This window comes from Rhodococcus sp. 14-2470-1b (assembly GCF_002259415.1).
Taxonomy (GTDB): Bacteria; Actinomycetota; Actinomycetes; order Mycobacteriales; family Mycobacteriaceae; genus Rhodococcoides.
This window is the reverse complement of record NZ_NPFY01000011.1, coordinates 457,021-511,391: the sequence shown is the minus strand read 5'-3', so window position 1 is coordinate 511,391 and position 54,371 is coordinate 457,021. Positions and strand designations below refer to the sequence as shown.

The window sequence follows — 54,371 nt, the reverse complement described above, 5'->3', positions numbered from 1 at the left end:
GGCAAAGCGATCTGGGTCCTGATCGTGCTGGCGTTCCCGTTTCTGGGGACGATCGTGTGGTTCGTCTGGGGTCGCGGTTCGAGTTTCACGACCGACCGTCCGCGGTAGGACGCATGGACTGCACCGACGTGGCGTGCGACGCTGGTCTCATGCGTACGGGGCGGATCGCAGGGCGAGTCGTGTTGGTCGGTGCCGTGGCGGCAGGGTTGGCGACCGGCATCACTCCCCCCGTCGCGCAGGCTTGCACGTGTGCCTACGGCCTGTCTCAGGTGAGTGACCGTGTTCGACAGCACTCGTCTCCCGACGGCGCGGTCTTCGTCGGGGTGGCGACCGATGTCCGCGACGACGGCAGCACACTCACCTACAGCGTTCGGGTCAGCGAGATCTACGACGGTGACGTGGATGCCGACGCCGTGGTGTCGACGGCCGCGGAGTCGGCCGCGTGTGGCTCGACGCTGGCGGTCGGTGACGAATACATCTTCTTCGCCCAACGCGGTGAGTCGTCGCGGGATCGTTTGCAGGTCAACAGCTGTTCGGCCACGGCGCCGGGGACCGATCGTACGACGCGCGACGCTGCCGAGCGCTCCTACGGCACTCCCACCGTGCTGGAGACCGATTCCCCTCCGATCGGTGCGACGCTGTGGCTCGGGGTCGCCGGAGTGGTCAGCGTGGTCGTTGCCGTCGGCGGGGTTCTTCTGCTGGGTAGGCGTCGATCCTGACCTTCGGTGGGGCGGGAGTGGAGCCTGCGGAATGACCTTCGGTGCGGCGGGAGTGGAGCCTGCGGAATGACCTTCGGTGGGGCGGGAGTGGAGCCTGCGGAATGACCTTCGGTGAAGCGGGAGTGGAGGATGAAGTGGAAGAGAAGGGGATGTGATGACGCGATTCGGTGTTGTGCTGAGACCGGAACTGCCGCCGGAGGCCATCGTCGACGCGGCGCGTGCGGCCGACACGGCGGGGGTGGACGAGATCTGGCTGTGGGAGGACTGTTTCTTCTCCGGGGGAATCTCCATGGCCGCAACTGTTCTCGCGGTGACGCCGCGGGTGAAGGTCGGGATCGGAGTCCTGCCCACCCCGCTGCGGAACGTCGCGTCCACGGCGATGGAGGTCGCTGCTCTGGCTCGGCTGCACCCGGGACGGACGCGGGTCGGGCTCGGTCACGGTGTGCAGGATTGGATGGGCCAGGTTCGGGGCGCGAGTGCAGTCCCCGCTGACTCTTCTTCGCGAGCAGATGACGGCACTGACTAGTCTGCTGGCAGGTGAGACGGTTGACGTTCGAGGCCGCTACGTCTCGTTGGACAACGTCCGCTTGGATTGGCCGCCGGCGGTGCCTCCGCCACTTCTGGTCGGTGCGACGCGACCGAAAACCCTTAGTGTGAGCGGCGAGACGAGCTGCGGGACGATCCTGACGAGTTCCACGACGCCGCAGCAGGTCCGCGACGCCATCGGCCACATCGTCGGTGGGCCGGGCCACGACATCGTCGTGTACGTGTCGGATCAGGTGGATGACCTCGACGCGTACGTCGAGGCCGGTGCGACCACTCTGGTCCTCGAACCAGGCCCGCAGACAACCGATCTGAACGGTGTGTTCCAGCGCGCCGTCCACCTCGCCTCCGGGGGACCTCCCCGGTGACGACGGTCGACGTGCAGAACGCACGAGTGCGGAACGTTCACCTCGACTTCGATCTGAGTATCGGCTTCGACGACGGTTCGGCGGTGGCGTTCAGTCAGCTCGACATCGGTGGCACACGGTTCGACGAGGACAACCAGTTCGAGGGGCTGCGTGCATTGACGTCCCTGCTGACCGCGCGGTGCACGTTGTCCGAGTTGTCTGCGGACGGCACGCTGACGCTGCAGTTCGACGATGGAACTGCCGTCACCGCAGCCCCCCGGGAGGAAGTCGAGTCCTGGGAATACACGGCGCCGGACGGTGCGACGGTGCTGTGCCTTCCCGGCGGCATCATCGAGACGCTGGACGCGCCGGAAACGTCCGCCGCGCCTGCGTCACCGACCGGTTCACCGGCAATCGGCTCGACCGTCGTGCGTGTTTCGTCCGGTGAGCACGGTGGGATTCAATTCTCGGACGGTACTGTGCTGGCGACGAATGTGGATCTGGAGTCGGCCTATCTGATTCTGCGCGAGAGCGTCGTTCGGGTCGGGCGGGGTATCGAGCTGTCCTCGGGTCATGTTCTCTGACATCGGAGTTCTCGGGTAGGCGGGCTCCGAGCGCTCAGGGTCGAACAATGAGCTGCTGCGCGTGGTGGGTGACGTGACGATGGAAGTGCGCGACGGGAGCTGTCGGTCGGCGTCGACCCGTCGCCAGCCCGACCGATCGAGTGCGGTCACCGGTCAAGGGAACGGTCGTCACTCCGGCGACGGTGACCTCCGGTTTGGGTAGCAGCGCGACCCCGAGCCCGGCTCGTACGAGTGCCTCGATGGTGTCGATCTCACTGATCTCGAAGGGAACCCGCGGGACGAATCCGGCTTCCGCGCACCACGTGTCGAGCAGGGTGCGGAGCTGGAACGACGGTGGGCTGGCCACGAAGGCTTCGTCGGCGAGATCCTCGACCGCGAGTGCCCGACGAGACGCCAACGGGTGTGTGGCCGCTACGTGGACGAAGATCTGCTGGCTGCCCAGCACCGTCACGTCCAGATCGTCGGGCGGAGGAATCATGACGGCGAGATCCAATCGGCCGTCGCGAATCATGTCCGCGAGGGCTTCGCCGTGTGCTTGCACCAGTCGAACCCTGACGCGGGGAGCGACTGCATGAAAGTCCGTCAGAAGGGCGGCCACCGAACGGGATCCGAGCGTCAGAGGGAATCCGAACCCGACGACTCCGCTGTCCGGATCGGCGTCGGACCGCACCGCGGCGACAGCGTCGTCGAGTTCCCGCATCACATGGTGGGTGCGGTCGAACAACTCTCGGCCCGACGCGGTCAGCGTGACCCCGCGACCCACCGGTTGTATCAGCGCCAACCCGAGGATGCGCTCGAGGCTGTGCACCCTTCTGCTGACCGAGGATTGGGGCACGTCGAGCCGGGCGGCCGCGCGGGTGACGTGGCCCTCCGCGGCGACGGCGTCGAAGGCGGCGAGCAGGGGCGCTACGGACTCCGGGCGGTCGAACGAGTAGTCATCCATTTCCGCATGATAATTGCTCGAACTTCTCATTGGACGGAACGGTCTCGTCGCCGCCAGCATTGACGGCATGACATCACACGCGGAAATCCTGGACGTCGCGCTCGTCGGCGGCGGCGTCATGTCCACGACCCTCGGAACGCTGATCCAGAAGGTGCTGCCGAACAGGTCGATCGCGTTGTTCGAGCGACTCGACCGGCTGGCCGGCGAGAGCTCGGGTCCGTGGAACAACGCGGGTACCGGTCACGCAGGTCTGTGCGAACTCAACTACATGCCCGACGCCGACGACTCGTCCCGGACCGAGCAGATCGCACGGCAGTTCGCGGTGTCGAGGGCATTCTGGGACTCGCTGACGCGGAGCGGGGACCTCGATCCGTCGTTCCTGAACGCAGTGCCTCACATGGACGTGGTGTTCGGCGATGTCGATGCGGACTACCTGCGAGTCAGATGGGAGACGCTGAAGTCGAACCCCCTGTTCCAGGGTATGGAGTATTCCGAGGATCGTGATCGAATTCGCGGCTGGGCGCCGTTGCTCGTCGACGGTCGCGCGCCGGACGAGCGGATCGCGGCGACCTGGGACGCCGGTGGGACCGACATCGACTTCGGCGCGCTCACCGAATCGCTCGGCCGGACGATGGAGGCCAGCGGGTGCTTGATCCGCACCGGCCACGAGGTGACACGTCTGCGCCGCACGTCGGACGGTCTGTGGCATCTTTCGGGTCGAGTCCGGTCGACCGGGCGGGTGTTCGAGGTTCGCGCGCGGTTCGTGTTCGTCGGCGCCGGCGGTTACGCACTGCGTCTGTTGCAGAAGGCTCGTGTTCCCGAAATCCGCGGGTACGGAGTGTTTCCCTTCGGCGCCGAGTTCTTGTTCACCGATGCCCCGGAGGTCGTCGCGCGGCACGGTGTGAAGGTCTACGGTAAACCGTCGCTCGGTGCACCCCCGATGTCGTTGCCGCACTTGGACAGAAGGCATGTCGACGGCATGACGTCGCTCATGTTCGGACCGTACGCGACCTTCAGCACCCGCCTGCTGAAACACGGGCGTCTCCGCGATCTCTTCGGTACCGTCCGCCTTCGAAACCTTCCCGTTCTGTTGTCGGTCGGTATCCGCAACCTCCCCCTCGTCCGTTATCTCGCCGGGCAGGTTCTGGCGTCGTCGAAACGAAAGTTCGCCGAACTCGAAACGTTCTACCCCGACGCCGATCCCGCGCACTGGCGACTGATCCAGGCCGGTCAGCGAGCTCAGGTGATCAAGCCACGCAGCAGATTTCGCGGCGATCTGATGTTCGGCACGGAAATCGTCACCGGCGGTGACGGATCGATCGCGGGCTTGCTCGGTGCCTCGCCCGGCGCCTCGGTTGCGCCCGGAGCGATGATCGAGGTGTTGACGAGATGTTTCGCCGACGATCGAACCGAGTGGCAGCCGCGGCTCGACGCGATGCTGGCTGCTCCCGTCCCACGGCATGACGCACTGCAGGAACAATCCGAAAGGTATGGTTTTCGGTGACGAGTGTCGCCGGCGGTCTGGGATGAGGTGGTGGAAGCGGTGAAGAAGGTTGTCGCGCCTGTGCTGGTCGCTGTGGCTGCGATCGGCGGGTGTGCCGCGCCGCAGCCGGGCGACCCCAGTTGCAGCGACGCGGTGGCGTCGGATCTGCGTGTGACTGGGGAGACCGCTCCCGAGTGGGCCGACGAGTGGCTGTCGCAGGCGGGTGGTGCGCTCGGCGGAGGCTGGGTGGACCCGGAGGGCGACGTCTTCGCGCGGGTCTACTCGTGTGTCGGGTTGGACTCCATCTCATTCCGGGAGATCACCGGTGCAGGAAAGAAAGCAGAGCAACGTGATGTTCGGGTGGGAGTCGCCGACTACCTCTATCGCGCCGGTGATGTGAGCACCCCGGACGGTCGATACTCGGTCGACATCGCGGTGTCGCGGTCCGAGCCGGGCCCGGTTCGGTTCGGGGTCGCGTTCTCGCCGCATCAGACGGAACGGACGTACATCGACGTCTACTCCGGGGCGTTCGTCGTGCAGCAGATGCGCGAGTCCGGCATCCTGTGACACCGCGCGTCAGAGCGGCACCGGCGACGGCGCTGTATCGGCAAGTGCAGCAATGAGATCCCGCTGAATATCCGTCGGAGGGATGGACGAGTCGACCACCGCCGAGACGGGAAGTTTCAGTCTGCGCTGCGCTTCGGTGCGGAACACCAGCCCGGTCTTCGGAGTGCTCTCGGCCGTGCTCGCGTAGATGATGGACCAGCATTCAGGGTGGTTGAGCAGTTCAGCGCTTGCCGTGTGGTCCATGGCGATAGGTGGGCCGAAGGCCAGGCGTCGACCACTTCTCTTCATTGCTCCTTCGATTACCCGATGCAGCAGGATCTGCTCGCTACGCTTGGGTAGGAGCAGAGGGTACTGGGCGAGCTGCTCGAGTCGAGGATCCGGCCCGGATGCCAGCGGGTGACTGTCGGCGAGAACGACGACGAGGTTCTCCTTCCACAGTTCGGTGACTTCGAGACCGGAGCGCTCGACGTTGCCTCGGATCAAGGCCACCTGGCAGTCGCCCGACGTGACGGCTTCGATCTGTTCGGCGAATCGTTTCAGAACGAAATCGATCTCGGCTTCCGGATGCCGCTCGCGTACTTGGACGATCGCGGCGATTGCGTTGGCCGCGAATGTCATGTTGCCGGTCAGTCGCAGCTGATTCCGGCGCCTGGCCGTCAACGCGAGCGCGGACTGCTCGAGCTCGACCATGTGACGTGCGATGGACATCAATTGTGTTCCGACAACGGTCAATCGGACCGAGCGCGACGACCGTTCGAACAGTGACTCGCCCATCTCGCGTTCCAGTTTGCCGATCTGGAGGCTGATCGCCGACTGCGAGACGTAGCACCGTTCGGCGGCGCGCGAGAAGCTCAACTCCTCGCCCACGGCGAGGAAGTACTTCAGTTGCCGAAGTTCCACAGCGCTCCATTCATGAGTTTTACTCATCGATTCTATTCCAAATTTCCCGTTGATAGACCACTGGCCGGGGCGTTTCATGGAGTGTGGTTGCTCGATTGGAAAGGAAAACCAGTGGATACGTACGAGGTCGTCATCGTTGGATCGGGATTCGGAGCGTTGGCTGCGGCCAAGTCTCTGGGCAAGGCCGGCGTGAAGTTCTCGCTCATCTCCAGCACGACGGAGCACCTGTTCCAACCGCTTCTCTACCAGGCCGCGACCGGCATGCTGTCGACGGGCGAGATCGCTCCACCCGTCCGGCGTATCCTCGCCCGCTACGAATCGGCCGACGTCCGGCTCGGCAAGGTCGTCGACGTCGACCCCGAGTTGCACCAGGTCACCTACATCGGCGCAGGCGGTAGCCACACCATCGGGTACGGCCGACTGATCGTCGCGACGGGTGCGACGCAGGCGTACTTCGGACGCGACGAATTCAAGGACCGCACCTTCGCGCTCAAGACCGTCGACGACGCCGTCGCCCTGCGCGAGCAGATCCTGAGCTGCTACGAGACTGCTCACCAGACTTCCGACCAGGAGGCGAGGAAGGAGCTGCTCAGCTTCGTCGTGGTCGGCGCCGGTGCCACCGGTGTGGAATTGGCCGGGCAGATCAGGGATCTCGCCCAGCGGTACTTCGCCGGATCCTTCCCGGACATCCATCCGGACGACGTGACGGTGACGCTCGTCGACGGCGTCAAGGACGTGTTGCCCGCATTCGGCGGCAAGCTCAGCACCTACGCCCGCGCGAAGTTGGAGAAGTCGGGCGTGGAGGTTGTCACCGGAGCCATGGTCACCGACATCGTCGACGACGCGGTGACGGTTCAGGACGTGGACACGAAAACGTCGCGGACCATCGCCGCCAAGACCGTCATCTGGTCGGCCGGCGTGCAGGCCAGCGATCTGGCGGCCACCGTCGCCGAACGCACCGGTTGCGAGACCGACCGCGCCGGCAGGCTTCTCGTCCACGACGACCTGACCGTCGGTACGGCAAAGGACATCTACGCGATCGGCGACGTGACATCGTTGAACGGTCTGCCCGGTCAGTCGCCCGTCGCGATGCAGCAGGGCCGCCACGTCGCGAAGGTCATCACCGGAAAGACGGAAGCCGGAACCCCGTTCGCGTACACCGACAAGGGAAGCATGTCGATCGTCGGCCGGTTCAGTGCAGTGGTGCGGTTGTTCGGAAAGGTCGACATGTCCGGCCCCGTCGCGTGGGTCATGTGGTTGGCGGTGCACCTGATGTACATGGTGGGCTTCCGCAACCGCTACGTGGCCGTGGTGTCGTGGATGAGCTCGTACATCGGAGACAAGCGCCCGCACTTTCAGTACACGGACAAATCCGCCGTACTCACGCAGGCGAAACAGCACGAGGACCGCGAAGCAGCCTAGGAGCAAGGCCGATTGTTTTCACTCCACTGCGTACAGGGTGTTGCCGTCGATGTCGTCGAACTCGAACATCGGCGGCAGCCCCTCCCAGAGGAGAAGTTCGTTCACCTTCGCCTCGTGCCCGACGAGGTGGGCGTGCAGGGCTCCGGCGTCCCCTGTCACGAACCGCACGCCGGTATCGCGGCCCGCAGAGAACCCCGGGTACTCCTTCAGTAGCGCGATCTCGATACCGGGAGCGCTCATCTGCACCCAACGAGATCCGAGTTCCTCGATCACACGGTCCGCGGACTTCGTCAAACCCAGTGCAACGGAGTAGAACTCGATTGCACGGTCTTGGTCGGCGACGGGTATGGCCACCATTCTCACTCCGGTGACATGTGCGTCGGTCATGGTTACCTCCAAGGTCGATGTCTGTCCCTACGCAGAGGTGGACTCGACGGCGCGCTGGAAATCATCGTGGTGCACGAGCGGGCTGTGAATGCGCCTCGGTTTCACAGCCGATGTAACTGCTTGTTCAGATAGGCACGGGTGGGAGGGTCCGCGGTGAGGGAGATGGCTTTCTCGTAGGCGGATCTGGCGGAGTCGATGTCACCCAGCTGAGCTTGCAGGTGAGCGCGCGTGGCCCAGGCGGGCTGGAATCGCTCGGTTCCGTTCGTTCGATCGAGCAGATGCAGTGCAGCGAGGGCGCCGTCGGTTTCGGCGGTGACGACGGCGAGTGCCACGGCGCTGCCGACTGTCGGTGCCGATGTCTGTAGTGCGGAATACAATTCGCGCAACGCGGTCCAGTCCGTTCGGCCGGTCTTTCGGCGGCCGCAGTGCACGGCGGAGGCAGCTGCTTCCAGTTGAAAACGCCCGAGTGCACTGGAGCCTGCAGCCACCAGGCGGTGCGCCGCGGCGAGGTGCTGCTCCCCGCGATGCAACAGGTCTGCGTCCCACAGTCGAAAGTCCTGCTCGGCCAACGGAACCAGTACCCCGCCTCGGCAGCGTGCCGGCATTCGTGCGGCGGACAGTCCGATCAACGCGGCAAGCCCGTGCGCCTCCGCGTCCTCTGGTAACACCGCGCACAGTGTCTCGGCGAGGTGCATTGCCTCACCGATCATGTTGTCTCGCACTTCGGATCCCGAGGCGTTCCAGTCGATCGCGAACGCACCGTACACGGCCTCACGAATTGCGTCGATCCGTGCCGGCATGGCACTCCGATCGGGAAGTTCGAACGGGATGTGCGCATCCCGGATGCGCTTCTTCGCTCGGCCCAGGCGTGCCGCCATCGTCGAGGCGGGTAGCGCGAACGCCTGCGCGATGTCCTTGGCCGTGAACCCCAGCACGACGTCGAGCATCAGCGGTGTCCTGACCGCACGGTCGACGTCGGGGTGGGCACACACGACCATCAGCTGAAGGCGCTTGTCCGGCAGTGCATCGACATCGATGTCGTCGAGACGCGATTCGGCGTGGACCACGGGATCGAGCGCTACCGAGGTTCGGTGTGCCGCCGATTTCCAGACGTCCCGACGCTTGTTCCTGGCGGCGGTGAGGAGCCAGGCGTCGGGATCGGTGGGCACGCCGTCGCGGGGCCAGGTGGTCAGCGCCCGTTCCAGGGCGTCGGCGAGGGCATCTTCGGCGGCCACGATGTCGCCGTCCGCGGATGCGAGGAGGGCAAGGAGCCGGCCGTACGACGTGCGCACAGCATGTTCGGCCGACTCCTGCACTGCACTCATCGGTTGGCCTCTCAGGTCCACGCGCCGTCGACGAAGGAGGTGGCGGCCGCTCGAACTTCCAGCACTCCGTACTGCGCGCCGGGGCACCGTTCGGCCCACATGAGCGCGGCGTCCTCGTCGGGTACCTCGATCACGAAGACACCGCCGACGCCTTCCTTCGTATCCGCGAAGGGACCGTCCTGAACCTGCAGTTCGCCGGTGCGTAGAGACAGCGTTCTCGCGGACGAGCTGGATGTCAGAACTTCCGCGGCGACGAGCACACCGGCGGACTCGAGTGCGCGGCCGTACGCTCCGAACGCCTCCTGCATCTGGGCGATCGTCTCCTGGTCGAGGACGCCCTCCTCGGGCTCGGCATTGTTGAGGATCAAGGTGTAGCGCATGTTTCTCTCCTGGCGTCGATGTCCATTTTGTACCGGATCCTTCGTGGTTGTACGTAGACATGACGATCGAGGGTTGTCGAAATCGACACGTAAGAGAATCCGTACGCCGGCCTACCCGGCCTCCAGATCCCCGGCGAAGGCCTGGATGTCTGCGACGACGAGTTCGGGCACTTCGAGGGCGGCGAAGTGTCCACCACGAGGTTGGACCGTGTAGCGGACGACGTCGAAGAAGCGCTCCACGAATTCGCGCGGTGGCCGGCCGATGTCTCTGGGGAACAAAGCGATTGCCGTCGGAACGTGGATGACCTGGTCCCAGTCTGCAGTATCTGCCCAGTCTTCGGTACCTGCCCAGTCCTGATCGCCGCTGTCCTCATCCCAGGCTGCACCTTCGCTGTACAAGCGCGTCGATGAGTGGATGGAGTTGCGTACCCAGTAGGTCATGACGTTGGTGATCAAGTCCTCGCCGCTCGGTAACGAGTCCGAGAGGCGACCGAAGTGGTCGACGATCCAGGCTGCGAGGCCGACCGGCGAGTCGCTGAGACCGTAGGCGAGAGTCAAGGGCCTCGACGACTGGATGGACACGTAGGCGGCGTCGTTCTCGCTCCAGGAGTCGAGCGCTTCCAGGAAGGTCTTCTCGTCATCGGTGACGGACTCTCGGTCGACCATGAACAGGTTGGGAAACGGAATGTCCGTGAGGTGCAATCCGAGTATCCGGTCCGGGTTCGCGCGCACCACTTCCTGGCCGACGACGCTGCCCCAGTCGCCACCGTGGACGAAGTACCGGTCGTACCCGAGGGTCTCCATCAGCGCGACGAGCGGTGCGGCCGTGGTCTCCGGGCCCGCGTCGCCGTCGGGCAGTTGTTCGGAGAATCCGAATCCGGGCAGGGATGGCACCACCACGTGGAACGCCGGCGCATCGGCGTTCACGGGGTAGCGCAATGCGTCGATGATCCCCACGTACTTGGCGAACGAGTCTGCCCAGCCGTGGAGCAGCAGTATCGGACGGGCGTCCGGACGATCCGATCGGGCGTGGACGAAATGCAGAGTGCCGTCGGCGAGATGGTGTGGGAACTCGTTCAGGCGTGCTTCGATGCTGCGCCAGTCGTACTCCTGCGCCCAGTAGGAGGTGAGGCGGCGCATCGTGTCGAGGTCGGTCCCCGTTTCCCATCCGGTGGCGCGGCCGTTCGGGAAGCGGGTTCGCGTCAGCCGGGCGGCGAGGTCGTCCAGGTCCGCTTGCGGTATGTCGATCGTGAAGTCGCTGATGTTCATGTAGCCCAAGCTAGAGCGGATTGCGGACATTTCCGGTCCGCAATCCTGAATCCCGGGTGCGTTGTTGAAATGTGAAAATGTCCAGTTCTGCCGTGGACTCGTCACAATTGCAGGCCCGAATGCGTGAGTAGATGTCCCCGAATCCAACTTCAGATCCATGTTCAGGCACCCAAACATTCTCTCGGTCCGTTTGTTGCTCTATCGTGACCTTCTACGACAATGGCGGACGCCCCGGCCGCCCCGAACGTTTCGGAAGGTGAGAAGCGTATGGCAACGACGATGGTGTCCTCCGATTCGGCAGAGGGGCTGAGCTTGGGAGGGCGTCCGGCATCCCATCAACTTCGAGTCGCGCGGGACTCGACGCAGAAGATCATCGACCACGTCCTCGACACCACCCAGTGTCGTGAGCTGACCGGAAGGTCCGGCCGGACCGTCGTCGCCGAGGTGACCGCAGAATGCGTGGCGCTTGCGGCGGATGTACTGGACAGCGGCGTACAGCCGTCGGCCGAAGCGCTCGGCAGGCTGCGCCGGTCCGCGGGCAAGTGGGCTCGAATCGGCGTTCCGCTGGCCGCCATCCAGCATGCGTTCCACGAGGGGTTCTCGCGATGCCTTCGCATGATCGCCGGGCGCGCTGTGGACGGTGAGCACGGGGCGCTCGTCGACGGCGCAGTGCTGATGTTCGGACTTCTCGACGTGGTGTCCGAGGTGGTCTCGTCGGGGTATCTGGACGAGTACAAGGCCGTGGCAGCGCAGGGTCAGGACCAGACGCAGGCATTGGTCACCGCCCTGCTCACCGGGGACCAGAGTGCCGCGTCCATCGCCGAGAGGCACGGCACCGAGCTCGCCGAGCGATACGAAGTCGTCGCGGTGCACTTTCCTCCGCACGCCGAGGAGGTAGGCGCCCCTGTCGCACGGGAGGCAGCGGCCACTCGCAAACTGCAGCGAATTCGATCCGCGCTTGCCGACTTCCACGCTGCCGAGCCGCCGTTGGCGATTCTCAGTGCGACCGGCGGAACGATCCTCGTGCCGGATCCGGTGGCAGGTATCGTCGAATCCCTGATCACCCGGTTGACGGAGGCAGGTGGCGTTCCCGTGTCGGCCTCGGCGGCGGTGTCGGTGACATCGCGCATCGCGGCTGCCGCGGAGAATGCCTACGAGTTGCTCAGGCTGGTGCAGCGCTTGGACTATCGACCCGGCGTGTATCGAATCGCAGACTTGGCGTTGGAGTTCCAGATCGCTCGACCAGGTGTCGGCCGCCGACATCTCAAGAGGATGCTGGATCCACTGCGCCGCGTACCGGATCTGCTGCCGACCCTTCAGGTGTTCGTCTCCACCGAGGCCAATCGTAAGAAGGCGGCGAAACAGCTTGTGGTACATCCGAACACCGTTGACTATCGGCTGAAGCGAATTCAGCAGATCACCGGAATCGATCCGATGAAGTCGTCCGGACTCCGATCGCTCCACGCTGCGTTGATCGCGGACTCGCTCGACCCGAAGAGAACGGTGTGATGGCGCCGGTCACGTCTCTGTCCGCTCGCGCCGCACTCGTCGCGATCGACGACATGGTTCCGTGCTTCCAGCCGGTGGTCGCGTTGCGGAGCGGTGACGTCGTCGGAGTAGAGGCGCTCGCTCGGTGGCCGACGGTGGTCGGAGTCGATCCCGCGGAGGTGTTCGCTCTCGCCCGCACGCGTGGTGTGGTGTCGGACATCGACTTCGTTTGTCGTGCCGCGGCATTGAAGGAAGCACGCTCGGCAGATCTGCGGCGCGGACTGGCGCTGTACTTGAACTACGAGCCGTCGGGTATCACGGATATCGAACGAACCGAGGCACATCTCGACGCGTTGGAAGGCGACGGACGGGTGGTTCTCGAGATCACCGAACGCGGACTCGTCGGGGACGCAGACAGGCTTCGGTCGATGGTGACCTCGGCCCGACGGCGCGGATTCTCCATCGCTCTCGACGACGTCGGTGCCAACCGCGGCACTCTCGAAGCGCTGCCGATCGTCGAACCGGACATCGTGAAACTCGACGCGTCGGTGCTGCGTCGGCCCCGTGCGTTCGGAAGCATGCGCGCCCTGTCGGCCGTCCGACGGTACGTCGCGTCCACCGGTGCAGTGATCCTCGCGGAGGGCATCGAATCCGAGCGGGATCGAGCGCGGGCGCTCGGCCTCGGTGCGACGTTAGGGCAGGGCTGGTTGTTCGGCGCCGCTGCTGCGGGCGCCGATCTTCGGGCCCGATTCGGCTGACGCGCGGAAGACGACGTGAAGCCATCTCGCGTCGAACCGCCGCAGCACCGTCCGGCGGGCCAGCGCGACGAGTACTGCTGTGCCGGTGACGGCCATCCACGTGGGCATCGGGTAGAGCGCCAGGCGTTCCCCCAGACCGAATCCGAATGTCTGCGCCAGCATCAGGATCGCGCCGACGACACCGACGAGTGCACAGACTGCGGACCAGAGTGCCACTACTCGTCGCTCACGCCAGAAGTGCCAGGCGATCAACGCCAGAACCACGTGCCGAGCGATGAAGCCGGGTAGCACGGCGGCCCAGTGCAGGATGGTTCCGTCGTCGGCGGGAAAGAGTCCGGTTGCCGCGGTGCTGACCGCGATGATCACGGCGAGCGACAGGATCGCCTTCTTCACCCGTCCACTTCTGATGTGGCGATGCAGAAACAGTGCTCCGACGAGAGTCAGGACCCCCAGGGCAACGAACGCAGCGTTCATGACGTCGTGCAGGGGTGAGCAGGACCCGACGTGGCACGTCGTCACCCCGAGCGAGCTGATCGAGTTCTCCTCGAAGCTGTACGGGGTACTCCACGCTGCCGCGGTGAACACTTCCGCGAGCAAGTAGGCGAAGCACAGGACCCAGGCAATTCCTGCGGCAGCGTGATGGACGTCGTGGGTGGGTGTCGGTGAGGCGATAAGGAACTCTCTTCGTGGCGAGTCGGCGTTCGGTGAACGCTGTACGGACGATGGCGTGACTGTACGTGCCCAACCTGAGAGTGCAGCCCGAACGACGGCTCTGCTCGTCGACGCCTACCTGCCCAGAGCACCCGACCGATTCTCAGGATGCCCTCGCCCTCGATTACCTGGCCCGACGCGGCTGAATCAACACCTGGGTGTCCACCGAAAGTCCGGACATGGCACTGGCGCAGGTCTCGCGGAGTGCAGCGGCCGACGCGAGGAGATCTGCCGACGGTGCGCCCGCGTCGCTTGCGCGGGCAGAGATACGGAGCAGTCGGTGCTTTCCGGTGTCCACCACACGACCGCTGGCTGCATCCACCCCGGGTGACGAGGCCAGTGCTGCGGCAGCGTTCTGGGCGGCGGAGGTCAGATCCACCTTGGCGTCGTCGGTACCGATCAAAGAGGCGGCACGCCTGGGCCGGTGTGCCCACAGCCAGTACAACCCAGCGACGGATACGACGACCGTGGCGCCGGTGAGCGCCCACGGCCACCACGACGTGTCTGCCCACCCGGTGGGGTTCCACGACTCGACCGTCCGCCTGGCGTCGTGAACGAACTGTGGTAGCCGGTCGCGTTCCCACGCGGCCGCCGCCAGTCCGGCTGCGCCGAGAAGGATGCCGACCAGCGCGGTGACCAGACGGTCGACAGCGGCGGTACCGACACTGATCGACGAAGTTCGTGCCGGCGCTGTGCCCTTGGCGATCCACACCCCATCGGAACCCGACGGCCGGTGAGTTCGGCTGCGCGGCAACACCGCACAGATGATCAGGACGAGCCCGATCACCGCGGTGACGACGCCGATCGGCAGCATCGCGCCGAGTACGGTGACGCCCAGAACCCAGTCGATCGCAGGCGCGATCCATGGCGCACCGTCGACGAAACCGAATTCGATCGATGTGTCGCGACCGAGAACGACACCGACGACACAGAGGGCCAACGCGAGGACCACAGCGACTGCACTCGCGCGAGGCGCGGCCTTGGGCGATACCTGTGTGGTCATTCCACTCGCCTCCCTGAACTCGTGACCTTCTCCGGCGCGACGTAACGCATCACGACATCCACAGTGTCGACCTCCAGCCCACTGGATTTCCGAAGGTCGTCCGCCACGCTGGTTCGCACTCGCGCAGCGACCTCGGCGATGGGCGTCGGCCACCGCGTGGCGGCTTCGACCGTCGCCCTCACTTTTCCGTCTCGGACGGTTGCCTCCACGCGCGGCAGGGTTTTCGAGGTGAGACCACCGGTGACGCGTTCCACGCCGTCCACCCGGCTCGCCGTGATCTCGGCGATGCGGGTGACGGCGCGAACTCGTACCTCGAGGTGGCCTCGTTCGTCAGCGGTCATGGCGGCGGCCACGCGAGAACGCGTCGCGGCTCTGGAACATCGACACGTCCAGTTCGCCGTCGATGTAGCGACCGACGGCAAATCCGACGACCGCGAGGATCACGGCGAAGAGAAATCCGGTGAATCCGCCGGCAGCGGCCGCAATGGCCAACAGAAGTCCTACGAACAAGCCGATGGTGGACGTCGTCATGATGATGCTCCTGCTAGATGTCGAAGTAACGTTTGGACCGCAGCCGCCCTGCGGGCCCGAAGATCCTGCGGTAGTAGTGCTTCCACGTGCGCCGACGAATCGTGGTGGGTGCGCGAGAAAACCTGCGGTCGACGGCGGCGAGTTCGGCTGCGTACACAGCCGGGTCGCCGCCGACGTCCGGATGGTGCTTTCTCGCCACCGCGCGGCGGGCGGCGGTGTGCTCGGCCGAACGGCTCATGCGTGAGTGGACCGCATCATCAGCGGATTACGTCCTCGACGGTGACGTGAACCGGTCCGTCGGCCACAGCGGCTACGGCCGTTCGGATCGCGTCGGCAGTGGCCGGAATCGGGCTGCCCTGACGCAAGATCACGTGCACGTCGACGCTTCCGTCCTCACGGATCCGAACGCCGGAAACGCGCCTGCCCGGCAGGTATGTCGCGGCTTCACCGAACATACCGCCGTGCAGACCCGCGACACCCGCCGTCGCGGTCACCGCGTCGGCGATGACTTCCGAGACGTCGGGTGCGCCCATATCGGGTCCTGATGTCACTGAACTCGCGTCCCGGACACTTCCTGCCCGGACTCGTCGTCACCCTCGTCGAGAAAGACGTCGTGCACGACGATGTTGACCTCGGTGACCTCGAGGCCCGTCATCCGCTCCACGGCGGTGATGACGTTGCGACGGATGCCCGACGCCAGATCTGCGATCGACACTCCGTACTCAGCGACGATGTCGATGTCGACGGCTGCCTGACGCTCGCCGACCTCGACCGACACACCCTGCGACTGGTTGACGCGTGCACCTGGGATGCGCTCGCGGAGTGCACCGATGGCGCGGGAGGTTCCGCCGCCGACGTCGTGCACGCCCTGGACCTCGCGGGTGGCGATACCGGCGATCTTCGATACGACGGTGTCGGCGATGGTGGTGCGTCCGGTGGTGCTGACCAGTGCGGACGTTGTGGTCGCGCTCTTGGCAGCCGTTCCGGATGCGGCTTCTGTCGACTTGTCCAGCGTCTGGGTGCTCATGTTCTGTCCTCTCGCGAATCGATTGTGACGCCAAGTAGGTCGTAGCGAAATCGGAAAAGCGCACGTCTGAAAATAGTGGCGTGCGTCACACTTGTGAAGCGCTGGTAGAACGGTGTCGAATGCATCTCGTCCAGGTGGGCACACGCGGCACGAGCACTTCGAGGACGGGGGCACAGATGGCGGACACGCTCCGATGACCGACGAGCTGCCTGGCCGCGTCATGTCCGACGGCCGGCCACTGTCCGACCACGTGCTCGTCAGCAACGCGGCTCTGGGTGACACCGACGCCTTCGAGCTGATCGTCGCCAGGTACGGACCGGAGATGTTCCGCTACGCCCGCAACATGCTCTCCGATCACGGGGCCGCCGAGGAGGTGGTCCAGGACGCCTTCGTCGCAGCGTGGAAGGGATTGGATACGTTCAGGGGCGACTCGAAACTACGGACGTGGTTGTTCTCGATGGTCTCGCACAAGGTCGTCGATCATCGGCGCAAGCGTGCGGTCGCACCTGCCGAGGACTGGGTGTTCGAGCGCCGAAGCACCGATGCACGCGCGGATCCCGAGGTCAGTGCCACCAATGATGACTTCATGGCGGATCTGGGGCGTGCTCTGGCCGAACTGCCCTACCGGCAGCGAGCATGCTGGCTGCTGCGAGAAGTGGAGGGGATGACACATCCGGAAATCGGGCAGATCATGACATTGTCGGCAAGCGCGGTACGCGGTCACCTGGTTCGCGCCCGAGCAACGTTGAGTGAAAGGTTGGCGGCATGGCAGTGATGCAGCTATGACGTCGGAACCGGACGACTGGGTGTTGCAGCGGGCGGCGCGGGAGCTGCGGGAGGCGCCGGAGGAGCCGCGCTGGTTCGATATCAGCAACTCCATCATCTCCAAGGTCCGTGCGACGACCCGTCGGACGTGGCCGGTGGATGCGCAGTTCCCCACGTCGCCGGAAGGCCGTGGATCCGACACACTGCGCGTCAGCGATCACGTCGTGCGTACCGCGGTGCTGCGGGCGCTGTCCGGAGTTCACGGGTGTCAGCCGACCGAGATCGCCGTGCATACCGACGGGCACGTGTGCACCGGGGTATCGCTCTCGGTGGTCGGTGCATACGACAGCGACCTCCAAGCCGTCGGAAACGACCTGGCGCGCATCGCCATGTCGATCGTGGCCGAGATCCTCGGTGTGTCGCTGACGCGTGACGACGTCGACGTGCACGTCGACGACATCGAGATCCGGCCGTGACCCGTCGGCTCACGGTTCGACGAGCAGCATCGAGTTGGATTGCTGCAGTGGTGGTTCCGTGTGCCGCGGCAGGACTCATCGAAGTGCTGGGAGCCGATTTCGACTCGAGTGGAATCAGTGCGCTGTTCTTCGTCGTCGTCCTGTGCGTCGCCCTTCTCGGGGGCGTCGTGCCCGCAGCATTGTCGGCCCTGATCTCCGGGTTCCTGCTCAACTACTTCTTCACCGAACCCCGCTACAGCCTCACGATCGCCGAGCCCGAGAACTTTCTCGTCACCGTGGTGCTGCTGGTCGTCGCAGTGGCGGTGGCCGTCCTGGTCGATCTCGCTGCTCGACGCGCCCAGCAGGCCAGTCGCGCAACAGCTCTGGCCGAGGCGGACGCACTGCGCCGCGCGCTCCTCTCTGCCGTCAGTCACGATCTGCGCACCCCGCTCGCCGCCGTCAAAGCCGCGTCGTCGTCGCTCCGCAGCACCGATGTGGAGTTCTCGGCCGAGGACACCGCCGAACTGATCGCGACCATCGACGAGTCGGCGGATCAGCTGACGTCTCTGGTGGAGAACCTGCTGGATTCTTCCCGGTTGCAGGCAGGTGTGGTACGGCCGGCCCTCGCACCGGTCTACGTCGAGGATGCAGTGCAGCGAGCGTTGATCGGACTGGAGGCCGATCCGTCGTCGACCGTCACCGACGTCGGCAGCGCCTGTGTACTCGCCGACGCAGGCCTGCTCGAGCGTGTACTGGCCAACCTCGTGAGCAATGCCGTCCGGCACGCTCCCGGTAGTACGGTGTTCATCCGTGCAACGGAGAGCGGAGGCGAGACGACGATCACCGTCGCAGACAACGGTCCAGGTGTCACTCGAGCTGCCCAGCAGACGATGTTCGACGCCTTCCAGCGACTCGGGGACACCGACAACAGCGCAGGCGTCGGCCTGGGCCTGTCCGTCGTACGCGGATTCGTCGAAGCGATGGGCGGCCACGTCCGCGCCCTCGACACCCCGGGCGGAGGGTTGACGGTGGCCGTGCAGCTCATGTCCCCGGAACCGACGGTGTCCTCGGAACTGACGGTGTCCTCGGAACTGAGGGCGTCGGGTGCTCGGCCCGTTCCGTCGCAGAGCTCGGAGGGCGCGCAGTGACCGAATCGCCGAGTATCCGCATCCTCGTGGTCGAGGACGAACCCCAGATCGTTCGCGCGTTGCGCATCAACTTGAAAGTGCGTGGATACGACGTCGTGGCCGCGGCGTCGGGAGCCGAAGCGCTCCGTCTGGCGGCGGATTTTCACCCCGAGGTGGTACTCCTGGATCTCGGTCTGCCGGATTTCGATGGTGTCGAAGTCATCGGGGGTCTGCGCGGATGGACCGACGTTCCGATCGTCGTGCTCTCGGCGAGAACGGATTCCGCCGACACGGTGGATGCACTGGACGCCGGGGCCGACGACTTCGTCACCAAACCGTTCGAGATGGACGTGCTCTTGGCGCGGTTGCGTGCGGCCTTGCGTCGCGGCCCGAGGGCGGTGGAAGACGCAGTGGTGGAGACAGATTCGTTCACCGTCGACCTGTCCTCGAAGACCGTCACCCGCGGCGGGGACGTCGTCCATCTGACCCGCACCGAGTGGGGAGTGCTGGAGCTGCTGGCCCGCAACTGCGGAAAGCTGGTGTCCCAGCGCGAGATCCTGAAGACCGTGTGGGGTCCGAAGCACGAACGTGAGACGCACTATCTGCGAATCTATCTAGCCCAGCTACGTCAGAAGCTCGAGGACGATCCGTCCCGTCCGCGGCACTTACTGACCGAGACCGGGATGGGATACCGACTGAAGTAGCGGGTGCTGGGGTACTGGGGTGCCTGGGTGTTACTGAACGGGCACGGACGACGAGGCGGGGCCGCTGCCCTGCTTCAGCCAGTGCTGCAGCGGAGCAGGCCGCCCGTACAGGTACCCCTGGGCGAACCGGCAGTGCAGTGCCTCGATGGCGCGGGCCTGATGCTCGGTCTCGACGCCCTCCGCGACGATGGAGACGGGTAGTGCCCGTGCCATCGCGGCGATTGCCGACACCAACGAGCCACCCGAGGCATCGGTCCCGATCTCGGCGATGAACGAGCGGTCGATCTTCAGCAGTGCAATGGGCAGTTCACGAAGGCGACTGAGCGAGGAGTAACCGACTCCGAAGTCGTCCAACACGATCAGCACATCCAGCGCAGCGAGGCGGTCGAGGATCTTCTTCGCGGCGAATACGTCGTCGATCAACGCCGTCTCGGTGACCTCCAGTGCCAGATCGGATCCCTGCAATCCGAGCTCGGCCAACAACTGTCCGACGAGTACCGGCAGTGACTCGTCGCGTAGCTGTACGGGTGAGATGTTGACGGACATCGTGACGTCCTGGCCCTGCGCACGCAGCTCGGCCAGGTCCGTGAGGGCGGTACGAAGGACGGCCGCACCGATCTCACCGATGAGGTCGGTCGATTCGGCAATGGCCACGAACTCGCCTGGTCCGCGCAGTCTTCCACCGTGCTGCCACCGCACCAGAGCCTCGTAGACGACGGTAGCGCGGGTCGAGGTCATCACGATCGGCTGGTAGTAGACCACCAACTCTCCGCGCCGGACGGCGCCGCGCAGAGCGGTCGCCGTCTCGATCGCGGCCGTGGACGACGCCCGCAGGGACTCGTCGAAGTATGCGATGCGGGACGCGCCTTGCGACTTGGCGTGATACATCGCGGTGTCGGCTTCGCGAATGAGGTCGTCGAGACGATGCGCCCGGTTGGTGGTCGCGGCGATGCCGACCGACGCGGTGATGTACGCGCTGGCGGCACTGAGAACGAACGGCTCGGCGATTCGATCGACTATCGACTTCGCCAGCGCTTCCATCTCGGGTCGAGTGCAGCGGCCGATCACGATGAATTCGTCACCCGCGTAGCGAACCACGGTATCGACCGAGCGGACCGTGGACCGAATTCGGTGCGCTGTCGCCGCGATCATTTCGTCTCCGACGCGATGCCCGTACGAGTCGTTGACGACTTTGAAGTTGTCGAGGTCGACGAACAGGATGAAAATTCTGCCCGGCTCGTCCCGCGCCCCGAGGCGCTCGAACTCGTCGGGCAGCATCGTGCGATTGGGTAGGCCGGTCAGCGCGTCGTGCGCCGCGCGATACCTGGCGTCGTCCTCGCTGCGTTCCATCAGGCTCATGGCGCGTTCGCCGCGGAGGAAGCTGCCGATGAGGATGGCCGAGAGCAGTGTGGAGCGAACCGCGAGATCGGCGGTGGACAACGAGGTTCCGAGGACAGGGATTGCCGCGCACACCAACAGCATGACGAAGAGGAACGCGGACCGACGCCGGTGACGGGGTGTCGCACGCTGACGCTGAGCCATCGTGGCCATCTGCGGGTGCAGCGCCGCGAGTCCGAGCGAGACGTAGCCGACGAGGTAGATGCCGTCGAGCAGGCCAGGTGACAGCGGTGACGCCCGAGACAGGAAGTGCGCGTAGGCGATGTCGCCGACGAACACCGACAGCAACGCGAGCATCAGCAACCGCAGTGAGGTGTTGCCGCGCTTGGACGACATCAACAGATACGCAGTCAGCGTGATCATGCCTGCGTCGATGGCCGGGTAGATGCCGTTGAGAACGGCGAGGGCAGTGTCCATCTCGCTGTCGAGAAGGGGTGAGATCAGCAGGACCCACGACAGGAACAACCCACCGATTGCGGTCAACGTCGCGTCGATCAGCGGCGTCACGTCGTCGCGGGAGCGGCGTTCGAGAATCCACCGGGCCAGTGCGACACCGATCAACACGTACCCGCCGAGCATGAACGTGTTCGACAGCGCCGTCACGCCCGAGGGGTAGATACTCGGGTCCCCGCGGAGGCTGACGCCCACCAGAAACAGGATCGCGGTCCCGAACAGGCACCACCATGAGGTGGCGTCGGCCGGCCTGTGTCTGCGGATGCCGACGCCGATCGCGAGTATGGCTCCGATGGCGAACGTGCCGAGAACCATCGACCGAACCGACGCGTCACCGACGAGGAACAGAACGGCGCCGACGGCGAGAACACTCGCCGCACCGACGAACTTCGGTGCCCCGGCAAGCGTTCGATGCATCGACGGCGCCTTCGTGTTCATCGGAGGCCCCCTCACCTGCTGCTGTAGTCCACGAACCGGCTGTCAAGTTCGCCCTGACGGGAAGATTACTGTAGGACCCCTCCACTGTGCTGGGAACCTCGTCACGAGTCCTGCGTCGGTGTGCGATGAGTTCTCGGATCGGTACGGGTCTGCTCTGTCGAAGCAAGGCGACCCTGGTCCTTGCGTACAGGCAGGAGTCACCCATGACCACGTCGATTTCAGGAATTTCTGCTCGCTCGTTGTCGCGGCCGCGAGCAGTGTTGTTCTCCGTGTTGCTCGCTCTGGTGCTCAATCTCGTTCTCTGGGTGATCGGGCTGGCAGCGGGCGGAAATTTCGAGCTGACCGACACCGGAACCACCATGGCGGTCGCACCGGGCGGAGTCGTCATGTTGACGGTCGTGCCCATGGTCGTGGGAATGGGCGTCGCCGCCCTCGTGTCCCTGAAGTGGCTTCCCGTCGTTCGCATCGCACAGGTCGTCGGAGTCGTCGCACCGTTGGGCACCATCGCGATGACCGTCGCCGCCGACTTCGACGCGGCCAGCACGATCACCCTCGCACTCATGCACGTCGTGATCGCGGTGGTCGTGCCGCTGGGTCTGGAAGCCCTGCGCCGGGGGGCCGTCGGGAGTGGGCAGTCCAGATGAACGCGTAAAATCGGACACCATGAGTGCATCGGACGGCACAGGATCGCAGGACGACGCCGCATCACAGGACGACGCCGCATCGCAGGACGTCCCTGGGCAGGTTCGGGCCATGGTCGGGCAGAGTTACCGAATCGACGATGTGTACGAGGTCGGCAAGGCCAAGGTCTCGGAGTTCGCGAACGCGGTACAGAATTTCCATCCCGCGCACTTCGACCAGGACGAGGCGACGGCTCTCGGCCACAGCAGCCTCGTCGCGCCGCCGACCTTCATGTCGCTCATCGCGTTCGTGGCGCAGCGACGGATGTTCGAGGAAACGTTCAGTTGCTACGCGATGCCTCAGATCCTCCAGGTGGATCAGCGATTCACCTTTCACCGGCCGCTGCTGGCCGGGGATCGGTTGAGCTGCGAAGTGTCACTGGTGTCGGCGCGGCGGGCCGTGGGTGCGGATCTGATGGTCGTGGAGAACGAGATCTTCGACCAGCGTGATCAACCGGTGCTCACGGCGGCGACGACGATCGCTGCGTCCACGGACATCCAGGCACCGGAGGACTTCATGAGCGCCGTCGAGCAGATCATGATGGCCGGAACGGCTCCGGTGGCATGAGCAGCGGCTCGCCTACTCCTGATCTGCCGGGGCCGGAGGCCATGCGTGGTCGCTGGGCGTTGTGTGCGGCCCTCACGGCGGCGCAGGGTTGGCCGGACCACTGCCACGCCCGCCCCGGCAGCAGTGCAGCGCCCGGTGCAACGTGGCACTACGACGACGGCGGGGGCAACTGGGCGGCACTGAGGATCGCGGCACCGAGGATCGCGGGACTGAGGATCGCCGACGCGTCCGCTTCGGTGTCGAGTGAGATCTCGCGGGCAGTTCTGGTGGGGTACGACCACGAGTACAGCGAAACGTACTTCGGTGCAGCCGCCGAGTACTTCGGTGAACCCGAGACGGACCTCCTGCGCGGGTTACCTGCCTGGACGGGCGACGTGGTGGCCGATTACATCGCGGACATTCAGCGGTCGGGCATGTGGCTCGGGTTCGTCTACGTATTCGATAAGGGCCGGTGGTCACGCGCCGCGTACAGCGCTCCCGACGGTTTCGCGATGTTGAATCTGCCGCCCGTCAGTGCGCAGGCGACGACCGAGCATCTGGCGGAGTTCCTGAACGGCATCGCGGGCGACCAGGGCGTCGCCGCGGGAGTCGACGCGACGGCGGTGGCCGCCGCGGTGGCTGCGGGTCCGGCGGTCACGTCGGAGCAGCTGCGGGCGATGTTCGGAGCACGGCAGGTCGACATCGAGGCGGGCGTCGCTGCTGCGCGGCTGTTCGCCTGAGATCGTCAACTGGGAGTTGACGAAGCTCGATCGTCAACTTATGGTTGACGCATGGTCGAATCAACGAAAGTTCAAGTCCCTGTCCGCCTCGACGATCTGATCGACGCCATCAAGAAAGTGCACGACGACGAGCTCGAGCAACTGTCCGACGCGGTCGTCGCGGCCGATTCCCTCGGCGATCTGGCCGATCACCTGATCGGTCACTTCGTCGATCAGGCGCGCCGGTCGGGTGCGTCGTGGACCGAGATCGGCCAGAGCATGGGCGTGTCCAAGCAGGCCGCGCAGAAGCGATTCGTTCCGAAGGGGCCGGGCGGATCCGATTCCGCGATGGACGCCTCCGAGGGCTTCAAGAGGTTCACGCCTCGGGCCAAGAACGTCGTTGTCGCGTCCCAGAACGAGGCTCACGCCGTGGGCAGTGCCGAGATCGCTCCTGCCCACCTGGTTCTCGGCATGCTGACCGAGGAGGAGTCGATCGGCACTCGATTCCTGTTGTCCGACGGCCGGACCGAACAGCAGGTGCGCGACGCCGCGCAGGCGTTGCTTCCCGCGTCGGAAGGCGAGTCGCCTGCACTGATCCCCTATGACGCAGGCTCGAAGAAGGTGCTCGAACTCACCTTCCGCGAGGCACTGCGTCTGGGGCACAACTACGTCGGGACCGAGCACGTGTTGCTGGCAATGCTCGAGTTCGAGAACGGCGAGGGTCTGCTCACCGACCTCGGCTTGGAGAAGAATGCCGTCGAGGAGCAGTTGGTGGCGGCTCTCGGCTCGCTCTGAGCACCAGGCCTCTGTCCTCTGTTCCGAGGCCTCTGCCTGATCAGTCCTTTCGGCTCACGAAGCAGGCACCGGCGGCGATGAGTGCGCTGACGAACATGGCGATGACCATGGGAACGGCGGTCTCCTCGCCGCCCAGGCCGACTAGTGGCGAAATGAGTGCGGCAAGACCGAATTGGAGTGCACCCAGCACAGCCGAGCCGGTGCCGGCGAGATGCGGAACCTGTGCGACGGCAAGGCTCGTCGCGTTGGCGAAGACGAAGCCCTCGGCCACGAGTGTGAGGAACAGCAAGAGGAGCGTCGGCCACAGGCTGATTCCGACCATGACGAGAACGAGGAGCAGCGTGGTCGTGACAACGAGTACGCCGATCCCAGCGGTCATCATGCGGTGCAGGGAAATTCGGTCGGCGAGCTTCGCGGTGATGGCACTTCCGACCATGAGTCCGAGTGCGTTCACGGCGAATGCCGCCGAGTACTGGCCCGCCGACAGGCCGAGCATGTTCTGCAGTACGAACGGTGACGCAGAGATGTATGCGAACATCACGCTGAAGGCGAAGGCGAACGTCAATGTGTAGGCAACGTATCGGCGGTTCTTCACGACGGATCCCATACCGCTGATCATGTGGGCGAGGCCTCCATCACGGCGGTTCTCGCGGTCCAGTGACTCGGGGACCAGCGCGATGGCACACAGGAGCATCACTGCAGTCAGGCCCGCAATGATCCAGAAGACGCCGCGCCATCCGAGGGAGTCGACGACGGCGCCGCCGATGAGTGGTGCGATGACCGGGGCAACGCCGCCGATGATCATCATCAGCCCGAACAGCTTGGCGGCGTGGCTTCCTTCGGTCCGGTCGGCGATGATCGCCCTCGACAGCACGACGCCCGCAGCTCCGGCGAGGCCTTGGACGAACCTGGCGGCGATCAAGAACTCGACCGACGGTGCGAGGGCGGAGGCGATGCCTGCGACGAGGCACACGGCGGCTCCGACGACCAGCGGGACTCGTCGGCCGAGTTTGTCCGACAGGGGTCCGATGATCAGCTGGCCGATGGCGAGGCCGATGAGAAAGGTGGTCAGCGTGAGCTGAATGCTGCTGGCGGAGGTGTTCAGATCGGCTGCCATCGCCGGGAACCCGGGGAGGTACATGTCGGTCGCGAGCGGTGGTACGGCGGTGAGCAGTGCGAGTGCGCCGATGAGTACGGCGTTCGGTGCTGCAGTCCGGGAGGGCGTGGTGGTAGTCATCGACTAGGACAATAGCTTATATTTTTATATGTATTATGTCGGTGTGACGGACACGACCGGACCTGCAAGCCTCGCCTCGGTGCTGCACGACCTGAGTTGGATCATTCAACGCGGGGATCGCGTGGAAGGGCTCGACATCGAACCGTTGCCTGCACCGGAGGTGACCGTGCTCAAGCACATCGACAGGCATGCGGGCATCGGAGTCTCGGCGCTGGCAGACATGTTGGCGATGCAACCCTCCAACGTCAGTGCCGCGGTCCGCACCCTCGTCGAGCGTGGTCTAGTGGTCAAGAGTCCGTCGCCGGTGGACCGACGTGTCACGCAACTGAACGTCACCGATCGAATGCGGCGCCACCGAACCCGCATCGAAGCGGCATGGTCGGCACGGATCACCGGAGCTCTGGGGCGACTGCCGGACGAGTCCGCCGCGCAGCTCGTCTCGGCAGCGCCGGCCCTGATGCTGCTGATGAACGAGTTGCGCGACCGCGCTTAGCGTGCGGCGCCGGTCGAGTCGTCCGGGCCGGCGGGCAGGCGAGTGTCCTCCTCGATGAGGCTTGCGACGACACCGCCCGCCGCGCGGACGCCCGCTGCGGCAGAACCGATCACGTTCTCCATGGGGGCTGCGACGTTGCCCGCGGCGTAGACGCCGGCAACCGACGTCGCGCCGGTCTGATCCGTCGCCACGAACGACGCCCCGGCGGGTACGTCGCCCATCATCATGTCGGTGACCTCCAGTCCGAGGCTCACCAGAACGCCGGCGTTGGCGGTGAACGTCGGCTTGGTCACCACTGCGTCCACCGGAACCACCGAACCGGTGGTCAGCTGAACGCCTACGAGCGCATCGTTCTCGACGGCGATCTTCTGCACGGCGTCCGATATCACCGCGACGCCGCGTGCAGCGAGTTTCTTCGATTCGTCTGCGGTGGGCACGAATTCGCGGGTGAAGAGCACCACGTCGTCGACCCACTGCCGCCACATCAGTGCCTGATGAACGCCGAAGGGGCTGCCGATGATGCCGACCTTCTTGTCGCGCACCTCCCAGCCGTGGCAGAACGGGCAATGCAGAACTTCACGCCCCCACCGCTCGGCGAGACCGTCGATGTCGGGCAGTTCGTCCGTCAGGCCTGTCGTCACGAGCAGGCGTCGGGCGGTGAGAGTGACGCCGTCGGCGAGTTCGACGGTGAAGTGGTCTCCGTGCGCAGCCGCCTTCACCGCCGTGCCCGCCTTGATTTCTGCGCCGTATCCCTGTGCTTCCTCGCGTCCGCGTGCCAGGAGTTCGAGAGGCGGAATCCCCTCCAGCCCTAGGTAGTTGTGGGCGTGGTCGGCAGGTGCGTTGCGTGGTGAGCCCGCGTCCACGACGAGAACTCGTAGGCGCGCACGTCCGAGCGTCACCGCCGCTGCAAGTCCGGCCGGGCCGCCGCCGACGATGATGACGTCATGGTCGAGGTGTGTAGTCATGCGACCACTGTGGCCCACCTGCAGCCGCATGGCAAGTAGGTTTGCCGATTCGGCAAAAGATAGGGCCCTTTCGGATTCTGAGTCGGTTTGGACCGTCCCAACCGAGTCGATCGACGGTGAAACCGCAGCTCAGCCGACTGGCTACGACTTGAAGACCCCGCTGGGGTGAGGTTGACTCGAGGCCGGAACCGCAGGAGTCACGGACCGCAGGGATCGAAATTGGGGGGATACATGAGGAGAGGACAGCACTTGCACCGGCGAGGTGACGTAGTGGTGGCCGCACGCAATCTGGGCAAGCGTGCATGGTGCAGCGGGGTACCGGCCGGAACCGTCGGGGTGGTGGTCGACATCGACTGGCTCGGGGATCTGCGCGTGGAATTCGACATCGCCGGAGATTGGCTCTCCGGTCGATGCGTCGTCGAAAAGGTCGTGACCGACAGTGACGTGCACCTGCTCAGGCCTGCCGAGCATCGGCTTACCGGAACCTGAGGGTCATCGACACACAGGGATCATTCGGTGACACACAGGGATCATTCGGTGTCGGTGGCGGGGCCCTCATGGGTTGCGCCGCCTTCACCGGACCAATCCCCGGACTCCTCGCCTGCAGCGGGGTCGGACTGAACGTCGTCGTCGGCACCCGTCGGCGACGTATCGGTATCGGTCGTGGCGGGATCGGGCTGCTTGTTCGTTTCACTCATGCGGCCGGGTTACCCCGAGTGCGGGATCTCAACCCGCGATGATCTCGCGAAGACGCTCGGTGTCCTGCGAGGTCCAGCCCTCGGGCTGAAGGATCTCGGCCCACAGGTCGACGGCGTCCTCGCCGTAGTTGTGGCCGTATCCCTGCGGAACGTCGGTGGAGAACACCATGTCGAACGTCGTCTGCCAGAAGGTGACGAACGGGAACCATCGAACGCCGGGGTCGACGTCGACTCCTCGGGGCTCGCGCAGCCAGTCCGGTTGATGCAGAAGCAGATCCGGCGACCACCACGTGATGGGATCCGACGCGTGCTGCCAGTACACCACACGAGGTTCGGCCCAAGGAGTGCCGATGTCGAGGTCGCTCGGTCTGCCCGCGAACCGGACGTAGCGGCCGCCCGATATCACCGGGAGGATCTCGCGTGAACCCGCGTCGCGGTTCGCCGTCGTCTCCGCCCACTGCTTGGTGAAGTTTGGGTTACCGACCCACAGAGCACCGTCGGTGCGCGCCACCATGTCCCGTGCGCCACCGAAGGCGTCCTGCCCGCCGTACGCGCCCAGGCTCTCTCCGAATGCCACCAGTTCGGGCCGCGTGCCCTCGGGACGCTCGAGGATGGCGTCGTACACCTTGTCGAACAGCGCGCGTCCTGCTTCACGCGGTGAATCACGATCTGCGAGAAACGCTATGGGGCTGGGCAGGAACGAGTACTGCATCGACGCGATCGCCGTGTCCCCGCCGTTCATGTACTCGAACGATCCGGCGACGGCTTCGTTGACCCAACCGCGTCCGGTGGTGGTGGCCACGGCGACGACGGCCCGGTCGAACGCATCGGTACGTTCCAGTTCCGCGACGACGCGGTCGGCGGCCTCGTCGATCGAATCGGCCTCCGCAGCCCCGACATACGCCCGGATCGGCGTGAGAGCATCTGCACCGGTGAACGATTCGATCTGCTCGGCAGTCGGGCCGGAGGCGACGAAGCGCCTCCCCTCCATTCCGAGGGAGTCCCAGTCTTCGTACGAGTCCGGTGATCCCGATTTCTCCATCGCGGCAGGCTGCTCGACGCCGGGGTGGCTACCTTCGTCGGCCAGTTTCGACGAGCTGGCAATGGTCGCGATGAGAACGTTGTTCACCGCCCCGTTGACGACGAACAGCGTCAGGATCGTGACGACGGCGATTCCGATTGCCTTCGCCGCGGGGATCGGTACGAACCGCGTGCACAGAACAGCCAACCGACGTGCGCACCAACGGAGTCCGCGGGCGGCGAGAAGCAGGAGAACGGCAACGACTACCGCGACGAGAAGTACTGCGATGTACAGGATTCGGCCCGGGCCTTCGTCGTCGACCTCGACGAGCCGTCGCACGATCTGCTGCCACCATGATCCGAGTACCAGAAAGAGTGGCACGACGATCGCGGTGAATACGGCGAGGGCCCACCAGCCGTACCGTTTCGTCGCGTCGGACCATCGAGGACGAATCCCGCACCGATGCACCAGCCACACCACGGCGCAGCCGACGCCGTAACCCGTGGCGATGCTGATGCCCGACGCCACGCCCTGTAGATACCAGGCGCGCGGCAGCAGCGACGGGGTCATCGAGAAGGCGAAGAACACGACGCCGAGGAACAGTGCGGCCGGTTCGAGTCGCGAGCTGAACAGCCGCAGCGAGTGCATCGTCACATAGTAGATCCGTAGGCGCGGAACGGTGCTGTTTGTCGGTCAGGGTATTTCTGGACCGCACCGGGGTCTGCCGCGCCCGGTTACTCCAGCGCCAGTATGTGTTCGCGTGCGCCGATGTGTTCGAAGTACCGGCGTGCGGAGCGCACGACCGCCGCGTGGGCATCGTCGGTGATGATCCGGTCCCACCATGCGCCGTACAAGGATTCGAAGCTGTAGGGAGCGACCATCTTCACAGCGCGCAGGATGGTGTCCGGGTGCTCGGGGATCAAGTTGGGATAGCTGTACATGAATCCGACCCACCGGCGGTCGGCAACCACGGTGAAGATGTCGCCTGCGCAGAGCGCTCCGCGCCCGTCGACGCCGTCGGCCCAGTGCATGACCGTTCCGCCGTCGAAGTGGACGCCTGCACGGAGGAGGGTGCGGCCGGGCAGGATTTCCGTGCGCTCACCGGACCACAGGACGACGTTGTCGGTCCGCGTCAGCCAACGGGCGTCACGTTCGTGAACGTAGATCGGGGCGTCGTCGAAGGCTCGGGACCATTCGACCATCGAGCTGTAGTAGTGCGGATGCGATAGCGCGATCGCGGAGATGCCGCCCAACTCGGCGACTCGGGCGACGGCGGCGTCGTCGATGTAGGTCACCGAATCCCACATGACGGTCCCGCCGTGGCCGGGGACGAGGAGTGCACGCTGTCCGATGGCGAGTGCGGGGGAGGTCGCGAGTCCCCACAGACCCGGAATTTCCTCACGGATCTCGACGCTGTGGCCCTGCTCCCGAAGTTTCGCGAGCGATGTCCACCGCTGGCCGTCGTAGCCGATGTACTGGCGCTCGTCCTCGCAGATGATGCATGCGGCGGGCCGATCGTCGCGGCCTGCGGAGTCACGGTCGTACTGGACTCCGCAGGTCACGCAGATCGGAAGCCGATTATTCATGACGGACAACTGGAGAAAGCCCTGTCAGAGGAGAGCGGGCTGTCAGAGACCGAAGGGGAGAACGCCCGGCTGCAACTCGAAGCCGCTGCTTCCGGCGGACGCGGTGCCGATGCCGCCGAGGATCAGGTTGATGAAGTTCGTGATCATAGGTGTCTCGTCTTTCGTATGTATTCCAGGTGAACCCGGTCGAGGGTACCGGCCGAATGCAGGCCCGACCAGGTACACAGGCCTTTCGGCACTGGGAGCTTCCTGTGAATCGGCATCCGTGTTCTCCTGGGATGCATGGCGCACACCCGATCACGCAGGCAGTTCCTCGTCATCGCAGGCTCGGCGGCTCTCGCGGTCTCCTGTGGCGCGGACCCCTCCCCCGACTCCGCGGGATCTGGGCAGCCGAACTCCTCCGAGCAACAGCCGGCCGGCCTCGAGGAGCAGTTCGCGGCGCTCGAGCAGCGATTCGACGCGCGGCTGGGAGTGTTCGCCGTCGACCTGGATTCGGAGGTGACCACGACGTATCGGGCGGACGAGCGATTCGCATTCTGCTCGACCTTCAAGGTCTATGCGGCCGGCGCCGTACTCGCCGCCGCAGACGCCGGCACGTTGTCGCTGACCGAGACACGCGTCGTCGAAGCCGAGGACAAGGTGCCGGGATCGGCGATCGACTGGGAGGCCGGCCAGGCGGTGACGCTGGAACAGCTGTGCGCGGCCGCACTGACCCGCAGCGACAACACCGCAGGCAACTTGTTGATCGACGCGGTCGGCGGGACCGGCGAGCTGACGGCGTTCGCGCGTTCCCTCGGTGACGGGCAGTTCCGTCTGGACCGCATCGAACCCGACCTGAACACCGCCCTGCCCGGCGACGACCGTGACACCACGACCCCGGCCGGCCTCGCCGCGGGATATCGGTCCCTGCTCACCGGCGGGCCGCTGTCGAACTCGTCGAGGGCCACGCTCCTGGACTGGATGGCGGGCACGCAGACGTCGGACACCCGATTCCGAGCCGGAGTTCCAGCCGGCTGGACGACGGCGGACAAGACAGGCACCGGGTCCTACGGAGTCTCCAACGACGCCGGTCTTCTCCTCGCAGCCGACGGGCGGCGGATTCTCGCGGTCGTGCTGTCGAGAACGGCGAGCGACGATCCCGACGCCGCGGCCATGAACGAGTTGGTCGCGGACGCCGTCCGGGAAATCGTCGCGCGGGAGTAACGTCGTCCACTATGCGGCGCGCAGCACCGGGGATTCCTGTATCCACCGGGTTCACTGCTGCACTCGTCCTGGGCGCGGTGAGCATGCTGGCCGCCTGCTCCACCGAATCCCCCAACGCTCCCGAATCTCCCGCCGCTCCCGAGTCTTCTGGGCTCCAAGCGCCTCGGCCGACGGTCTCCGAAGGCACGGATATCGACTACGTGGCATTGGGCGATTCGGCAGCATCGGGGCCGTTGATTCCACGATCGACGGGGACACCCGGGTGCCTGCAGTCCGACTCCAACTATCCGCATGTCCTCGCCGGTCTCGTCGGTGCGGCGTCGTTCACGGACGTCTCGTGCTCCGGGGCGCGGTCGGAGAACATCGTCACCGATCAGCAACAGACCAACAGTGGGCCGATCCCGCTGCAGATCGAGGCACTGTCTCCCGAGACGGATCTGGTGACCGTCACCATCGGCGGAAACGACGTCGATCTCGTCGGGCAGGCCCGAGGGTGTGTCAACTTCTCCCCCGAGCCGGACGGCACGTCGTGCGCAGATGCGCTGACCGCCGGAGGCACCGATGTGCTTGCCGACGCCGTCGCCGCGGCCGCTCCTCGATGGGGTGAGGTGTTCGACGCGATCGGCGAGAGGGCGCCGAACGCGCAGGTGGTCGTCGTCGGATACGGAACGTACGTTCGTCCCGGTGGGTGTTACGGAACGCAGGCGGTGTGGGCCCGCGATGCGGATTATCTGCAGGCGAGCGTCGACCGGATGAACGACGCACTGGCCCAGCAGGCAACCGAGCACGGTGCTCGGTTCGTCGACGTGCGTCCGGTCAGCGTCGGACACGATGCATGTGCCGCACCTGCGGAGAGGTACCTCGAAGGTGTCGTTCCGGCGAATCCCGCAGCGCCACTGCATCCGACTGCCGCGGGAATGGCGGCATTCGCCCGGGTCGTCGCGGATTCGATCGATCTCTAGCTGACTGCGCCCGACGGGGGGTGCACCGAATCAGCTGTCCGAAGAGTGAGCGGGCCAGGATCGTAGAACTGGACCGATACATCGGCGTCCGTCGGTGACACTGTTGAAGGCATGGTGTCCACGGCAGCTGTGCTGGGTGTCTTCGCCGTCGCTCTGGCGATGGTGCTGACTCCCGGCCCCAACATGGTGTATCTGGTGTCGCGCAGCATCTCTCAGGGACGCAGCGCTGGACTGGTGTCCTTGGGCGGTGTCGCGCTGGGGTTGGTGGTGTACGTGATCGCCACCAATCTCGGCCTCGCTGCCGTGTTCGCGGCGGTCCCGACGCTGTACCTCGCGATCAAGATCGCCGGTGCGTGTTACCTGCTGTGGTTGGCTGTCTCGGCGGTGCGAGGTGCGACGAAGGTGTTCGAAGTCGAAGGTGTGCAACGGGATTCGAACCGAAGACTGTTCACGATGGGGCTGTTCACCAACCTGCTCAACCCCAAGATGGCCGTCATGTACATCTCGGTCATTCCACAGTTCGTCGATCCCGCAGCGGGTTCGGTGTTCCTGCAGGGCGTCACCCTGGGCGGGGTGCAGATTGCCGTCGCGGTGACCGTCAATGCGCTGATCGTTGTCGGTGCCGGATCCATCGCCCGGTTCCTGTCGCTACGTCCGACCTGGATGAGGGTGCAGCGCTACATCATGGGAACTGTGTTGGGCCTGTTGGCTGTTCGGCTCGCGACCGACGGAAGCCGCCCGGCTCCTGCGTGAGCGTCGCTTGTCCGGATCCTGCCGTTCGCGCATCATGTCCGACGCGGCGGGCCCGGCGACGAAGTGAGCTTTGCTCTCGGCAAGAGTGCGTCCGGTTCGTCGATCGACGAAGACCGGGTCGATGGTTTCTCCGTCGGCGTCGACGAGAACGACCTCTCGGTCCTCGTGTTCGATGTGTTCGTTGCCCCACGCGTACAACGCGACGATGACCGAGCTGAGTTCACGGCTGCGCTCTGTGGCGACGTACTCGAATCGCGGTGGCCGATCACTGTACCGACGACGCTCGAGCAGCCCGGATTCGACGAGCGATTTCAGCCTACGGGTCAACATGTTCGGTGCGATGCCGAGGTTGTGCTCGAACTCGTCGAACCGGGTGAAGCCGTCGAGGGCGTCGCGCAGAATCAGGAGCGTCCACCATTCGCCGACCTGTTCGAGCGCGGACGCGATAGGACACCCCATCGTGTCGAAAGCGTTGCGCTGCATAGGTTGTGCCTCGGCCTTACCTCGGAGGGATGACCAGCAGTGAGCTCGTGCCGGTAGCGACGAGCTTACCGTCCTTGTCCACGATCGAACCTTCGGCGAAGATCACGCGGGAGCCCCGCTTGGTGACCGTTCCCGTCCCGATCAACGGACCGGAGGTGTCGAGAATGTTCCTGAGGTAGCTGACGTTCAGATCGATCGAGGTGTAGCCGACGCCTGCGGGGAGCGTCGTGTGCGCGGCGCAGCCCACGAGTGTGTCCAGAAAGGTGCAGGCCAACCCGCCGTGCACGGTACCGATGGGGTTGTAGTGCGCCTCGGACGGTGTGCACTCGAAAACGACCTTGCCGTCGCTCACCTCGACGGGAGCGAACTGCATGAGGACAGCAATCGGCGGTGGTGGCAGTTCACCGGACGCCACCGCCTGCATGACTTCCAATCCGCTCAGCTTCGATGCCTGACGCAGCACCTCACGGGGGCTGACCCAGGAGAAAGTCTGCGAACGCTGGTGTTCCTCGGTGAGCATGGCTACCCCTCGCAGCTAGTAACTTGCATGATGCAAGTCAGTATGCGCCTCCGCTCCTTCACGCGCAATGTGACCCCGAATCGCACGAAGGTGGATCGAACCGGCGAGGGGCCGACCAGCTGGTCGGCAACGGATGATTAGGCTGATCGACGGACACTCCCATTCCGCAATCACGAGGCCGCAATCACGAGGCCGCAATCGTGAGGCCGCAATCATGAGGACAGGACCATGAGTTCGAAGTCGCGCAACCCGAAGGCGCGTCGACCGTCGGTGGCGCGCACGGGCACCGCCGAGGCTGGGGAGTACCGAATCGAGACCGGGACAGCGACACTCGTGCGCGATTCCCTGTCCGCCGACGGGTGGACGCTGGAAGTGAACGGTGTACCCAGCTCGCACATCGACGCCCTGGATCCTCAGAGGCTCGATTTCGAGTACATGAGGTGGATCGCGTCTCTCGTCGAGCATCACGGTTTTTCCAGCCCGTCTCTTTCGCGCTCCTCGAACGGCAAGCTGCGTGCCCTCCATCTCGGCGGTGGCGCGTGCACCCTCGCCCGGTACTTCTCGTCGGTGTATCCCGATGCGCGGCAAGTGGTCGTCGAGTTGGACGGCAAGCTCGCGGAGTTGGTACGCGACTGGTTCGATCTACCTCGTGCGCCGTTACTCCGCATCCGGGTGGGCGAGGCCCGGGCCGTCACCGAAACCTTGTCCGAGAACAGCCGTGATCTCGTCGTACGAGATGTGTTCGCCGGTGCGGTGACTCCCCGGCCACTGACCACCCGGCAGTTCACCGAGCATGTCCGACGGGTTCTGGCCCCCGGCGGACTGTACGTGGTCAACTGTGGCGACACCCGGGACTTGACGATGGCCAAGCGCGAGGCCGCGACCATCGGCGAGATCTTTCCCCACACCTCGATCATCGCCGATCCTGCGATGCTCAAGGGCCGTCGTTACGGCAACGTCGTGATCGCGGGCAGCGACATCCCGCTCGGCGATGATCCCGGGCTCGCCCGGGAGTTACTCGGCGGCGGAGTCCCCGCTCAGGTCTGGACGGACGAGCGCGTGCGGGCGTTCTGCCGCGATGCCAAACCGCTGTCGGACGACGAGGCATAGGCTGGAACAGTCGGTACCAGTATTCATCCCGACAACTGCACCGGCGAACACCCGAAGAAGCAAGAGGAGATTCACCATGACCTTGGTTGCCCTGCTCGACGTGAAACTGAAGCCCGAAGCGCTCGACGAGGGCAAGCGGGTTCTCGGCCGGGTGCTGGCCGAGACTCGGGCGTTCGACGGGTGCCTCGGAGTGGACGTGCTCGTCGACTCCGACGACGAGACCCACTGGATCGCTTACGAGCGTTGGGAATCGGCGGAGGCGGACGCGAAGTACCGTGAGTTCAGGGCTGGACCGGGCAAGACCACCGAGTTGGGCGCGCTGCTGGCCGCCGCGCCAGGGCTGACCAAGTACACGGTGTCGGACATCTAGCTGGTTACCGGACGGCCGGTGTAGAAACCTTGCACCATGTCGACGTCCAGTTCGACGGCGACGCGCAGTTCTTCTTCGGTCTCGACGCCCTCCATGATCAGGGTTGCTCCGACCTCGTGCGCGAACGACGCCAACGCTGCTGCTGCGGCTCGTCGCGTCGGGTCGGAGTCGATCCCGTGGACCAGGGTGTAGTCGATCTTCAGTGTGTCCGGTTTGAGTTCGACGACTTGCCTGAGGCCGGAAAATCCTGCGCCGACATCGTCTATCGAGATCCGAACGCCCGCCGCACGTAGTCCTTCGACCGATCGGGCGATGGCCCGGTAGTCCTCGACCCGTTCGTGTTCTGTGATCTCGAGGTAGAGCACCCGAGAGTGGATGTGAGGGCGTAATCGCGCCAGTAGATCCGTCGAGCGGATGGTGGAGGCGGACGCGTTGAGGGAGAGAAATGCCGATTCCGGCAGCACGTGCATCGTATTCAACGCACCGTCGATCGCCGCGAGTTCGAGCTGTGGTCCGACACCGGCCGCCGTGGCGTCCTTGAACCACATCAGCGGTGAGCCGTGGCCGAACGGAAAGCGCGACAGCGCTTCGTATCCCACGACGGCGGTGGTGACGGTGTCGCAGATCGGCTGGAACACGACAGTCGGGCCGCCGTCGGCGATGAGATTTTCGACGCGATCACGCACGAGGAGCGGGTCGTGCGACCGGCGTGGATCGCCGTCGAAGTTGTCCTGCTTGTTCCGATACAGCTCGATGTCCGCCAGCGCGATCAATTTACGTACGAGAGTGCCGGTGGCGTCGCCTCGAATGATCGTGTCTCCGGCGGACCCGACGCTGGTCGTGAAGGGCGGGCCGCTGAACGATTGTTCCAATGCGGAGCGCACCCGCTGCTCGGCGTCGTCGACCTCGGTCCGAGTGCCGATGTGCACGCACACGAACTCGTCTCCTCCGAGTCGCGACACTACCGAGTCCGTGGATGGGTCGTTTCTGCCGGCTCCCCTCCCGGCCGACGCAGCCTGCTGCAACCGGTCCGCGACCTCCACGAGGACGGCGTCGCCGGTCGGATGCCCGTAGCGGTCGTTGATGGCCTTGAACCGGTCGATGTCGACGACCACGACGCCGATTGCCCGAGACTCGACCTTGGTGCCTGCACGGGCGTAGTTCAGTTGGTCGACCATGTCGAACAGTCCGCGGCGGTTCCACAGCCCGGTCAACGAGTCGCGTAGACCGACCTGAGCGCGCTGACGCAGGAAGCGGATGTACGGACGCAGAGCGAACGGTGTGATGAACAGGGATCCGATCGTGACCGCGCGTGAGGCGACCGACCACGGTTCTGCTCCGTGTCGGACGGCCATCACGGCGAGAAACAGCAGAACGACCGTGGCGAAAGTCAGGTGCGCGGTGAGCACTCGGGGCGATGTGCCGACGATGCCGAACAGCGCGACGATGGAGAACATGACGCACCCGGGCATGGCGACGAACGGGGATTCGTGCGAGAGGAGTACGAAGACGATTCCGGTGTCCGCCCACAGAACGTACGCGTTGGCTGTCTTTCGGCTGGGCCACCTGCCGAGGAACCAGGCAAGCGCAACAGGAACCGTCGACGCCGACGCGAGTGCCACCATCACCGACTGCACGGTGTCGAACTGCCCCGACGGAATCATCAACAGCCCGGCGAGGCCGAAGCATGCGGTGAGGAGACCGATGAGTCTTCGACCCCAGGATTCACCCTCTGGAGCCTCGGCTACCGGTACGTCCGCTTCGTAGGTGTTGAGGCCGTACCGAATCGGGACCCGGGCGTGCGACCGAGCGGTCTGCGATCCGGAACTCGACTCGGCGACACCCTCCACAGCCTGGGGACCTCTCGTTCACTCGACGCATACCGAGCCTGCGTCGAGTGAAGCAGGCGTACTCCGTACGTTCGAGGGCCCCCGCCCCGCCGAACCGACCTGGTCGAACCGTACCAGCGAGGAGGTTATGGGACGGGGTTTCGGGGCAGCCGGATGCTAGTCGGTACCGGACTCGATGGCTGCGTGGTCCAGAGCCTCCGAATTGATCTGATCGGAGTTTCCGCCGGCGGAAATGGCTGCTGCGCCACCGGCCGGGACCTGGCCGACGAGATCCTCGAATGCCGTGACCTGGTGCTGCGCTGCGTACTGCTCGAGCTTGCTGCGTGAATCCGCGATGTCGAGGTTGCGCATGGTCAGCTGTCCGATGCGATCACCGGGGAAGAACGCCTGGTCCTTCGCGCGCTCCATCGACAGCTTCTCGGGGTGGTAGCTGAAGTTCGACCCCTGGGTATCGAGGATCGTGAAGTCCTGGCCGCGACGCAGACGTACGGTGACGCTTCCGCTGACGACGTTGCCGACCCACCGCTGCAGGCCTTCGCGCAGCATCAGGGCCTGTGGGTCGAACCAGCGGCCCTCGTACAGCAACCGACCGAGTCGACGGCCCTCGTTGTGGTACGACGCGACGGTGTCCTCGTTGTGGACCGCGTTGATCAGGCGCTCGTAGGTGATGTGCAGCAGCGCCATGCCCGGTGCCTCGTAGATGCCACGGCTCTTGGCTTCGATGATGCGGTTCTCGATCTGATCGGACATGCCGAGCCCGTGACGTCCGCCGATGGTGTTCGCTTCCATCACCAGGTCGACGGCGCTGTCGAAGCGCTTGCCGTTGATCGCGACGGGACGGCCACGCTCGAACTCGACGGTGACGTCCTCGGTGTCGATGGCGACCTCGGGGTCCCAGAAGCGGACACCCATGATGGGGTTGACGATTTCGAGCGACGTGTCGAGGTATTCGAGACTCTTCGCCTCGTGCGTCGCGCCCCAGATGTTGGCGTCGGTGGAGTACGCCTTCTCCGCGGAGTCGCGGTAGGGCAGGTTGTGTTCGGTGAGCCAGACCGACATTTCCTGACGGCCGCCGAGCTCAGTCACGAACGCCTTGTCCAGCCACGGCTTGTAGATCCGCAGTTCCGGGTTGGCGAGCAGACCGTAGCGGTAGAACCGCTCGATGTCGTTGCCCTTGTAGGTGGAACCGTCGCCCCAGATGGAGACGCCGTCTTCCTGCATCGCGCGGACCAGCAGTGTGCCGGTGACGGCGCGTCCGAGAGGTGTGGTGTTGAAGTAGGTCTGCCCTGACGAGCGAATGTGGAAGGCGCCGCACGTCAGCGCGGCCAGACCCTCTTCCACGAGCGGTTCGCGGCAGTCGACGAGGCGAGCCTGCTCGGCACCGTAGGCGCGGCCGCGTGCGGGAACGTCGGACAGATCCGGTTCGTCGTACTGGCCGATATCGGCGGTGTACGCGTACGGGACAGCGCCGTGTTCACGCATCCACGCCACGGCGACGGACGTGTCCAGGCCGCCGGAGAATGCGATGCCGATGCGCTCACCGACGGGAAGTTCATGCAGTACCTTCGTCACGCGAGCATGGTATCTGCTCGATCAGCCCAGGTTGAAAACGGTACGAGCGAGAGTCGAACCGTTCACCTGAATCTCGAGCACGTGCTCACCCGGGTAGTACCGGCGAGTGCTGATGGGCCGGAACGAATGTGACCGCGTGAGAACTGCGGGCGAACCAGGCGCGAGCGTCCGCGTGGTCAATTTGAAGACCTTGGGACTGCGCGTGCCGTTTGCTCGGACGTGATGAAGGACGTAGTCGACGGCGACCGCCAGCTCCGACGTCGACGCGAGCTCGAAGCGGAACGTCATCTCACCGCCGCTGACGACGTCCTTCGGGGTCACCGTCAGACCATGCACCGTGACGCCGTCGGGCCGCGCGAAGCCGAGCAGCGCCAGGGCGTCGGGATTGCCCTTCTTGACCAGGGTGCGCAGCGCGTGCCGAACGAGTCTCGGGGTGTTGTCGTCCGGCGCCTCGGTCCAGCGGCGTGCGGTCGTGACGACGAGCGCCGGGGCCGTGCGGCTCAGATCGTTGAGGTGGTTGGCTACCGATCGGCGCACGTACTCGGACTCGTCGCGGTACAGCGCGTCCAGGATCGGGACGGTCGCGTCGGGTCGCGCGGTGAGTGCTGTGACCCGCCTTGCCCACGGCAGGAACGGACGGGTGCCCTCGGTGGCGAGCCGGCGGACATGCTCGTCCTCGTGTGAGGTCCACGTCTGGGCGGCCTGGAGCGTGCGGTCCAGATTCGCGTCCATGAAGGTCCTGATGGCGAACTCGGACGTCAGACGCGGGGTGAGGTCGGCGAGGAGGGCCAAGCCGGAATCGAACGTCGCAGTGTCTGCCGTCTCCGGTGCTTCTTTTTCCGGACCGGAAGTGGTGGCCCTGACGGCGACGGCCTCGGTGACGGGCCAGATCATCCATCCGGTGAAGGTGCTCTTCTTCAGCGCAGTGCGGATCTTCTTCTCGAACGGCGCGTAGGCCGCCGGCAGTTCCTCGAGGAGGGCGTCGCGGACGACGCGGGTACGGTCGCTCAGGCTCAGTCCGTCGAATTCCCTGGTGGTGGCCAGTGTCGTGGGCATTCGCCCGCCGAGGTGCCGGACCAGATCGGTAACGACTCCGGCGCCGAGAAGCTCGTCGGCAGTGGGCATGTCACACCATGTCCTTCTTCGTGAGCCAGCGCAGAGTCGGCCACCCACAGAAGACTGGCAGCCAACACGTGAGCACGCGATAGAGCAGCACCGACGGGACAGCGACGCTCGCGGGGAGTCCGAACGCTGCGAGCCCGCCGATCAGGGCGGCCTCGACGGCGCCGACGCCACCGGGTGTGGGCGCTGCCGATGCGAGGGTTCCGCCGATCATCGTCACGACGGTGACGGTGACGAAGGTGGTGCCGCCGCCGAACGCTTCGACGCTCGCCCACAAGGCCAGTGCGGCGCCCAGAGTGGTTGCCGCACAGCCAAGGATGATGATCGCGAATCGTGTGGGGTCCTTGGCCAGATCTCCGAGTTCGCTGAACACCTCTTTCAGCTGCGGGCGCACGGCATTGCGCAGCCAGCGCCGAAGCGTCGGGACGAACAGGACGGTGCCGAGGATGCCGAGGACGACACCCGCGATCAGGTACAGCACCGTCGGGTCCGGTACGAAGTGCGCCAGGTCGGCCGATGTGCCGGCGGCGACGGAGAAGAAGACGAGCAACGAGACGTGCGTGATCACCTGGACCGATTGCTGCAGTGCCACAGCGGCGGTCGCACGTACCGCGCCGAGGCCGCCCTTCTGCAGAAAGCGGACGCTCAGCGCGAGGCCGCCGACCCCGGCAGGTGTCGTCGTCGCGGCGAAGGTGTTGGCCACCTGCATGATCGTGAGGTTCCGAAAGCTGACGAGTCCGGATGCGCACGCCCACAGTGCCGCGGCTGCACCGACGTACGTCAGCGCCGACACTGCGAGTCCCAGCAGAGCCCACCACCAGTTGGCGGTCTGCAACTCAGTGACGAAGGTAGGGACGGCGCTGATGAACGGGTAGGCGACGTACACGAGACCGATCAGCAGGACCAGTTGAATGATCTGGTTCCTGGTGAAGCGAGTGACCTGCTCGGTGGCGATCTTCTCCGTGCCGGTCTGCTTCACGACTTCGTCGCGTACCGACTTCATGATGCCCTTGCCGTCGGGGACGGACTCGAGCACGCGCGTCGGGATCGCGGTCTTGGTCAACCGTCCGGCTGCGGTGACGACGATGTCCTCACCGAGAGTGTCGACGGCGATCCGGACTGCCCGCTCCTCGCCGAAGAGCGCGGATGTCGAGATCAGAAGTTGCGCGACGTCGGACTGCATCTGCGCGTCCGACGCGCCCAGCTCGGCGTTGGAGAACCCGCCGAACAGAGCCTTGCCGTCGTCGTTGCGGAGCTCGGCGCTGCGTAGATCGCCGTGAGAGATCTGAACCTCGTGCAGCGTCTGGAGTCCGTTCCAGATGCTCGACGCCAACTCGTCGGGTGAGGTTTCGTCGACGGGGACGCCACGGGGTGCGCTGTGGGCGTACAGGGCCCAGCCTCGGTCGAGTGCCGACACGGCGAGAGGCCTGCTGCTGGCGACGCCGAGGTCACCGATGGCGATGCCCATCAGTGCTCGGTGTTCGACGGCTCGGCGCATCGACGCGTGCAGTGGCGCGCTCTCGCTGTTACGGAACGACAGCCATCGCCACACCTGCCGGAGAGCTCCCCCACTGCGTTGATTCTGCCCGTACATCTCGACGAAGATCTCGGGCTCCGGTCCTTCGGCCGCCGCGGAGAGAACCAATGGGCCCGGCCCCGCAGGCTTCAGTACTTCCAACGAGATGACCGTGTGACCGCGTTTGGCGAGGAGCCGGACGGCGGCGTCGAGCGGAACCTCGAGCGCGGGTGTGCCGACGACGAGAACGATCAGTGCGCCGACCAACCACCCGACGGACAGGCCGAGCATCGACCGAGCCGGCACGACGGTACTGACGAACAGGTGGATCGGCACGAAGGCGAGCAGCAGGAACCACCACACCCGACGCCACCGCGCGGGTAGCCACGGGCCGGACACCGTGAGGACGGCAGCCAGCATCGCGATCCAGCGGGAGTCGTCGAGAAACTGAGACAGGAAGGTGTCGAGACGGTCCGGCACGTCGAGGTGCCAGTCCGGGGTCGAGATACCGGTTCCGGTGATGGACAGGGACAGGACCGCGATGAGTCCCGCCGCCGCATACCCCGCGAGCAGCTTCCATTTCCGTCCCGCGATCAACCCGATGAGAATGCCGAACGGCAGAGCCAGAATCGCGACGCCGTAGAGAAGGTAGACCAGGTTGGACTGATCGGGGCTCAGTACACCCAGGATGTTCGACACCGATATCTCGAGCGCGTCCCACTGATTGCGGGTGATGAGCGAGCCTGCAACGACCGTCGCGAGCAGCACCATGGACAGCACTACACGCAGAATGTCGCTTGTCCGTCGGACGAGCGGTTGCAACAGACTCCCGGTGACCGGAATGTCCCGCCCGTCGACTCGCACGTGCGCCAACTTACCGTGGCCGCGCCGCCGACCGGCCGACTACCGCGCCAGGCGACGCACCAGCTCGTTACGAACAGCGGGCCATTCGGACTCGACGATGGAGAACACGACGGTGTCGCGCAGGGAGCCGTCCGGCATGCGTTGGTGGTTGCGCAGGACGCCGTCCTGCTTGGCGCCGAGCCGTGCGATGGCGGTGCGTGATTGCAGATTCATCCAGTGGGTACGGAATTCGACTGCGATGCAGTGCATTTCCTCGAAGGCATGAGCGAGCAGCAGTAGCTTGCTCGCGGTGTTGGTTCCGGTGCGATGAGCGGAGGCAGCGTTCCAGGTGGACCCGATCTCGAGTCGACGGTTCGCGGCGTCGGCATTCATGTACGTCGTCATGCCGATGATCTGCCCCGTGTCGTTACGGCGCACCGTGAACGGCAGCATCGACTGGGCGTCGAGCAGGCCGAGCCGCCGGTCGATCTCGGCGGCCATGTTCTCCGGCCTGGGCACCGAGGTGTACCAGAGATTCCAGAGTTCACCGTCGCGAACGGCGTCGGAGAGTCCTTCGAGGTGGTCGTGGCTCAGTGGTTCGAGCGTCACGACGTCGTTGGTCAACGTCACCGGCTGCAGGAAAGTCACGCGGCCGACGATACGTCAGCGCGCTTCTGCGAGCGGGTGAGCAGCACTACCGCAGCGGCTGTCACCGCGACCAGCAGCGCAAGGACGACCACGACATCATGGAATGCCGCCGCGTACTCGTGCGGATGGCCGGGAATCCCGGCCGCGGTGGCGTCGGCGACGGGGTTGTCGGGCATCGAGGCCTTGACGAACGCGGTCAGCGTCCACGCGTATCCGGCGACGAGCAGAGCCTCGCCTCCGATGCGGAACAGGTTGAGGACGCCCGCAGCCGTGCCGGTCTGCCCCGGGGGAACCGCCGCGAGAGCTTCTCCGTCGACCGAACCGATGGGCAGACCGAACCCCAGGCCGACGGCCACCATCGGCACCACGATCCACCACAGGGAAGCGTCGGGCCGCAGCGCGAGCATCCCGAGATCGCCCAGAACGAGAGCGGCGAGGCTGACGCTGATGACCGTCTTCGGCGTAACCGACCCTGTCGTGATCAGCTTGGCCACGACGGCAGGTGCAAGCAGAACGGGGACGGTCATCGTCAGCATGAACAGTCCCGCGGACGTCGGATCCATCGATGTGATGCCGCTGAGTGCATTCGGCAGGTAGGTCAGGAGGGTGACGAATCCGATCGCGCCCGCGACGGGCACCAGGCACAGGCCGAGGAAGGTGCGGTTGCGTAGGAGGCCGACGTCGAGAATCGGGGCCGAGCCCACGCGTTCGGGTCGGACGCGTGGCAGTACTACTGTCCCCGCCAGCGCGACGATCAACACCGCTGCCTGCACGAGAAAGACTCCTCGCCAGCCGATTCCGCCGACGAGGTAGCCGGAGATCGTCGGGCCGAGCGCAAGTCCGAGGCCGTTGACTGTGCCGAACGCGGCGAAAGCCGTTGCGCGGTCGGCGCCGGTGTAGAGATGCGACAGGATCGATGTCGATCCGACGAGCACGGCCGCGGCGCCGATTCCGGCGAGAACCCGGGCGGCGTCGAGGATCTCCAACGAGGGAGCGGCGGCGCTCACGATGCCGGCCAGGCCGGTCAGTGCGACACCGAGCCGAAACGAGATGTGGTGCCCGATGCGGTCCGACACTGCGCCCCACACGACCGTGAACAGCGCGAATGCGAGGTTGAACCCGTTGACGACCCACTGCAGTGGACCGGGGGCGTCGCCGAGGTCGCGCGCGATGTCCGGTAGTGCGATGGCCGTTCCCGCGATCGACATGGGTACGACGAATTGCGCCGCGAGAACGACGACGAGAGTGTTCTTGGATTGCATCGGCTCCCCCTAGGTACGATGATTGCCGTACCAGGCAAGCAGAAACAAAGGTACGACGCAAGCCGTACCTATTCAGGGAAGTGGGACCATGGACGAGAACGGGCACCCCGAGGTGTCGGAGATGGAACTGGGCAAAGTCATGTCCGCGTTGGCAGATCCGTTGCGGAGGAAGGTGATCACCGAGCTGGTCGGCGACGACGACGGTGCCGAGCGAACGTGCATGTCGTTCGAGTTGGGCGTCACAAAATCGACTCTGACGCATCACTTTCGGGTTCTGCGCGAAGCCGGGTTGGTCTTCCAGGTCGATCGGGGCAACAGCCGAAAGGTCACTCTGCGCAGGCCGGAACTGAACGAGCGGTTCCCCGGCCTGCTGGACCTCATCGCCAACGAGTCACCGTAAATCGGGTAGCACCGCGCGAGAGCACGCGTTAGCGTCGTCGACATGCACATCGCGATGATCGGCACGACGGCGCCGAGCCACATCTACCCCTCTCTCGGCCTGATCGCAGAGTTGGTGCGCCGCGGGCATCGGGTCACGTACGCCGTCGGGGAACAACTGGCCGGACTGGTCGAACCCCTTGGAGTGGAGCTGGTTTCGTTCACCTCCGTCCTCCCTCAGGGTGAGGACGACTGGCCGGACGACCCGGCGTCGGCGATGCACGTGTTCCTGGACGAGGCGCTGGAATCCTTCGCCGGATTGACGGCGTTCTACGACGGGGACCGCCCGGATCTGTTCCTGTACGACATCGGCGGTCTGGCGGCACCGGTGTTGGGTCGTCGGTACGACGTCAAGGCCGTCCAACTCTCGCCCGCGATGGTCGCATGGGACGGATACGAGGACGATCTGTCCGAGATGCTCGGTCCACTACGAGCATCCGAGACGGGGCAGAAGTACCACGCCGCGTACTCGACATGGCTCACCGACAACGATATTCACGTCGACGCCTGGGATTGGATCTCCCATCCCGAACACGTTCTGTCGCTGATTCCGCGTGCGATGCAGCCCAATGCGGACCGTGTGCCGGACCGGGTGCGGTTCGTCGGCCCGTGTCTCGATGCCGGGCGTCTTGCCGAGACAGGCTGGACTGCCCCCAATGCGCGCGTCCTCTACATCTCGTTCGGTACGGGGTTCAACGAGCGGCCGGAGTTCTACCGCACCTGCATCGAGGCGTTCGGCGGAACGGACTGGCATGTGGTGATCTCCATCGGAAACCGTGTCGACGTAACGGAATTAGGGGACGTGCCGTCGAACATCGAGATCCATGCGCGCGTTCCGCAGCTCGCGGTCCTGCGTGCCGCGTCCGTGTTCGTCACTCACGCAGGAATGGGCGGCTGCACCGAGGCACTGTGGTTCGAAGTTCCCACGGTCGCCATCCCGCAGGCAGTCGATCAGTTCGGTAACGCGTCACTGCTCGAGGAACTCGGCGTCGGCGTCCAGCTCCAGAACGACGAGGTGACGGTGCAATCGCTGCGCGACGCCGTCGGGAAGGTCGCAGATTCCGCGGACATGCGCCGACGCCTCGCCGACATCGGTGCCGAGGTCCGCGGATGCGGTGGGATCGACAAGGCGGCCGATGCGGTGGTGAGCGCAGCGAGGTGACTCTACTGCTCGCGTCTAGTCGAGGGCGCTGACGCTCATGCCGTAGGGCAGGAAACGCACCTTTCTCGTCGGGTCGGTGTTGTCCTTGTGTGCTCGCAGAGCGTCGAGTTCGGTGGCGAACACCTGGTCGATGGCAGCACCGTCGTCGGAGACGGTGTAGATGGTCCAGACGCCGTCGCCTTTGTCGCCGGTGGTCTCGGGCTCCGGAGTGGGCTTCCTCGTCGGCGCTGCGGCCTCACCGAAGAATGCACCCCATGGCCCGATCGCACCGGATTGGCCGATGATCTTGCCGACCTGGCCGACGACGTCGCGCAGTCCGTCACTCGCTTCCTTGGCGAAGCGATCGAAGTCTTCGGGGTCGATGTTGAACGGTCCGTTGTTGGTCATGTCTCCAGTGTGCGCTCACTGCCGAGCGGCGCGCACGTGGCTGGGGGGGGTTGGTGACCGAATGAGTCGTTCGGTCACTCGGGGGCTGGGTGCGGGGGTTGCAGCGGGTGCGCGGGTTGCAACCCGCGCGTGTGCTGGAAGGTGCGCGTTCGGTGGGTGCAGGTGACCGAATGAGTCGTTCGGTCACTCGAGGGGGCCGCGAACTACTGCTGAAGCCGTGCACCGATCGTGTTGTGCAGGGCCCGGAGACTGTTCTGACCGAGGGTGACGGTCTGCGACTCGATGTGGCGCAGTAGGTGGCCGTCGTCGAGGACTTTTTCGCTGGACTGGATCAGCACGGTGCCTGCGCCGGTGAAGTCGAACTGGCGTTCTTCACCACTGTTCGCGCCGAGGAATCCGCGCGCTGCGCCCAGAAAGTTCTGCATCCAGCCTGCGTCGAAGTGATGCGATGGCGACGGGCAGTCGGCCCATCCGACGAGCGCTTCCGGGTCGATGCGCAGTGGAGGTTCCGCGAACATGACCTGCCCGTTCGACGACGCCAGGAATTTGCCCGTTCCGAGGAGAGTCAGAAATCCGGGAACGATGGACTGCTTCAGATCGAGGGTCGGCTCGAACGCAAGAAGGTTCGACGCCCGGATGGTCAGATTGCCGTTGTCGAGGTCGTAGGAGTTGATGTTGAAGCCGCGGTCGCCGAGGATCAGCTTGCCCTGACCCTGCGCGAGCACCCAGTCGTTCGAGTACAGCGGCGAGGAGAATCGCGCGGCGACGATGGCAGGCATCGACGTCTGGCCGAGTGGTTCGAAGCGCACGTTGCCGTAGTAGGCGATCATCGCGCCCTTCGACGTGAACCAGGGCTGGCCGGCGAGTTCGACGCAGAAGGCATAGTCGTTGCCGGGGACGTTGTCGTTGACCGGGAGCGTGTGGGGGTTGTGGATCTCGAGGCTCATGTCAGCTCCTAGAACTTCTGCTCGGAGGCCTGGACCCAGACGGTGCCCAAGCCCGTCATCTTCAACTGGACGGCCTCGCCGCTGCCTTTACCGACTGCGTCACGCCATCCGACGTTGGCGGAGATGTCGACGGTGATGTTGCCGATGTGACAGACGTACGCCTGGGGATCGACCACCACCTGGGGGTGCTCCGGCCCGACCTGCAGTGGAATGGCCCCGCCGTGAGACAGAACGGCAACGCTGCCCTGCCCGGTCAGCTGCGTGGTGAACAATCCCTGGCCGGTCATCGCGCCTCGCACAGCTCCGCGCACACCGCCCTGAGAGGTGAGCGCGACGATCGAGCTCTGGAGGTAACCGTCGTGCACCAGCAGGCGGTCCGCTTCGACGGTCAGCATCGACGACCCGTCGAGGTGGATCACTTCGACGTACAGGCCCGCGTGGCCGTAGAAGACCTCACCCTGGCCTTCGGCCGCCATCATCGCGACGTGCTCGCCGGACATCATCCGGCCCGCCATCCCCGCGACCCCGCCTAAGCCTGGCATTGCTGCCGCCGATCCACCCATCGAGTGCGGGATGAAGTGGACGTCGCCCGTGTAGTAGAGCATGGAACCCTTGCGCGCCAACACGTTCTGGCCCGGTGCGAGGGCCGACTTGACGACTTTACTGTTGACGAGTTCCAGCGGCATGTCAGCGCTCCTCGGGCTGGATGTAGACGACGCCGTGACCGTCGAAACGCAGCGAGAAGGCTTCGCCGCTGCCGCCTCCGATGGCGGATCGCCAGGTCACGTCCGTCACGAAGCTCTGGTTCAGCTGCCCGCGGTGGGCGACGAACGCGTCGGGATCGACGACGAGCGGGTACTGCGGGTCGACGGCCAGCGCGATGAGCGGCCCGCCCGCAGACAGCAGTGCGACCTGGCCGGTTCCGCTGGCCACCGTCGTGAACAGTCCTTGGCCCGACGACGCTCCGCGGAGGCCGGAGAACTTGACCTCGGTCTTCAGCTGACCGGTGAGAGCCAGTAGCTGCGACGCTTCGACGTGCATGGAGTCACCGGCGATGTCGACGATGGTGACGTCCTGGGCGTCGACGGCGAAGTAGACGGTGCCTTTACCGGAAACCTCCATCAGAGAGAGGGATTCGCCCGTCACCTTCTGCTTGAGCGCAGCGCGCAGACCTCCACCACCGCCCATTCCGGCGTTCTTGAAGGCGACGTCGCCCTCGTACGCGACCATCGATCCGGTGATCGCGCGCAGCGAGTCACCGTTCAGATTCGCGACGAGCACTCGGTGCCCGTTCAAAGTCAGCTGAGCCACGGGGGAACTATGCCACGCGCAGTTCCCCCGTGCCAGCTTTACCCGACGAGCGGCTTCAGGGTTTTACCTGCAAGTTCGACGACGCCGGGCTCGTGTCCATTGGTGACCAGATTGATGATGATTCCGTCGATACCTCGGTCGAGAACGCGCTTCTGGATCTGCCCGGCGATGTCGTCGGGAGTGCCGCAGAAGATGCGATCGGTGGCGGCCGCGGCATCGTCGTCGGACAGGTTGGATACGTCGACACCGGTGGAGAGCAGGTAGTCGTTCCTCAGCTTCACTGCCTTGTCGCCGTCCTCGTCGATGATGACGAAGGCGAGGAAGCTGGTTTCGAGATCCTTGGGATCGCGGTCCACCTCTTCGCAGCGCGCTTCGACGGCTGCGACCTTGCGGGGCAATTCGCTTGCGTTGCAGATGATGTTGAGGTGATCCGCGAACTGCGCCGCGAGACCGAACGTCTTCTTCTCGCCGCCGCCGCCGAGCATGATGGGCAGATCGTCGCGGATGCGAGGCTCGTTGATCGCGTTCTCGACCTGGTACCAGAGGCCGTCGAACGTCGGTCGCTGACCGCGAAGCATGGGCTCGATGATCTGCAGAGCTTCGTCGAGACGCTCGAAACGGTCCGTGAACGTGCCGAACTCGAGTCCGAAGCTGGTGTGCTCCAGTTCGAACCAGCCCGCACCGATGCCGAGGATCGCGCGGCCGCCGCTGACGACGTCGAGCGTGGTGACGGTCTTGGCGAGTATTGCCGGGTTCCGGTAGGTGTTGCCGGTGACGAGGGCCGACAGCTGGATGGTCTCCGTGGCAGTGGCCAGCCCCGAGAGGGCGGAGTACGCCTCGAGCATCGGCTCGTCCGGCTTGCCGATTCCGGGGAGTTGGTAGAAGTGGTCCATGACGAACGCGGTGTCGAATCCCGCGGCTTCTGCCTCGCGCGCCTGCGCGATGACCGTGGGGAACAGTTCCTTGACGGAACCTTCGTAGCTGAAATTGGGCATCTGGTAACCGAGACGAATAGTCACGTACTGAACGCTACTCCCGTCGGTGACGTATGCCACCTGGACGAGTTGACTATGTAAAGCTGTAGTCAGGCTAGCTACGGTAAACCAAAGTCAGTCGAAGGGGTCTTGCCATGTCACACACATTCGGCCGCGACGCAGTCATCGTCGAGGCGGTCCGTACTCCGGTCGGTAAAGGCAAGGCCAGCGGGGCGCTGCACGGTGTGCATCCAGCCGATCTGCTGGCGCACAGCCTCCGGGCCGTCGTCGAACGAAGCGGGATCGACCCGGCGATGATCGACGACGTCATCACCGGGGCGGTCACGCAGGTGGACGAACAAGCCTTCAACATCGCTCGGACGGCACTGCTGGCTGCCGGTTACCCCGAGTCCGTGCCCGGCACCACGGTGGACCGCCAATGTGGAAGCAGTCAGCAGGCCGTGCATTTCGCCGCGCAGGGTGTCATGTCCGGTGCGTACGACATCGTCGTTGCTGCCGGCGTCGAATCCATGGGACGTGTGCCCATGGGTTCCAACATCAGGCCGGGTTCCGATCCGCGAGGTGTCGGATTCACCGAACGGTACTCCGAAGGCCTTGTGGCGCAGGGGCACAGTGCCGAGCTGATCGCAGCGAAGTGGGGATTGGACCGGACCGCTCAGGACGAGTTCGCGTTGAACAGTCATGCCAAGGCCTACGCCGCCGCCACCGGAGGCCGGTTCGCGAAAGAGCTGGCACCCCTGGCGGAGTTGGATCACGACGAGATCATCCGTAGCGGCGGAACGTTGGAATCGATGGCCGGTTTACGGCCGGCATTCGTCGATCATGCGGTGGGAGAACGCTTCCCGCAGATCGACTGGTCCGTCACCGCGGGCAACAGTAGTCCGCTCAGCGACGGCAGCGCCGCTCTGCTGATCACGAGGAGCGAGATCGCCACGCGCTTGGGGTTGAAGCCCCTCGCGCGCCTGCACAGCGTCGCTGTCGTCGGATCCGATCCGTTGTACATGCTCACCGGCGTCGTTCCAGCGACCGAGAAAGTGTTGAAGCGGGCGGGCCTGAGCCTGGCCGACATCGATCTGTTCGAGGTGAACGAGGCCTTCGCTTCGGTGGTCCTGGCATGGCAGAAGGAAACCGGTGCAGACCCGTCCAGGGTGAACGTCAACGGTGGAGCCATCGCGATCGGCCACCCGCTCGGGGCAAGCGGAGCACGAATCATGACGACGTTGGTCAACGCCATGGAGCAGAACGACGCCCGATTCGGTCTGCAGACGATGTGCGAAGCAGGCGGGCTCGCGAACGCGACGATTCTGGAACGGGTCTGAAGCAGGTTTTCGCTGCAGAACACGTGCATCGGGTGAACAATCGGACCATGCCGACACTCGAACTCACAGGACCACCGTTCTCCGGATTCGCCGTCGACGACATGGAGGCAGCCCGGGCGTTCTACGCGGACACGCTCGGGCTGACCGTCGAGACAGGTGAGATGGGCATGCTCCACCTTCGCCTGAGCGACGCCGTCGAGATTCTGATCTACCCGCGGGAGCGGCACGAGCCCGCGCCGAACACCATTCTCAACTTTCCGGTCGCGGACATCGACGCCGCCGTCGACGCGTTGACGGCCGAAGGGGTTGTGTTCCAGCAGTATCCGGACATGGGAACCGACGAGAAGGGGATCTTCCGCCACGGCGGCCCGCTGATCGCCTGGTTCACCGACCCGTCCGGCAACGTTCTGTCCGTGTTGCAGGCTTGAACACTGCGGGTTCGGGTCAGGCGGTGGGAGTTCCCAGCTCGAGCGTGACCAGTTGCTCCTGACGAATACCCTGCTCGGTCACCCACTCGAGACGTATCGTCTCCCCCGGCCTGCGCCCGATCATCTCCGCCGACATGTCCTTCGAGGATCGAACAGGTCTGCCGTCGACGGAGACGATCACATCACCGCCTAGCAGGCCGGTTCTCATTGCCGGAGAGTCGTTCTGAACAGACGTCACCGCAGCTCCCTGCGACGGGCCCGCCGAACGGAAAGCCGACACATCTCGTATCGACACCCCGAGATACGGCGTCGGGCCGACGTGGACAGTCCCACCCGAGCGCCCGGTCCGCACCTGTTCGACGACGGCCATCGCGTCGTCGATCGGGATGGCGTACGCCTCCGGAGCTTGCGTGGCTCTGGCCTCGTCCGACAGCCCGGCCGCATCCACTCCGATGACGTCTCCCCACGCGTCGACGAGCGGTCCGCCCGAGTCGCCCGCGCGAACGTCGGCGTCGATCTGAATCATCCCGGTCAGCTCGTTGCTGGTTCCGTCGACCGAGTTCTGCGCGGTGACAACCCGATCCAGTGCGACGATTCTCCCCGGCGCCGGGACGAGAACTCCACCACCCGCAGCATTTCCGACGGCGGTCACCGCGTCACCGACCGCAAGGTCCGCCGAGGATCCGATGGGCGCCGGCGGAAGATCCGACGCGGTCGCCAACTCCAGTACCGCAAGGTCGCGGGACTTGTCGTAACCCAGCACCGAGGCGTCGTAGATCAGGCCGTTGCCCATGTGCACGGCCGTCACGTCCGTCGCCTGCTCGACGACGTGGAAGTTCGTCAGAACCAGTCCGTCCGCGCCGACGACGAATCCCGTTCCGGCCACTCCGTACGTGCCGAACTCCGCGGAGATCGTGACCACCGTCGGATCCACGCGGGCGGACAGCTCCTCGGGTGTGAGCGGGGGCCCCGCGGGCGCTGGTGGTGGCGCCGGAGGTAGGGCAACCGGAGGCTGAACAGTGTCGAACCCGCCCGGCGACAGCTGGGGTGCCAGCGCCGTCGCCGCGAGCGTCAGCACCACCACGGTCACCGCCCGGCCTGCTGCCTGCATAGCCTCCGATTATGACCGTCCGGCGACGAAAATGCGGCGACCTGGCACACCTCTTACAGACCTAGCACTCTTTCTGCGGACCTAGCACGCCTTCTATCCATCGATTTCGCGTGCCAACCTCACAAAAAAGGTGCTAGCTCCCCAACTCCGCTATCGCGCGGTGACGGCTCGGGGAACGTCGGCGCGGAGGGTGAAGTCGGTGACGAATTCTCCGTCCTCGGGGACGAATCGGCGTCGGGGATCGTAGTTCTCCACGTCGAACCGATTCAGAGCCGGTGAATGTGTCGTGACGGCCATCTTTCCGCCGTCGACGTCGAATTGCAGGAGGCGTTGGAAGCCTGTGGCGCGTTCGCCGTCGACCTCGAAGTATTGGTAGTCCGCGAGGAGTTGGACGACGGTGCGGCCGGTGTCGTCGACCTCTCGATCGACGACGGTAGCTTGCCCGTCGACGTGCCCCGAGAGCACGAGGAACACCGATTCGTAGGGCTTCACGAGGCGGTTCCAGATCTGCTGACCCGAGCTGGCACCGATGTCGCCGAAGGCCATCAGTTTCTTCTCGCCGCCTTCGTCCAGGTAGTAGTGGGTGCCGATCACGACGTTCCGATCCGGATGATCGTCGAGAACCTGCTCGGCCCACTTCATGACCTTCTCGGGCGGGTTGTATCCGATGTAGAGCATCAGGAACTTCGCGCCTGCGATGTCGATCAGGTCGTAGTGTGCCGAATTGTCCTCGGCCGTGAACGAATCACCCCACCACGGTTGATCTCGGTATCGCTGAGGGCCGAAGTATTCGTTGTACAGAGCGTGGTTCTGCTCGTGCATTCCGGGCACCAGTTTGCCCGCGACATTCCACAGGTTGTCGTGGTTGCCGGGGAGAACGCCGTGTGGAACACCTGCATCCTCCAGTCGCTTCATGGACTCGCTCGCAGCCTCGAATTCGATGCGCGACTGCGTATCCGGACGGCCGGGGCTGATCCAGCTCTGGATGATGTCCCCCGTGTGCATGCTGTAGTCGATGCCGTACTTCTCGGCATTGTCGACGGTCCACTGCGTCATGTCGTCGTAGACGGTCGGATTGTCCCGCGAGATGTACTGGGTGTCACTGATGTGTTGCAGCGCGAAGTCGTAGGTGCCCGGCTCGGCGAAAGCTCCGTCGGGAGAGGCATTGTCGTCGGCGAAGGATCGATCGACGCGGGGGCTGTCGATGATCATCACCTCGACGTCACCGTCGATTCCCGTCACGGGCGCCGCGAGAGTGATGTCGCCCCCGCTGGTGGCGGGACGGGCGACGGCAACGGCCTGCCCCCAGGAGTCCGACCCGGGTGTGCGCACATGCATTGCAAGATCGTTGGTGTTGACGGAGGTGCCGTTCCACGTGAGCACAGCGGACTCCACTCCGGGGGCGAACGAGGCGGTGTAGCGAAGGTACGGGAACTCGTCCCACGCCGATGTGTGGGAGGCGGAGCCCGAGGACTCCTCGACGCTCGCGGTGCCGTCGCCGACGCCGGCGACCATGTCTGCAGACAGCGCCTCCGGAACGGAGGTGAGTCCGAGTGCGGGTACCGCCGTGGCGGGTGCCTGCGCCCGGATC

62 protein-coding genes and 1 pseudogene (2 of these 63 only partly in view) are annotated in these 54,371 nt (G+C 65.2%); 29 read left to right on the top strand and 34 right to left on the bottom strand.

Annotated features, from left to right (window positions below; genetic code table 11):
* From CH293_RS09465 to CH293_RS09450, 5 genes are all read left to right on the top strand, one after another.
* Nucleotides 1-108: the 3' portion of a PLD nuclease N-terminal domain-containing protein gene (locus tag CH293_RS09465; RefSeq protein WP_019665173.1), read on the top strand. The gene continues 153 nt to the left of window position 1, outside the view; 108 of the gene's 261 nt are visible here — the last part of the coding sequence; its start codon lies beyond the left edge, outside the window; the stop codon is at nt 106-108.
* 41 nt (nt 109-149) lie between these two features.
* A complete protein-coding gene (locus CH293_RS09460) occupies nt 150-719 on the top strand; it encodes a hypothetical protein (protein ID WP_255122782.1) in 570 nt (189 codons plus the stop codon).
* Nucleotides 720-873: 154 nt separating this feature from the next.
* Entirely contained in the window at nt 874-1,245 is a 372-nt protein-coding gene (locus CH293_RS28525; RefSeq protein WP_255122781.1) for an LLM class flavin-dependent oxidoreductase, read from the top strand.
* Nucleotides 1,229-1,630 (top strand): LLM class flavin-dependent oxidoreductase, encoded by a 402-nt coding sequence (locus CH293_RS28520; RefSeq protein WP_255122779.1) that lies wholly within the window; start codon nt 1,229-1,231, stop codon nt 1,628-1,630. The genes CH293_RS28525 and CH293_RS28520 overlap by 17 nt, the downstream gene beginning before the upstream one ends.
* Nucleotides 1,627-2,193, top strand: a complete 567-nt coding sequence (locus CH293_RS09450) for a DUF6188 family protein (RefSeq protein ID WP_037109759.1) — start codon at nt 1,627-1,629, stop codon at nt 2,191-2,193. The genes CH293_RS28520 and CH293_RS09450 overlap by 4 nt, the downstream gene beginning before the upstream one ends.
* Nucleotides 2,194-2,227: 34 nt before the next feature.
* Here the strand turns inward: CH293_RS09450 and CH293_RS09445 are convergent, their stop codons facing one another.
* Nucleotides 2,228-3,136 carry a LysR family transcriptional regulator gene (locus tag CH293_RS09445; RefSeq protein ID WP_037109758.1) on the bottom strand — a complete coding sequence of 303 codons (909 nt, stop codon included), beginning with the start codon at nt 3,134-3,136 and terminating at the stop codon, nt 2,228-2,230.
* 67 nt (nt 3,137-3,203) lie between these two features.
* Here CH293_RS09445 and mqo point away from each other — a divergent pair, with 67 nt between their 5' ends.
* Both mqo and CH293_RS09435 read left to right on the top strand, forming a co-directional pair.
* On the top strand, nt 3,204-4,640 hold the full coding sequence (gene mqo, locus CH293_RS09440) for a malate dehydrogenase (quinone) (RefSeq protein ID WP_255122778.1): 1,437 nt from the start codon (nt 3,204-3,206) through the stop codon (nt 4,638-4,640).
* 39 nt (nt 4,641-4,679) lie between these two features.
* On the top strand, nt 4,680-5,186 hold the full coding sequence (locus CH293_RS09435; RefSeq protein ID WP_241483752.1) for a hypothetical protein: 507 nt from the start codon (nt 4,680-4,682) through the stop codon (nt 5,184-5,186).
* 9 nt (nt 5,187-5,195) lie between these two features.
* Here the strand turns inward: CH293_RS09435 and CH293_RS09430 are convergent, their stop codons facing one another.
* Nucleotides 5,196-6,113: a LysR family transcriptional regulator gene (locus tag CH293_RS09430; RefSeq protein ID WP_230595542.1), complete on the bottom strand. Its 918-nt coding sequence runs from the start codon at nt 6,111-6,113 to the stop codon at nt 5,196-5,198.
* 84 nt (nt 6,114-6,197) lie between these two features.
* On the opposite strand from CH293_RS09430, the gene CH293_RS09425 reads away from it, so the two are divergent.
* A complete protein-coding gene (locus CH293_RS09425; RefSeq protein ID WP_094720057.1) occupies nt 6,198-7,508 on the top strand; it encodes an NAD(P)/FAD-dependent oxidoreductase in 1,311 nt (436 codons plus the stop codon).
* A gap of 18 nt (nt 7,509-7,526) precedes the next feature.
* Here the strand turns inward: CH293_RS09425 and CH293_RS09420 are convergent, their stop codons facing one another.
* From CH293_RS09420 to CH293_RS09405, 4 genes are all read right to left on the bottom strand, one after another.
* Nucleotides 7,527-7,895 (bottom strand): VOC family protein, encoded by a 369-nt coding sequence (locus CH293_RS09420; protein ID WP_094720056.1) that lies wholly within the window; start codon nt 7,893-7,895, stop codon nt 7,527-7,529.
* 101 nt (nt 7,896-7,996) lie between these two features.
* On the bottom strand, nt 7,997-9,220 hold the full coding sequence (locus CH293_RS09415; protein ID WP_094720055.1) for an RNA polymerase sigma factor: 1,224 nt from the start codon (nt 9,218-9,220) through the stop codon (nt 7,997-7,999).
* Nucleotides 9,221-9,231: 11 nt separating this feature from the next.
* Entirely contained in the window at nt 9,232-9,600 is a 369-nt protein-coding gene (locus tag CH293_RS09410; protein ID WP_020110410.1) for a YciI family protein, read from the bottom strand.
* A gap of 111 nt (nt 9,601-9,711) precedes the next feature.
* Nucleotides 9,712-10,869 (bottom strand): epoxide hydrolase family protein, encoded by a 1,158-nt coding sequence (locus CH293_RS09405; protein WP_094720054.1) that lies wholly within the window; start codon nt 10,867-10,869, stop codon nt 9,712-9,714.
* Between the two features lie 267 nt (nt 10,870-11,136).
* Between CH293_RS09405 and CH293_RS09400 the strand changes: the two genes are divergently transcribed.
* Nucleotides 11,137-12,378 carry a CdaR family transcriptional regulator gene (locus CH293_RS09400; RefSeq protein ID WP_094720108.1) on the top strand — a complete coding sequence of 414 codons (1,242 nt, stop codon included), beginning with the start codon at nt 11,137-11,139 and terminating at the stop codon, nt 12,376-12,378.
* The gene (locus tag CH293_RS09395) at nt 12,378-13,115 is read left to right on the top strand and encodes an EAL domain-containing protein (RefSeq protein WP_037109738.1); all 738 of its coding nucleotides are present in this window, start codon (nt 12,378-12,380) and stop codon (nt 13,113-13,115) included. Before CH293_RS09400 ends, CH293_RS09395 begins: the two co-directional genes overlap by 1 nt.
* Here CH293_RS09395 and CH293_RS09390 read toward each other — a convergent pair.
* From CH293_RS09390 to CH293_RS09360, 7 genes are all read right to left on the bottom strand, one after another.
* Nucleotides 13,050-13,712, bottom strand: a complete 663-nt coding sequence (locus CH293_RS09390; protein WP_052059253.1) for a DUF998 domain-containing protein — start codon at nt 13,710-13,712, stop codon at nt 13,050-13,052. The two genes, CH293_RS09395 and CH293_RS09390, sit on opposite strands and share 66 nt — an antisense overlap.
* 238 nt (nt 13,713-13,950) lie before the next feature.
* The gene (locus CH293_RS09385) at nt 13,951-14,829 is read right to left on the bottom strand and encodes a hypothetical protein (protein ID WP_094720053.1); all 879 of its coding nucleotides are present in this window, start codon (nt 14,827-14,829) and stop codon (nt 13,951-13,953) included.
* The gene (locus CH293_RS09380; RefSeq protein ID WP_230595541.1) at nt 14,826-15,170 is read right to left on the bottom strand and encodes an Asp23/Gls24 family envelope stress response protein; all 345 of its coding nucleotides are present in this window, start codon (nt 15,168-15,170) and stop codon (nt 14,826-14,828) included. The genes CH293_RS09385 and CH293_RS09380 overlap by 4 nt, the downstream gene beginning before the upstream one ends.
* Nucleotides 15,160-15,360 (bottom strand): DUF2273 domain-containing protein, encoded by a 201-nt coding sequence (locus CH293_RS09375; protein WP_037109731.1) that lies wholly within the window; start codon nt 15,358-15,360, stop codon nt 15,160-15,162. Before CH293_RS09375 ends, CH293_RS09380 begins: the two co-directional genes overlap by 11 nt.
* Nucleotides 15,361-15,373: 13 nt before the next feature.
* Entirely contained in the window at nt 15,374-15,598 is a 225-nt protein-coding gene (locus CH293_RS09370; RefSeq protein WP_037109727.1) for a hypothetical protein, read from the bottom strand.
* Nucleotides 15,599-15,617: 19 nt separating this feature from the next.
* A complete protein-coding gene (locus tag CH293_RS09365) occupies nt 15,618-15,893 on the bottom strand; it encodes an Asp23/Gls24 family envelope stress response protein (RefSeq protein WP_037109724.1) in 276 nt (91 codons plus the stop codon).
* A gap of 14 nt (nt 15,894-15,907) precedes the next feature.
* Entirely contained in the window at nt 15,908-16,387 is a 480-nt protein-coding gene (locus CH293_RS09360; protein ID WP_037109721.1) for an Asp23/Gls24 family envelope stress response protein, read from the bottom strand.
* Nucleotides 16,388-16,580: 193 nt separating this feature from the next.
* On the opposite strand from CH293_RS09360, the gene CH293_RS09355 reads away from it, so the two are divergent.
* The 4 genes and pseudogenes from CH293_RS09355 (at nt 16,581) to CH293_RS09340 (ending at nt 19,438) form a co-directional block, all read left to right on the top strand.
* The gene (locus CH293_RS09355; RefSeq protein ID WP_094720052.1) at nt 16,581-17,162 is read left to right on the top strand and encodes an RNA polymerase sigma factor; all 582 of its coding nucleotides are present in this window, start codon (nt 16,581-16,583) and stop codon (nt 17,160-17,162) included.
* A 7-nt stretch (nt 17,163-17,169) separates the two neighbouring features.
* Entirely contained in the window at nt 17,170-17,628 is a 459-nt protein-coding gene (locus tag CH293_RS09350; RefSeq protein WP_037109716.1) for a hypothetical protein, read from the top strand.
* A 32-nt stretch (nt 17,629-17,660) separates the two neighbouring features.
* A pseudogene (locus CH293_RS09345) lies at nt 17,661-18,755 on the top strand (ATP-binding protein); the annotation flags it as partial.
* Entirely contained in the window at nt 18,752-19,438 is a 687-nt protein-coding gene (locus tag CH293_RS09340; protein ID WP_094720050.1) for a response regulator, read from the top strand. The pseudogene CH293_RS09345 and the gene CH293_RS09340, both read left to right, overlap by 4 nt.
* A 30-nt stretch (nt 19,439-19,468) precedes the next feature.
* On the opposite strand, the gene CH293_RS09335 is transcribed toward CH293_RS09340, so the two are convergent.
* Complete coding sequence (locus tag CH293_RS09335; RefSeq protein ID WP_037140079.1) at nt 19,469-21,727, bottom strand: bifunctional diguanylate cyclase/phosphodiesterase; 2,259 nt, start codon at nt 21,725-21,727, stop codon at nt 19,469-19,471.
* A gap of 203 nt (nt 21,728-21,930) precedes the next feature.
* Here CH293_RS09335 and CH293_RS09330 point away from each other — a divergent pair, with 203 nt between their 5' ends.
* From CH293_RS09330 to CH293_RS09315, 4 genes are read left to right on the top strand one after another with little or no spacing between them, the layout of a single operon-like run.
* Nucleotides 21,931-22,371 (top strand): DUF6069 family protein, encoded by a 441-nt coding sequence (locus CH293_RS09330; RefSeq protein WP_094720107.1) that lies wholly within the window; start codon nt 21,931-21,933, stop codon nt 22,369-22,371.
* Nucleotides 22,372-22,390: 19 nt separating this feature from the next.
* Nucleotides 22,391-22,975, top strand: coding sequence for a MaoC family dehydratase N-terminal domain-containing protein (locus CH293_RS09325; RefSeq protein WP_094720049.1), 585 nt, complete (start codon nt 22,391-22,393; stop codon nt 22,973-22,975).
* Entirely contained in the window at nt 22,972-23,694 is a 723-nt protein-coding gene (locus CH293_RS09320) for a hypothetical protein (RefSeq protein WP_094720048.1), read from the top strand. Before CH293_RS09325 ends, CH293_RS09320 begins: the two co-directional genes overlap by 4 nt.
* 51 nt (nt 23,695-23,745) lie before the next feature.
* Nucleotides 23,746-24,468: a Clp protease N-terminal domain-containing protein gene (locus CH293_RS09315; RefSeq protein ID WP_094720047.1), complete on the top strand. Its 723-nt coding sequence runs from the start codon at nt 23,746-23,748 to the stop codon at nt 24,466-24,468.
* Nucleotides 24,469-24,508: 40 nt separating this feature from the next.
* Here the strand turns inward: CH293_RS09315 and CH293_RS09310 are convergent, their stop codons facing one another.
* The gene (locus CH293_RS09310) at nt 24,509-25,705 is read right to left on the bottom strand and encodes a multidrug effflux MFS transporter (protein ID WP_094720046.1); all 1,197 of its coding nucleotides are present in this window, start codon (nt 25,703-25,705) and stop codon (nt 24,509-24,511) included.
* Between the two features lie 43 nt (nt 25,706-25,748).
* Here CH293_RS09310 and CH293_RS09305 point away from each other — a divergent pair, with 43 nt between their 5' ends.
* Nucleotides 25,749-26,198, top strand: a complete 450-nt coding sequence (locus CH293_RS09305; protein ID WP_255122777.1) for a MarR family winged helix-turn-helix transcriptional regulator — start codon at nt 25,749-25,751, stop codon at nt 26,196-26,198.
* On the opposite strand, the gene CH293_RS09300 is transcribed toward CH293_RS09305, so the two are convergent.
* Entirely contained in the window at nt 26,195-27,163 is a 969-nt protein-coding gene (locus tag CH293_RS09300; protein WP_094720106.1) for an NAD(P)/FAD-dependent oxidoreductase, read from the bottom strand. The two genes, CH293_RS09305 and CH293_RS09300, sit on opposite strands and share 4 nt — an antisense overlap.
* A 273-nt stretch (nt 27,164-27,436) precedes the next feature.
* Here CH293_RS09300 and CH293_RS09295 point away from each other — a divergent pair, with 273 nt between their 5' ends.
* Nucleotides 27,437-27,652: a hypothetical protein gene (locus tag CH293_RS09295; protein ID WP_230595540.1), complete on the top strand. Its 216-nt coding sequence runs from the start codon at nt 27,437-27,439 to the stop codon at nt 27,650-27,652.
* Between the two features lie 41 nt (nt 27,653-27,693).
* Here the strand turns inward: CH293_RS09295 and CH293_RS28165 are convergent, their stop codons facing one another.
* The 3 genes from CH293_RS28165 to CH293_RS09285 all read right to left on the bottom strand — a co-directional run bounded on the left by CH293_RS28165 (nt 27,694) and on the right by CH293_RS09285 (nt 30,468).
* Nucleotides 27,694-27,861 (bottom strand): hypothetical protein, encoded by a 168-nt coding sequence (locus CH293_RS28165; protein ID WP_176459954.1) that lies wholly within the window; start codon nt 27,859-27,861, stop codon nt 27,694-27,696.
* 28 nt (nt 27,862-27,889) lie between these two features.
* Nucleotides 27,890-29,530, bottom strand: a complete 1,641-nt coding sequence (locus CH293_RS09290) for an alpha/beta-hydrolase family protein (RefSeq protein ID WP_176459953.1) — start codon at nt 29,528-29,530, stop codon at nt 27,890-27,892.
* Between the two features lie 86 nt (nt 29,531-29,616).
* Nucleotides 29,617-30,468, bottom strand: a complete 852-nt coding sequence (locus CH293_RS09285) for an MBL fold metallo-hydrolase (RefSeq protein WP_255122776.1) — start codon at nt 30,466-30,468, stop codon at nt 29,617-29,619.
* 282 nt (nt 30,469-30,750) lie between these two features.
* Here CH293_RS09285 and bla point away from each other — a divergent pair, with 282 nt between their 5' ends.
* From bla to CH293_RS09270, 3 genes are all read left to right on the top strand, one after another.
* Nucleotides 30,751-31,671, top strand: coding sequence for a class A beta-lactamase (bla, locus tag CH293_RS09280; RefSeq protein ID WP_094720043.1), 921 nt, complete (start codon nt 30,751-30,753; stop codon nt 31,669-31,671).
* Nucleotides 31,672-31,682: 11 nt separating this feature from the next.
* Nucleotides 31,683-32,633: an SGNH/GDSL hydrolase family protein gene (locus CH293_RS09275; RefSeq protein WP_094720042.1), complete on the top strand. Its 951-nt coding sequence runs from the start codon at nt 31,683-31,685 to the stop codon at nt 32,631-32,633.
* Between the two features lie 111 nt (nt 32,634-32,744).
* Nucleotides 32,745-33,386: a LysE family translocator gene (locus tag CH293_RS09270; RefSeq protein WP_094720041.1), complete on the top strand. Its 642-nt coding sequence runs from the start codon at nt 32,745-32,747 to the stop codon at nt 33,384-33,386.
* Here the strand turns inward: CH293_RS09270 and CH293_RS09265 are convergent.
* Both CH293_RS09265 and CH293_RS09260 read right to left on the bottom strand, forming a co-directional pair.
* Nucleotides 33,282-33,869, bottom strand: coding sequence for a helix-turn-helix domain-containing protein (locus CH293_RS09265; protein WP_080732958.1), 588 nt, complete (start codon nt 33,867-33,869; stop codon nt 33,282-33,284). The genes CH293_RS09270 and CH293_RS09265 overlap by 105 nt on opposite strands.
* Nucleotides 33,870-33,885: 16 nt before the next feature.
* Nucleotides 33,886-34,389, bottom strand: a complete 504-nt coding sequence (locus CH293_RS09260; RefSeq protein ID WP_037109670.1) for a PaaI family thioesterase — start codon at nt 34,387-34,389, stop codon at nt 33,886-33,888.
* Nucleotides 34,390-34,617: 228 nt separating this feature from the next.
* Between CH293_RS09260 and CH293_RS09255 the strand changes: the two genes are divergently transcribed.
* On the top strand, nt 34,618-35,499 hold the full coding sequence (locus tag CH293_RS09255; protein ID WP_094720040.1) for a spermidine synthase: 882 nt from the start codon (nt 34,618-34,620) through the stop codon (nt 35,497-35,499).
* Nucleotides 35,500-35,575: 76 nt separating this feature from the next.
* Entirely contained in the window at nt 35,576-35,869 is a 294-nt protein-coding gene (locus CH293_RS09250; RefSeq protein ID WP_037109665.1) for a putative quinol monooxygenase, read from the top strand.
* On the opposite strand, the gene CH293_RS09245 is transcribed toward CH293_RS09250, so the two are convergent.
* The 6 genes from CH293_RS09245 to CH293_RS09220 form a co-directional block, all read right to left on the bottom strand.
* Nucleotides 35,866-37,719 carry a bifunctional diguanylate cyclase/phosphodiesterase gene (locus CH293_RS09245; protein WP_037109663.1) on the bottom strand — a complete coding sequence of 618 codons (1,854 nt, stop codon included), beginning with the start codon at nt 37,717-37,719 and terminating at the stop codon, nt 35,866-35,868. The genes CH293_RS09250 and CH293_RS09245 overlap by 4 nt on opposite strands.
* A 156-nt stretch (nt 37,720-37,875) precedes the next feature.
* Nucleotides 37,876-39,291, bottom strand: coding sequence for an argininosuccinate synthase (argG, locus tag CH293_RS09240; protein WP_037109661.1), 1,416 nt, complete (start codon nt 39,289-39,291; stop codon nt 37,876-37,878).
* Nucleotides 39,292-39,312: 21 nt separating this feature from the next.
* Nucleotides 39,313-40,416, bottom strand: coding sequence for a DNA alkylation repair protein (locus tag CH293_RS09235; RefSeq protein ID WP_094720039.1), 1,104 nt, complete (start codon nt 40,414-40,416; stop codon nt 39,313-39,315).
* Between the two features lies 1 nt (nt 40,417).
* On the bottom strand, nt 40,418-42,793 hold the full coding sequence (locus CH293_RS09230) for a lysylphosphatidylglycerol synthase transmembrane domain-containing protein (protein ID WP_037140062.1): 2,376 nt from the start codon (nt 42,791-42,793) through the stop codon (nt 40,418-40,420).
* Nucleotides 42,794-42,832: 39 nt separating this feature from the next.
* Nucleotides 42,833-43,420 (bottom strand): GNAT family N-acetyltransferase, encoded by a 588-nt coding sequence (locus CH293_RS09225; protein WP_094720038.1) that lies wholly within the window; start codon nt 43,418-43,420, stop codon nt 42,833-42,835.
* Nucleotides 43,417-44,682, bottom strand: coding sequence for an MFS transporter (locus tag CH293_RS09220; RefSeq protein ID WP_094720037.1), 1,266 nt, complete (start codon nt 44,680-44,682; stop codon nt 43,417-43,419). The genes CH293_RS09225 and CH293_RS09220 overlap by 4 nt, the downstream gene beginning before the upstream one ends.
* An 88-nt stretch (nt 44,683-44,770) precedes the next feature.
* On the opposite strand from CH293_RS09220, the gene CH293_RS09215 reads away from it, so the two are divergent.
* Nucleotides 44,771-45,082 carry a helix-turn-helix transcriptional regulator gene (locus tag CH293_RS09215; RefSeq protein ID WP_094720036.1) on the top strand — a complete coding sequence of 104 codons (312 nt, stop codon included), beginning with the start codon at nt 44,771-44,773 and terminating at the stop codon, nt 45,080-45,082.
* Between the two features lie 42 nt (nt 45,083-45,124).
* Nucleotides 45,125-46,282, top strand: a complete 1,158-nt coding sequence (locus tag CH293_RS09210) for a macrolide family glycosyltransferase (RefSeq protein ID WP_094720035.1) — start codon at nt 45,125-45,127, stop codon at nt 46,280-46,282.
* A 15-nt stretch (nt 46,283-46,297) separates the two neighbouring features.
* On the opposite strand, the gene CH293_RS09205 is transcribed toward CH293_RS09210, so the two are convergent.
* From CH293_RS09205 to CH293_RS09185, 5 genes are all read right to left on the bottom strand, one after another.
* Nucleotides 46,298-46,669, bottom strand: coding sequence for a hypothetical protein (locus tag CH293_RS09205; RefSeq protein WP_094720034.1), 372 nt, complete (start codon nt 46,667-46,669; stop codon nt 46,298-46,300).
* Between the two features lie 203 nt (nt 46,670-46,872).
* Nucleotides 46,873-47,616 (bottom strand): AIM24 family protein, encoded by a 744-nt coding sequence (locus CH293_RS09200; RefSeq protein ID WP_037109640.1) that lies wholly within the window; start codon nt 47,614-47,616, stop codon nt 46,873-46,875.
* Nucleotides 47,617-47,624: 8 nt separating this feature from the next.
* Nucleotides 47,625-48,302, bottom strand: coding sequence for an AIM24 family protein (locus tag CH293_RS09195; RefSeq protein ID WP_094720033.1), 678 nt, complete (start codon nt 48,300-48,302; stop codon nt 47,625-47,627).
* A 1-nt stretch (nt 48,303) separates the two neighbouring features.
* Nucleotides 48,304-48,912 (bottom strand): AIM24 family protein, encoded by a 609-nt coding sequence (locus CH293_RS09190; protein WP_176459963.1) that lies wholly within the window; start codon nt 48,910-48,912, stop codon nt 48,304-48,306.
* A 53-nt stretch (nt 48,913-48,965) separates the two neighbouring features.
* Nucleotides 48,966-49,946, bottom strand: coding sequence for an LLM class F420-dependent oxidoreductase (locus tag CH293_RS09185; RefSeq protein WP_170945193.1), 981 nt, complete (start codon nt 49,944-49,946; stop codon nt 48,966-48,968).
* 110 nt (nt 49,947-50,056) lie between these two features.
* Here CH293_RS09185 and CH293_RS09180 point away from each other — a divergent pair, with 110 nt between their 5' ends.
* Both CH293_RS09180 and CH293_RS09175 read left to right on the top strand, forming a co-directional pair.
* Nucleotides 50,057-51,241 (top strand): thiolase family protein, encoded by a 1,185-nt coding sequence (locus CH293_RS09180; RefSeq protein WP_094720031.1) that lies wholly within the window; start codon nt 50,057-50,059, stop codon nt 51,239-51,241.
* A gap of 47 nt (nt 51,242-51,288) precedes the next feature.
* Entirely contained in the window at nt 51,289-51,669 is a 381-nt protein-coding gene (locus tag CH293_RS09175; protein WP_094720030.1) for a VOC family protein, read from the top strand.
* A gap of 16 nt (nt 51,670-51,685) precedes the next feature.
* Here CH293_RS09175 and CH293_RS09170 read toward each other — a convergent pair whose 3' ends face one another.
* Together CH293_RS09170 and CH293_RS09165 are read right to left on the bottom strand one after the other, a co-directional pair.
* Nucleotides 51,686-52,780, bottom strand: coding sequence for a S1C family serine protease (locus tag CH293_RS09170; RefSeq protein WP_094720029.1), 1,095 nt, complete (start codon nt 52,778-52,780; stop codon nt 51,686-51,688).
* 150 nt (nt 52,781-52,930) lie between these two features.
* Nucleotides 52,931-54,371: the 3' portion of a metallophosphoesterase gene (locus CH293_RS09165; protein WP_094720028.1), read on the bottom strand. Its footprint extends 80 nt past the window's final position; only the last 1,441 of its 1,521 coding nucleotides appear in the window; its start codon lies off the right edge, out of view; it ends in the stop codon at nt 52,931-52,933.

What these genes read in the sequence shown, in the direction of transcription:
- CH293_RS09200 (WP_037109640.1), bottom strand. Translation starts at nt 47,616, where the DNA reads ATGAGCCTCGAGATCCACAACCCCCACACGCTCCCGGTCAACGACAAC.
- CH293_RS09170 (WP_094720029.1), bottom strand. Translation starts at nt 52,780, where the DNA reads ATGCAGGCAGCAGGCCGGGCGGTGACCGTGGTGGTGCTGACGCTCGCG.
- CH293_RS09265 (WP_080732958.1), bottom strand. Translation starts at nt 33,869, where the DNA reads ATGCAGCGCAACGCTTTCGACACGATGGGGTGTCCTATCGCGTCCGCG.
- CH293_RS28520 (WP_255122779.1), top strand. Translation starts at nt 1,229, where the DNA reads ATGACGGCACTGACTAGTCTGCTGGCAGGTGAGACGGTTGACGTTCGA.
- CH293_RS09195 (WP_094720033.1), bottom strand. Translation starts at nt 48,302, where the DNA reads ATGCCGCTGGAACTCGTCAACAGTAAAGTCGTCAAGTCGGCCCTCGCA.
- CH293_RS28525 (WP_255122781.1), top strand. Translation starts at nt 874, where the DNA reads ATGACGCGATTCGGTGTTGTGCTGAGACCGGAACTGCCGCCGGAGGCC.
- CH293_RS09405 (WP_094720054.1), bottom strand. Translation starts at nt 10,869, where the DNA reads ATGAACATCAGCGACTTCACGATCGACATACCGCAAGCGGACCTGGAC.
- CH293_RS09175 (WP_094720030.1), top strand. Translation starts at nt 51,289, where the DNA reads ATGCCGACACTCGAACTCACAGGACCACCGTTCTCCGGATTCGCCGTC.
- CH293_RS09285 (WP_255122776.1), bottom strand. Translation starts at nt 30,468, where the DNA reads ATGAATAATCGGCTTCCGATCTGCGTGACCTGCGGAGTCCAGTACGAC.
- CH293_RS09360 (WP_037109721.1), bottom strand. Translation starts at nt 16,387, where the DNA reads ATGAGCACCCAGACGCTGGACAAGTCGACAGAAGCCGCATCCGGAACG.
- CH293_RS09275 (WP_094720042.1), top strand. Translation starts at nt 31,683, where the DNA reads ATGCGGCGCGCAGCACCGGGGATTCCTGTATCCACCGGGTTCACTGCT.
- CH293_RS09260 (WP_037109670.1), bottom strand. Translation starts at nt 34,389, where the DNA reads ATGCTCACCGAGGAACACCAGCGTTCGCAGACTTTCTCCTGGGTCAGC.
- CH293_RS09180 (WP_094720031.1), top strand. Translation starts at nt 50,057, where the DNA reads ATGTCACACACATTCGGCCGCGACGCAGTCATCGTCGAGGCGGTCCGT.
- CH293_RS09365 (WP_037109724.1), bottom strand. Translation starts at nt 15,893, where the DNA reads ATGGGCGCACCCGACGTCTCGGAAGTCATCGCCGACGCGGTGACCGCG.
- CH293_RS09310 (WP_094720046.1), bottom strand. Translation starts at nt 25,705, where the DNA reads ATGACTACCACCACGCCCTCCCGGACTGCAGCACCGAACGCCGTACTC.
- CH293_RS09445 (WP_037109758.1), bottom strand. Translation starts at nt 3,136, where the DNA reads ATGGATGACTACTCGTTCGACCGCCCGGAGTCCGTAGCGCCCCTGCTC.
- CH293_RS09255 (WP_094720040.1), top strand. Translation starts at nt 34,618, where the DNA reads ATGAGTTCGAAGTCGCGCAACCCGAAGGCGCGTCGACCGTCGGTGGCG.
- CH293_RS09410 (WP_020110410.1), bottom strand. Translation starts at nt 9,600, where the DNA reads ATGCGCTACACCTTGATCCTCAACAATGCCGAGCCCGAGGAGGGCGTC.
- CH293_RS09320 (WP_094720048.1), top strand. Translation starts at nt 22,972, where the DNA reads ATGAGCAGCGGCTCGCCTACTCCTGATCTGCCGGGGCCGGAGGCCATG.
- CH293_RS09220 (WP_094720037.1), bottom strand. Translation starts at nt 44,682, where the DNA reads ATGCAATCCAAGAACACTCTCGTCGTCGTTCTCGCGGCGCAATTCGTC.
- CH293_RS09350 (WP_037109716.1), top strand. Translation starts at nt 17,170, where the DNA reads ATGACGTCGGAACCGGACGACTGGGTGTTGCAGCGGGCGGCGCGGGAG.
- CH293_RS09315 (WP_094720047.1), top strand. Translation starts at nt 23,746, where the DNA reads ATGGTCGAATCAACGAAAGTTCAAGTCCCTGTCCGCCTCGACGATCTG.
- CH293_RS09355 (WP_094720052.1), top strand. Translation starts at nt 16,581, where the DNA reads ATGACCGACGAGCTGCCTGGCCGCGTCATGTCCGACGGCCGGCCACTG.
- CH293_RS09290 (WP_176459953.1), bottom strand. Translation starts at nt 29,530, where the DNA reads ATGCACTCGCTGCGGCTGTTCAGCTCGCGACTCGAACCGGCCGCACTG.
- CH293_RS09300 (WP_094720106.1), bottom strand. Translation starts at nt 27,163, where the DNA reads ATGACTACACACCTCGACCATGACGTCATCATCGTCGGCGGCGGCCCG.
- CH293_RS09380 (WP_230595541.1), bottom strand. Translation starts at nt 15,170, where the DNA reads ATGACCGCTGACGAACGAGGCCACCTCGAGGTACGAGTTCGCGCCGTC.
- CH293_RS09215 (WP_094720036.1), top strand. Translation starts at nt 44,771, where the DNA reads ATGGACGAGAACGGGCACCCCGAGGTGTCGGAGATGGAACTGGGCAAA.
- CH293_RS09370 (WP_037109727.1), bottom strand. Translation starts at nt 15,598, where the DNA reads ATGAGCCGTTCGGCCGAGCACACCGCCGCCCGCCGCGCGGTGGCGAGA.
- CH293_RS09395 (WP_037109738.1), top strand. Translation starts at nt 12,378, where the DNA reads ATGGCGCCGGTCACGTCTCTGTCCGCTCGCGCCGCACTCGTCGCGATC.
- CH293_RS09210 (WP_094720035.1), top strand. Translation starts at nt 45,125, where the DNA reads ATGCACATCGCGATGATCGGCACGACGGCGCCGAGCCACATCTACCCC.
- CH293_RS28165 (WP_176459954.1), bottom strand. Translation starts at nt 27,861, where the DNA reads ATGAGTGAAACGAACAAGCAGCCCGATCCCGCCACGACCGATACCGAT.
- bla (WP_094720043.1), top strand. Translation starts at nt 30,751, where the DNA reads ATGGCGCACACCCGATCACGCAGGCAGTTCCTCGTCATCGCAGGCTCG.
- CH293_RS09400 (WP_094720108.1), top strand. Translation starts at nt 11,137, where the DNA reads ATGGCAACGACGATGGTGTCCTCCGATTCGGCAGAGGGGCTGAGCTTG.
- CH293_RS09335 (WP_037140079.1), bottom strand. Translation starts at nt 21,727, where the DNA reads ATGAACACGAAGGCGCCGTCGATGCATCGAACGCTTGCCGGGGCACCG.
- CH293_RS09430 (WP_230595542.1), bottom strand. Translation starts at nt 6,113, where the DNA reads ATGAGTAAAACTCATGAATGGAGCGCTGTGGAACTTCGGCAACTGAAG.
- CH293_RS09250 (WP_037109665.1), top strand. Translation starts at nt 35,576, where the DNA reads ATGACCTTGGTTGCCCTGCTCGACGTGAAACTGAAGCCCGAAGCGCTC.
- CH293_RS09325 (WP_094720049.1), top strand. Translation starts at nt 22,391, where the DNA reads ATGAGTGCATCGGACGGCACAGGATCGCAGGACGACGCCGCATCACAG.
- CH293_RS09235 (WP_094720039.1), bottom strand. Translation starts at nt 40,416, where the DNA reads ATGCCCACTGCCGACGAGCTTCTCGGCGCCGGAGTCGTTACCGATCTG.
- CH293_RS09375 (WP_037109731.1), bottom strand. Translation starts at nt 15,360, where the DNA reads ATGACGACGTCCACCATCGGCTTGTTCGTAGGACTTCTGTTGGCCATT.
- CH293_RS09330 (WP_094720107.1), top strand. Translation starts at nt 21,931, where the DNA reads ATGACCACGTCGATTTCAGGAATTTCTGCTCGCTCGTTGTCGCGGCCG.
- CH293_RS09420 (WP_094720056.1), bottom strand. Translation starts at nt 7,895, where the DNA reads ATGACCGACGCACATGTCACCGGAGTGAGAATGGTGGCCATACCCGTC.
- CH293_RS09460 (WP_255122782.1), top strand. Translation starts at nt 150, where the DNA reads ATGCGTACGGGGCGGATCGCAGGGCGAGTCGTGTTGGTCGGTGCCGTG.
- CH293_RS09270 (WP_094720041.1), top strand. Translation starts at nt 32,745, where the DNA reads ATGGTGTCCACGGCAGCTGTGCTGGGTGTCTTCGCCGTCGCTCTGGCG.
- CH293_RS09385 (WP_094720053.1), bottom strand. Translation starts at nt 14,829, where the DNA reads ATGACCACACAGGTATCGCCCAAGGCCGCGCCTCGCGCGAGTGCAGTC.
- CH293_RS09415 (WP_094720055.1), bottom strand. Translation starts at nt 9,220, where the DNA reads ATGAGTGCAGTGCAGGAGTCGGCCGAACATGCTGTGCGCACGTCGTAC.
- mqo (WP_255122778.1), top strand. Translation starts at nt 3,204, where the DNA reads ATGACATCACACGCGGAAATCCTGGACGTCGCGCTCGTCGGCGGCGGC.
- CH293_RS09205 (WP_094720034.1), bottom strand. Translation starts at nt 46,669, where the DNA reads ATGACCAACAACGGACCGTTCAACATCGACCCCGAAGACTTCGATCGC.